The sequence below is a fragment of the Aequorivita marina genome (assembly GCF_031631895.2).
Classification (GTDB): domain Bacteria; phylum Bacteroidota; class Bacteroidia; order Flavobacteriales; family Flavobacteriaceae; genus Aequorivita; species Aequorivita marina.
Map to the genome: position 1 here is coordinate 1 of NZ_JAVMBW020000013.1, position 57,671 is coordinate 57,671.

The 57,671-nt window shown below is 37.8% G+C and carries 46 protein-coding genes and 1 pseudogene; 21 read left to right on the plus strand and 26 right to left on the minus strand.

The window, feature by feature from the left end; genetic code table 11:
- The coding region (locus QPK98_RS12375; protein WP_310993774.1) for a T9SS type B sorting domain-containing protein at nt 1-672 on the plus strand (672 nt) is incomplete at its 5' end.
- Nucleotides 673-1,308: 636 nt separating this feature from the next.
- On the opposite strand, the gene QPK98_RS12380 is transcribed toward QPK98_RS12375, so the two are convergent.
- The 6 genes from QPK98_RS12380 to QPK98_RS12405 form a co-directional block, all read right to left on the minus strand.
- On the minus strand, nt 1,309-2,310 hold the full coding sequence (locus QPK98_RS12380; RefSeq protein ID WP_310993775.1) for an SDR family oxidoreductase: 1,002 nt from the start codon (nt 2,308-2,310) through the stop codon (nt 1,309-1,311).
- Between the two features lie 58 nt (nt 2,311-2,368).
- Entirely contained in the window at nt 2,369-2,641 is a 273-nt protein-coding gene (locus QPK98_RS12385) for a GIY-YIG nuclease family protein (RefSeq protein WP_310993881.1), read from the minus strand.
- Between the two features lie 597 nt (nt 2,642-3,238).
- Nucleotides 3,239-4,624, minus strand: coding sequence for a nucleotide sugar dehydrogenase (locus QPK98_RS12390; protein ID WP_310993776.1), 1,386 nt, complete (start codon nt 4,622-4,624; stop codon nt 3,239-3,241).
- A 357-nt stretch (nt 4,625-4,981) separates the two neighbouring features.
- Nucleotides 4,982-5,557 (minus strand): YceI family protein, encoded by a 576-nt coding sequence (locus QPK98_RS12395; protein WP_310993777.1) that lies wholly within the window; start codon nt 5,555-5,557, stop codon nt 4,982-4,984.
- Nucleotides 5,558-5,624: 67 nt separating this feature from the next.
- On the minus strand, nt 5,625-6,920 hold the full coding sequence (locus QPK98_RS12400) for a hypothetical protein (RefSeq protein WP_310993778.1): 1,296 nt from the start codon (nt 6,918-6,920) through the stop codon (nt 5,625-5,627).
- Between the two features lie 47 nt (nt 6,921-6,967).
- Nucleotides 6,968-7,555 (minus strand): YceI family protein, encoded by a 588-nt coding sequence (locus QPK98_RS12405; RefSeq protein WP_310993779.1) that lies wholly within the window; start codon nt 7,553-7,555, stop codon nt 6,968-6,970.
- Between the two features lie 308 nt (nt 7,556-7,863).
- Here QPK98_RS12405 and QPK98_RS12410 point away from each other — a divergent pair, with 308 nt between their 5' ends.
- Nucleotides 7,864-9,507 carry an acyl-CoA carboxylase subunit beta gene (locus tag QPK98_RS12410; RefSeq protein ID WP_310993780.1) on the plus strand — a complete coding sequence of 548 codons (1,644 nt, stop codon included), beginning with the start codon at nt 7,864-7,866 and terminating at the stop codon, nt 9,505-9,507.
- 334 nt (nt 9,508-9,841) lie between these two features.
- Here the strand turns inward: QPK98_RS12410 and QPK98_RS12415 are convergent, their stop codons facing one another.
- The 5 genes from QPK98_RS12415 to menA form a co-directional block, all read right to left on the minus strand.
- The gene (locus tag QPK98_RS12415; RefSeq protein ID WP_310993781.1) at nt 9,842-10,909 is read right to left on the minus strand and encodes an AMP-binding protein; all 1,068 of its coding nucleotides are present in this window, start codon (nt 10,907-10,909) and stop codon (nt 9,842-9,844) included.
- An 8-nt stretch (nt 10,910-10,917) separates the two neighbouring features.
- Nucleotides 10,918-11,901, minus strand: a complete 984-nt coding sequence (locus QPK98_RS12420; protein WP_310993782.1) for a CPBP family intramembrane glutamic endopeptidase — start codon at nt 11,899-11,901, stop codon at nt 10,918-10,920.
- A 53-nt stretch (nt 11,902-11,954) separates the two neighbouring features.
- The gene (locus tag QPK98_RS12425; RefSeq protein ID WP_310993783.1) at nt 11,955-12,989 is read right to left on the minus strand and encodes an o-succinylbenzoate synthase; all 1,035 of its coding nucleotides are present in this window, start codon (nt 12,987-12,989) and stop codon (nt 11,955-11,957) included.
- Nucleotides 12,990-13,065: 76 nt separating this feature from the next.
- Nucleotides 13,066-13,746 (minus strand): metal-dependent hydrolase, encoded by a 681-nt coding sequence (locus QPK98_RS12430; RefSeq protein WP_310993784.1) that lies wholly within the window; start codon nt 13,744-13,746, stop codon nt 13,066-13,068.
- A 25-nt stretch (nt 13,747-13,771) separates the two neighbouring features.
- Nucleotides 13,772-14,674: a 1,4-dihydroxy-2-naphthoate octaprenyltransferase gene (gene menA / locus QPK98_RS12435; protein ID WP_310993785.1), complete on the minus strand. Its 903-nt coding sequence runs from the start codon at nt 14,672-14,674 to the stop codon at nt 13,772-13,774.
- A 159-nt stretch (nt 14,675-14,833) separates the two neighbouring features.
- Between menA and QPK98_RS12440 the strand changes: the two genes are divergently transcribed.
- On the plus strand, nt 14,834-15,211 hold the full coding sequence (locus tag QPK98_RS12440) for a DoxX family protein (protein ID WP_310993786.1): 378 nt from the start codon (nt 14,834-14,836) through the stop codon (nt 15,209-15,211).
- 38 nt (nt 15,212-15,249) lie between these two features.
- On the opposite strand, the gene holA is transcribed toward QPK98_RS12440, so the two are convergent.
- Complete coding sequence (holA, locus tag QPK98_RS12445) at nt 15,250-16,254, minus strand: DNA polymerase III subunit delta (protein WP_310993787.1); 1,005 nt, start codon at nt 16,252-16,254, stop codon at nt 15,250-15,252.
- A gap of 95 nt (nt 16,255-16,349) precedes the next feature.
- On the opposite strand from holA, the gene QPK98_RS12450 reads away from it, so the two are divergent.
- From QPK98_RS12450 to QPK98_RS12465, 4 genes are all read left to right on the plus strand, one after another.
- Nucleotides 16,350-16,790 (plus strand): type I restriction enzyme HsdR N-terminal domain-containing protein, encoded by a 441-nt coding sequence (locus tag QPK98_RS12450; protein ID WP_310993788.1) that lies wholly within the window; start codon nt 16,350-16,352, stop codon nt 16,788-16,790.
- A gap of 75 nt (nt 16,791-16,865) precedes the next feature.
- Nucleotides 16,866-17,858 carry a glycosyltransferase family 2 protein gene (locus QPK98_RS12455; RefSeq protein WP_310993789.1) on the plus strand — a complete coding sequence of 331 codons (993 nt, stop codon included), beginning with the start codon at nt 16,866-16,868 and terminating at the stop codon, nt 17,856-17,858.
- A gap of 100 nt (nt 17,859-17,958) precedes the next feature.
- On the plus strand, nt 17,959-18,819 hold the full coding sequence (locus tag QPK98_RS12460; protein WP_310993790.1) for an OmpA/MotB family protein: 861 nt from the start codon (nt 17,959-17,961) through the stop codon (nt 18,817-18,819).
- Between the two features lie 139 nt (nt 18,820-18,958).
- Entirely contained in the window at nt 18,959-19,297 is a 339-nt protein-coding gene (locus QPK98_RS12465; protein WP_310993791.1) for a hypothetical protein, read from the plus strand.
- Nucleotides 19,298-19,377: 80 nt separating this feature from the next.
- On the opposite strand, the gene QPK98_RS12470 is transcribed toward QPK98_RS12465, so the two are convergent.
- Nucleotides 19,378-19,995: an L-threonylcarbamoyladenylate synthase gene (locus QPK98_RS12470; protein WP_310993792.1), complete on the minus strand. Its 618-nt coding sequence runs from the start codon at nt 19,993-19,995 to the stop codon at nt 19,378-19,380.
- 114 nt (nt 19,996-20,109) lie between these two features.
- On the opposite strand from QPK98_RS12470, the gene QPK98_RS12475 reads away from it, so the two are divergent.
- A complete protein-coding gene (locus tag QPK98_RS12475; protein ID WP_310993793.1) occupies nt 20,110-20,985 on the plus strand; it encodes an alpha/beta hydrolase in 876 nt (291 codons plus the stop codon).
- Between the two features lie 39 nt (nt 20,986-21,024).
- Here QPK98_RS12475 and QPK98_RS12480 read toward each other — a convergent pair whose 3' ends face one another.
- Nucleotides 21,025-23,343, minus strand: a complete 2,319-nt coding sequence (locus tag QPK98_RS12480) for an ATP-dependent helicase (protein WP_310993794.1) — start codon at nt 23,341-23,343, stop codon at nt 21,025-21,027.
- 259 nt (nt 23,344-23,602) lie between these two features.
- Complete coding sequence (locus tag QPK98_RS12485; protein WP_310993795.1) at nt 23,603-24,499, minus strand: hypothetical protein; 897 nt, start codon at nt 24,497-24,499, stop codon at nt 23,603-23,605.
- 249 nt (nt 24,500-24,748) lie between these two features.
- On the opposite strand from QPK98_RS12485, the gene QPK98_RS12490 reads away from it, so the two are divergent.
- Nucleotides 24,749-26,365, plus strand: coding sequence for an FMN-binding glutamate synthase family protein (locus QPK98_RS12490; RefSeq protein ID WP_310993796.1), 1,617 nt, complete (start codon nt 24,749-24,751; stop codon nt 26,363-26,365).
- Nucleotides 26,366-26,434: 69 nt separating this feature from the next.
- Nucleotides 26,435-26,959: a DUF7935 family protein gene (locus QPK98_RS12495; protein WP_310993797.1), complete on the plus strand. Its 525-nt coding sequence runs from the start codon at nt 26,435-26,437 to the stop codon at nt 26,957-26,959.
- A gap of 3 nt (nt 26,960-26,962) precedes the next feature.
- Here the strand turns inward: QPK98_RS12495 and QPK98_RS12500 are convergent, their stop codons facing one another.
- The 6 genes from QPK98_RS12500 to QPK98_RS12525 all read right to left on the minus strand — a co-directional run bounded on the left by QPK98_RS12500 (nt 26,963) and on the right by QPK98_RS12525 (nt 34,901).
- A complete protein-coding gene (locus tag QPK98_RS12500; protein ID WP_310993798.1) occupies nt 26,963-27,598 on the minus strand; it encodes a response regulator transcription factor in 636 nt (211 codons plus the stop codon).
- Nucleotides 27,599-27,897: 299 nt separating this feature from the next.
- Nucleotides 27,898-28,557, minus strand: a complete 660-nt coding sequence (locus QPK98_RS12505; RefSeq protein ID WP_310993799.1) for a sensor histidine kinase — start codon at nt 28,555-28,557, stop codon at nt 27,898-27,900.
- Between the two features lie 749 nt (nt 28,558-29,306).
- Entirely contained in the window at nt 29,307-30,002 is a 696-nt protein-coding gene (locus QPK98_RS12510) for a hypothetical protein (RefSeq protein WP_310993800.1), read from the minus strand.
- 237 nt (nt 30,003-30,239) lie between these two features.
- Nucleotides 30,240-31,154 carry a patatin-like phospholipase family protein gene (locus QPK98_RS12515; RefSeq protein WP_310993801.1) on the minus strand — a complete coding sequence of 305 codons (915 nt, stop codon included), beginning with the start codon at nt 31,152-31,154 and terminating at the stop codon, nt 30,240-30,242.
- Nucleotides 31,154-33,262, minus strand: a complete 2,109-nt coding sequence (locus QPK98_RS12520) for a M1 family metallopeptidase (RefSeq protein WP_310993802.1) — start codon at nt 33,260-33,262, stop codon at nt 31,154-31,156. The genes QPK98_RS12515 and QPK98_RS12520 overlap by 1 nt, the downstream gene beginning before the upstream one ends.
- A 61-nt stretch (nt 33,263-33,323) precedes the next feature.
- A complete protein-coding gene (locus QPK98_RS12525; protein ID WP_310993803.1) occupies nt 33,324-34,901 on the minus strand; it encodes a T9SS type A sorting domain-containing protein in 1,578 nt (525 codons plus the stop codon).
- Between the two features lie 193 nt (nt 34,902-35,094).
- Between QPK98_RS12525 and QPK98_RS12530 the strand changes: the two genes are divergently transcribed.
- From QPK98_RS12530 to QPK98_RS12550, 5 genes and pseudogenes are all read left to right on the plus strand, one after another.
- Nucleotides 35,095-37,632 carry a DUF559 domain-containing protein gene (locus QPK98_RS12530; protein WP_310993804.1) on the plus strand — a complete coding sequence of 846 codons (2,538 nt, stop codon included), beginning with the start codon at nt 35,095-35,097 and terminating at the stop codon, nt 37,630-37,632.
- Between the two features lie 329 nt (nt 37,633-37,961).
- Complete coding sequence (locus tag QPK98_RS12535) at nt 37,962-38,414, plus strand: tRNA (cytidine(34)-2'-O)-methyltransferase (RefSeq protein ID WP_310993805.1); 453 nt, start codon at nt 37,962-37,964, stop codon at nt 38,412-38,414.
- Nucleotides 38,415-38,524: 110 nt separating this feature from the next.
- Nucleotides 38,525-40,729 (plus strand): RelA/SpoT family protein, encoded by a 2,205-nt coding sequence (locus tag QPK98_RS12540; protein WP_310993806.1) that lies wholly within the window; start codon nt 38,525-38,527, stop codon nt 40,727-40,729.
- A 272-nt stretch (nt 40,730-41,001) separates the two neighbouring features.
- Nucleotides 41,002-41,559: a thioredoxin family protein gene (locus QPK98_RS12545; protein ID WP_310993807.1), complete on the plus strand. Its 558-nt coding sequence runs from the start codon at nt 41,002-41,004 to the stop codon at nt 41,557-41,559.
- Nucleotides 41,560-41,759: 200 nt separating this feature from the next.
- Nucleotides 41,760-42,565, plus strand: a pseudogene (locus QPK98_RS12550) (SDR family oxidoreductase).
- A 114-nt stretch (nt 42,566-42,679) separates the two neighbouring features.
- On the opposite strand, the gene QPK98_RS12555 reads toward QPK98_RS12550, so the two are convergent.
- Nucleotides 42,680-43,612 (minus strand): peptidylprolyl isomerase, encoded by a 933-nt coding sequence (locus tag QPK98_RS12555; RefSeq protein WP_310993808.1) that lies wholly within the window; start codon nt 43,610-43,612, stop codon nt 42,680-42,682.
- Nucleotides 43,613-44,129: 517 nt separating this feature from the next.
- Here QPK98_RS12555 and QPK98_RS12560 point away from each other — a divergent pair.
- The 3 genes from QPK98_RS12560 (at nt 44,130) to QPK98_RS12570 (ending at nt 46,570) form a co-directional block, all read left to right on the plus strand.
- Nucleotides 44,130-45,026: an ABC transporter ATP-binding protein gene (locus QPK98_RS12560; RefSeq protein WP_310993809.1), complete on the plus strand. Its 897-nt coding sequence runs from the start codon at nt 44,130-44,132 to the stop codon at nt 45,024-45,026.
- A gap of 4 nt (nt 45,027-45,030) precedes the next feature.
- Nucleotides 45,031-45,867 (plus strand): ABC transporter permease, encoded by an 837-nt coding sequence (locus QPK98_RS12565; RefSeq protein WP_310993810.1) that lies wholly within the window; start codon nt 45,031-45,033, stop codon nt 45,865-45,867.
- A gap of 139 nt (nt 45,868-46,006) precedes the next feature.
- Nucleotides 46,007-46,570 (plus strand): hypothetical protein, encoded by a 564-nt coding sequence (locus tag QPK98_RS12570; RefSeq protein WP_310993811.1) that lies wholly within the window; start codon nt 46,007-46,009, stop codon nt 46,568-46,570.
- 336 nt (nt 46,571-46,906) lie between these two features.
- Here QPK98_RS12570 and QPK98_RS12575 read toward each other — a convergent pair whose 3' ends face one another.
- Together QPK98_RS12575 and QPK98_RS12580 are read right to left on the minus strand one after the other, a co-directional pair.
- Nucleotides 46,907-48,643 (minus strand): DUF2207 domain-containing protein, encoded by a 1,737-nt coding sequence (locus QPK98_RS12575; protein WP_310993812.1) that lies wholly within the window; start codon nt 48,641-48,643, stop codon nt 46,907-46,909.
- 69 nt (nt 48,644-48,712) lie between these two features.
- Complete coding sequence (locus tag QPK98_RS12580) at nt 48,713-49,273, minus strand: LemA family protein (protein WP_310993813.1); 561 nt, start codon at nt 49,271-49,273, stop codon at nt 48,713-48,715.
- 168 nt (nt 49,274-49,441) lie between these two features.
- On the opposite strand from QPK98_RS12580, the gene QPK98_RS12585 reads away from it, so the two are divergent.
- Nucleotides 49,442-50,050: an alpha-ketoglutarate-dependent dioxygenase AlkB family protein gene (locus QPK98_RS12585; protein ID WP_310993814.1), complete on the plus strand. Its 609-nt coding sequence runs from the start codon at nt 49,442-49,444 to the stop codon at nt 50,048-50,050.
- A 48-nt stretch (nt 50,051-50,098) separates the two neighbouring features.
- Here the strand turns inward: QPK98_RS12585 and QPK98_RS12590 are convergent, their stop codons facing one another.
- Nucleotides 50,099-52,567: a M14 metallopeptidase family protein gene (locus tag QPK98_RS12590; RefSeq protein WP_310993815.1), complete on the minus strand. Its 2,469-nt coding sequence runs from the start codon at nt 52,565-52,567 to the stop codon at nt 50,099-50,101.
- Between the two features lie 772 nt (nt 52,568-53,339).
- Between QPK98_RS12590 and bshC the strand changes: the two genes are divergently transcribed.
- Nucleotides 53,340-54,935, plus strand: a complete 1,596-nt coding sequence (bshC, locus tag QPK98_RS12595) for a bacillithiol biosynthesis cysteine-adding enzyme BshC (RefSeq protein WP_310993816.1) — start codon at nt 53,340-53,342, stop codon at nt 54,933-54,935.
- A gap of 645 nt (nt 54,936-55,580) precedes the next feature.
- On the opposite strand, the gene QPK98_RS12600 is transcribed toward bshC, so the two are convergent.
- Nucleotides 55,581-56,330 (minus strand): CDP-alcohol phosphatidyltransferase family protein, encoded by a 750-nt coding sequence (locus QPK98_RS12600; protein ID WP_310993817.1) that lies wholly within the window; start codon nt 56,328-56,330, stop codon nt 55,581-55,583.
- A gap of 207 nt (nt 56,331-56,537) precedes the next feature.
- Between QPK98_RS12600 and QPK98_RS12605 the strand changes: the two genes are divergently transcribed.
- Nucleotides 56,538-57,605 (plus strand): putative type IX sorting system protein PorV2, encoded by a 1,068-nt coding sequence (locus QPK98_RS12605; RefSeq protein ID WP_310993818.1) that lies wholly within the window; start codon nt 56,538-56,540, stop codon nt 57,603-57,605.
- Nucleotides 57,606-57,671 lie beyond the last annotated feature (66 nt).

A 57,671-nucleotide genomic window follows, 5' to 3' on the forward strand; every position in this document is an offset into this window, starting at 1 on the left:
CCGGTAATTGACACCGGCCTAGATCCAGCGCTGTTCACCTTTGTATGGGAACTGGATGGGGTAATCATCCCTGGAGAGACCGGTCCCTCGATTATTGTGATGCAGGGTGGGGAATACACGGTAACCTATACCAGTATTGAATCTGGCTGCTCCAACAGTATCAGTACCACGGTAACAATCTCTTCACCGCCCTTGATTTATGAGGCCAACGTGGTGAGTGCCGCCTTTGCCGACAGCCATACCATTGAGGTCACCGTTAGTGGCAACGGCGACTATGAGTACCAGCTGGACGACGGCCCGTTTCAGGACAGCCCAATCTTTGAAAATGTGTCTCCTGGAACGCACACCATTACCGTACGCGACAAAGGAGGTTGCGGCAGGGTGACCATAGTAGTGGGGGTGATAGACTACCCACCTTTCTTTACACCTAATGAAGACGGCTATCACGACACCTGGAACATCATTGGCATTGGTACGGGCGACCCCCAAGCCAAGATCTATATTTTTGACCGCTTCGGGAAACTACTCAAGCAGCTTAGCCCACTGGGCCCAGGATGGGATGGCACCTACAACGGCAATCCGCTACCCTCGAGCGACTACTGGTTCCGCGTGGAGTACCAGGAGAACGGACAATCCCGCGAGTTCAAAGGACACTTTACGCTAAAACGATAAGACTAAGGTGTTTTAAAAAAACAGGAAAGCTTTATTCAAAATCATTAACGTCGGACAAAGACGAACGACCGCTTTAAGAAATACGACTTACGATTAGAATTGTAATAGCTTGAAATTAGGTTAATTTCATTTTATATACTTTCAAAATGTTTCTATTTAGATACCGTCCAAAAAAGTGTGTCTGTATAGTAAAAACAATCATCCCAACTTATAGATTTGAAGTTTTGAGAAACTTTAAAAATATAGAGAGATGATTGAATTAATAAAAGTACAATTACAAGGGAGCATAAACAATTTATTGCTCCAAGAAAATGGTTTAACAACGGTTCTAGATCACAAAAGCATCTAAGGAAGAATAGCAACAATTACAAATTATAGTAAAGTGTCAGTTTTATTCGAGCGTATAGGTGTTGGTTTTAAAAATTCTTGAGGGCCTTTGGTTATGCAAGTTCAAATAATCATAAAGTGAGTAAGAGCAACCAAAACAAGAAACTTCAAAGAAAATCAAGTGCTGTACTTCGTTGGTTGTCGATGAAATCGAAGTGCAAATATTTCAACACAAAAAATCATAGCGGTTTAGAACTGGAATGAGACCAAGGTTCACCAAACATCTCTTTAAAAATGTAAGCTACGAACCTATTCCCCTAAATTTTCCCAATACCACTTTACGGCTTCACCTAAACCGGCATCAATGGCGTGCGTAGGCTTATACCCTAAAAGACTTTTTGCCTTTTCTACGGAAGCAAGGGAGTGTGGAATATCTCCTTTTCGGTTTGGACCGTGCTCAATTGCAACATCTTTAATTTTATTATCAAAATTTCCAAGGTGCTTTTTAAGAAGTTCGGTAAGTTCCAATAAGGTAGTTCTATCTCCTACCGCTGTGTTATAAACCTGATTTAAGGCGGCTTCATTTTCTGTTGTTAAAGACAGTAAATTCATTTGCACTACGTTATCTATATATGTAAAATCGCGAGAGTAAGTACCGTCTCCATTGATAACTGGGCTTTTGTGCTTCATAAACTGTTTTACAAAAAGCGGAATTACTGCTGCATAAGCACCATTTGGATCTTGTCTTCTACCAAACACATTAAAATAACGCAACCCAACAGTGTCCAAATTGTAAGTGGTGTTAAATATTTCGGCATAAAGCTCATTTACATATTTGGTAATGGCATAAGGAGACAACGGCTTTCCTATCTTGTCCTCAACTTTTGGCAAAGCTTCACTATCACCATATGTAGAACTGCTTGCTGCATAAATAAAACGCTTTACACCTTTATCTCGGGCAGCAACCAACATATTTAAAAAACCTCCTACGTTTACATCGTTTGAAGTAATTGGATCGTTGATAGATCGTGGAACTGAGCCCAAGGCAGCTTGATGCAAAACAAAATCTTGATTTAAACAAGCTTCTTGACAGGTTTCTAAATCGCGAATATCACCTTCAATTAAAACAAAGTTTTCACGACTTAAAAATGGAGCGATATTATGCTTATGGCCTGTAGCGAAATTATCTAAGCAGGTAACATTTGCTTCAATACTTAAGAGTGCCTCACAAAGATTAGAGCCAATGAACCCGGCTCCTCCTGTTACTAGTACTCTTTTACCTTTTAATAATTTAAATTGTTCTAAACTCATAACTATTTTTCTTGACCTGTGAAATCCTGTTAAACAGAGCTTATGACTTCACAGTGATTTAATCTATAATGCTTTTAGTTTCACAGGACAGGTAAGATTTGAGGCGTTTCCCCAAATACATTTTTCCGTAATGTGTTTTTAAATATTTTTCTCTTCTTAATGCATCTTCTTGGGATAAACATCCTTCAAAATAAATCAGCTTTAAAGGTCTGCGGTATTTTGTAGAACTCACCTTCCCGTTTTGATGCGCCTCCAATCTTAATGGCAAATTAGATGTATAGCCGGTATATTTATTACCGTCCTTCTCACTTTTTAATATATATACATCAATCCTGTCCTAAATATTTAACCTATTCATTTTTTCCATTGATGAAAAAACGAACCAAAAAAATCTAGGCTTACGAAATTTTATCTAAATTTTTTGTTCGTCCCCTAAATTTTAGGAACTCGCCTTTAAATCCAGTGCTTTGATGATTATCTTTGCTGGCTCAAACAGCCTAAAATTTTACGGGAACTTCACTTCAAATTTTACGATAAATTTTCGATAGGCCAAAAAACAGGAATATTCAATTACAGACCCTTAATCTTCATATTATTCCTAAAGCCCTATTAAACAAAGGTTTTCAAAGGTTACCTTATGAACGTTTAGGACGCTATTATATATACATAATAAAAATCTTGCATTTTGCCATTATTTCACGGGTTGAACCCGGCTCCTCCTGTTACTAGTACTCTTTTACCGTTTAATAATTTAAATTGTTCTAAACTCATGACTATTTTTCTTGACCTGTGAAATCCTGTTAAACAGAGCTTATGACTTCACAGTGATTTAATCTATAATGCTTTTAGTTTCACAGGACAAACAAGATTTGAGGCGTTTCCCCAAATACATTTTTCCGTAATGTGTTTTATCCTGTAAATGGTTAAGTTAAAGCTTGGCAGTACTTTCTTTTAAAACTCCTTTAACGTCATAAACAATCGCCTTTTCCTTTTTATAAACATCGAGATCTAACTCTAAAAATTCATTGTGCGAAACGCCTAAAACAATTGCGTCAAACTTAGCTTCAGGCAAGGTATTCATGGTTTCTATACCGTATTCATGTTTAACTTCTTCTGGTTTGGCCCAAGGATCATAGGTAGTAACCTTAATTCCATATTCGCAAAGGGAGTGTACCACATCAACGATTTTTGTATTACGGACATCGGGACAGTTTTCCTTAAACGTAACGCCAAGTAAAAGTATTTCTGCATCCCCGATTGCAATTCCTTTTTTAATCATAGACTTTACCACCTGAGAAGCTACATATTCGCCCATAGAATCATTTAATCTTCTTCCAGCTAAAATAATTTCAGGGTGATAGCCACATTCCTGGGCTTTTTGTGCCAAATAATAAGGATCAACCCCAATGCAGTGCCCACCTACCAATCCAGGTTTAAAAGGTAAAAAGTTCCATTTGGTCCCTGCAGCTTTTAAAACTTCGTGGGTATCAATTTCAAGCAAGTTAAAGATTTTTGCTAGTTCATTTACAAAAGCAATATTAATGTCTCGCTGGGAGTTTTCAATAACTTTTGCAGCTTCTGCCACTTTTATACTAGGTGCTAGGTATGTGCCAGCTGTTATGACCGAAGCATATAACTTATTGATGGCTTCTCCCGAATCTGGTGTAGAGCCTGCTGTAATTTTTAATATTTTATCTACCGTATGCTTTTTGTCGCCTGGGTTAATTCGCTCTGGAGAGTACCCCACAAAAAAATCTTTATTGAATTGCAAACCACTCTCTCGCTCTAAGACAGGAACACATTCATCTTCCGTAACTCCAGGATATACCGTAGATTCATAAACTACCGTATCTCCTTTTTTAAGCACCTTCCCCACTGTTTCGCTTGCGGCGTACAATGGCGTAAGTACTGGACGGTGGTTTTTATCTACGGGAGTAGGAACCGTAACTATGTAGTAATTACAGCCTTGAATGTCCATCAAGTCGGTTGTACAAAACAAACCGTTCTTTACTTTTTCAGTCGTGTTTTCAGCATCTTTTCCCTCTGCTATATTCGCAAATACACCTACCGGGTTTGCCTGTAGGAGTACCTGCTGTAATTGCTCATCTTCCACTTCAAGGGTACTATCATGCCCCCCCTGCAGTTCATCTACCCTACCCTTATTTATATCAAAACCAACAACTGGATATTTTGTAGCAAAAAGTCGCGCTAAAGGTAGCCCTACGTATCCTAAACCAATAACTCCAATTTTTATGGACTTATCAACAGAGGCCTGATTGGAATTATTTTCAGAAGATGTTTCAATAGCTTTCATAGTATTTTATTGAGTTTTATTAATTTTCTAAAAAAATAATCTGCAACACAATATGACAATGCAAATTAGAATTTTAGTGCGGGCAAAGATAAAAATTCATATTTGTTAAAATACTAAATTTTTTCAGTTAAATGTTAATTCTTAGTTTATGGGTTTTTATCTTTTTGAAGCGGTAAAAAGAAAGCAACTTTCTCTCTAACGTCTTGAAAAGCCGAGAAATTTCGTTTTAAATATTCTTCGAGCCCCTGTTTTGTATAAAATTGAAGGGATAACGAAATTATTTGTCAGACGACAATAATTAATAAGCTTGGAAAGTGATACGCAGATAACGTCCAATTATGTTTTTTTCTTGGTTGCTTATAATTCTGCAATAAGATCAAAGTTTATATCAATATCTTTTTTGATCTTTATTAGGCCAAACATTTTTGAAGGTGGTTCAAGATTAAAATCGTTTATATTTAATTTTAAGGAACCAACGAACCGGTTTATGGGCGAAGAGAAAATAGCTACGGGAAGCGAATACTCTTTTTTAACTCCTGAAATAGTAATCAGCACCTTCGCTATGGCGCTTTCGTCTTTATTTAATGTTATTTTAGTTAGTTCTAAAACAATATTTGGATGCGCTTTAGTGTTAAGCATTTCATGGAAATCTTGATTAATCCCTTTATTTCCACAGTCAAAACCTTTGTTTTTTAAAAAAAGAACGGCATTCGTAAAACTGATATCGTTCCCGTTTCTTTGATATGCAACATCTCTATACTCTTCTAAGTATATGGTATTAAAACCGCAACCAAACTTACTAATGTTAGTGTCTCCATTTATTATGAGTTCGCTGCTGGCCAGAATTTGAACTTTTTTAGTTTCAAAATCAGGCTGCGACCAAGCATTTAAACAGAGCATTGTAGTAAAACAGAAAAGAAGGAGAGGGTTCATGGTTTTACAAATTTATAAAAGGTGGGGAAGTTTAGATTCCCCACCTTATTTTTTTACTGAAGTCTAATTAGAAGCTAATTACTGCCTCAAATACAACTCCGTTAAACTTACCACCATTTCTTAAATCGTCTGTGTTGAATCCGTTATACTTCTGATTTACATATTCTAGTTTGGCAAGAACATTATTTGTCATAAACCATCCTGCAGAAAGGTTAAATCTTGAAATATCTACATCTGTTCCGCCAGGCATTTCGCCATCTACATAGTTGTAACGACCGCCAACAAATATGTTTTCATCATTTCCAAAACGGTAAACAAGCTCAGCTGCATATTGGTTAAAACTTCGTGTATCAAGTTCGGCATCTGCTTTTCCAGAAGCTCTTTCATAAGTTCCGAAGAATTCAAGACCTTGATATTTCACATACGGGTTTACCATAAAAGAGGTAAGCTCATTTCTTAACCCAGGGTTAAAACGACCTGATGTAAAGTTATTTTTCGCAGAAGCACCTTCAGCCTCCATTACTAGGTAATATCTTGAACCTGCCCTATCTGCGTTATACAAATATGCGTTTGCACTTTTGTTTGTATGATATACCGAACCTGTTAACCTAAACCGTAAATCGTCACTGATATTAGTTTCATATCCTAATTTTGCCAAAAAAGAAGGGTCGGTAGTACCAGGTTTATCTACAGATTGGTTTAACTTACCGTTTGTAGCTCCAATCATACCAATAAATCCTTTCTTAAAGTAATACACCTCTGCTCCTACTTCAGTAGTAAATGCATCCATAATTAAGTTGCCTACAAATGGATTGTAAATTGCCTGTGCATTATCTGATCGCCTAAAGTGAGCATCGCCATAATTATTCTCCATATGGCCTATTTTTATTCTAAGATCCTTCATTAGATCTTCCATAAAACCTTCACTTACAAAGTCTAGTTTATCAATTTGAATATACCCTCCCTTAACGTAAGGCTCTGGGTGATGACGTGAAGATAAGTATGTTCTTAAGTGCATACTTATTCCATCATATAGCTGAACATCTAAATCTAAATTCGCGGTAGGCAAGTTAAAGTTATCGCCAAGTTCAATTAATGAAACAGGATTACCATCTGTATCTATAGGTGTTCCCGTACTTTCATGGTCTAAGGCTTGAAATTGAATTGCGAATGCTCCCCCAATACGTACCTTAACGCCATCAAAAGATGTGGCGGTGTCTTTTTTAGCCTCAAACTGTTCAATACCGCGTTTATCACGAAATCTAAAATCATCTAAATCTCTTGAGTCTTTTTCTTGTGAAATTGCCTGGAAGCCAAACAGCACTATCATTGCTGCACTGACATAATTAATTGTTTTTTTCATGTTATTGTTTTTAATGATTGAATGTTTTATTAAAAATTCGTTAGATATTATTTTTTAAAACTTGATTGAAATATTACGTCAATTGCGTCGCCAGTGGTAATGGTTCCAAACAATGCTTTTGGAGGATCTACATTAAAGTCAGTCATTTTGATGTTCTTTGTTCCTGTCAATGAAATTTTAGATGCCCCAATCTCCATAGTAAAAGTTATGTTTATTGGTTTGGTTGTTCCAGCAATTGTAAGGTCTCCCGTAGCAGATACTTTACAGCTATTTGCTGCGCAATTAATACTGTTTACATCATTGAGTTTAAATACTATTTGCTTGTACTCTTTTGTATCTAAAGCCTTATAAGTATTCTTGTCCATTGCAGACTTTCCACTCTTTAGGCTTTCAGCAGTTACCGTGAAATCTAACTGTTTAATTTCGCTGAGTTTTCCATCTTCAAAATCTGCCACTAGCGTTCCTTGTTGATTTTCTGCAACAATCTGCCAATCGTGAAGATTTGATGTGCCATCGATTTTTAATGACGAAGTTTCATTGTCTAAATGGTAGGTTTGAGCCACAACAATTTGTGTGGTTAAAACCAATATTAATAGACTTGCAAATACTAATTTTACTTGTTTTAAAGTTCTCATAATCTACCTTTTTAATTCTAATCAAAGATAAATGTTGATTCCCATGTACGTTATGACAATTATCAGTAAACAAAGGTGTTTCCAAAGAAAAACGAAGAAACAAAAAAAGATTTTATGGTCTTTTTAAGTTTTATAAAAAGTACATTTCCCGATGACAAAAAATCATATAAACGCCGTTTTCTGTTTCTCCTTATCGCTGCCTCCTATTTTTAAAAAATCTCACTTTTCACTAAATTTTTAAGATTTTAAGTCCATTAGCAAAAGGAGTTCGTAGCATTTCGTATTTTAGCGCAAACAATATTATTTCAATGGATTTAGACTTCAACAAAAACGAAGACCACAACAAACTTTTGGTTTCAGAATTACGAAACAAACTTGCCAAAGTAAAACTTGGTGGCGGCCAAAAAAGAATAGACAAACAACATTCAAAAGGAAAGCTTACCGCTCGGGAACGCATAGATTATCTTCTAGACCCTAAAAAACCGAGTATTGAAATAGGAGCTTTTGCCGGCGAAGGAATGTATGAGGAGCACGGTGGCGCCCCAGGTGGTGGCGTAGTAGTGAAAATTGGTTATGTAAAAGGAAAGCAATGTATTGTAGTTGCCAATGATGCAACCGTAAAGGCGGGAGCATGGTTTCCTATTACTGCGAAAAAAAATCTTCGCGCCCAGGAAATCGCTATTGAAAACCGATTGCCCATTATCTATCTGGTGGATAGCGCCGGGGTTTACCTGCCTATGCAAGACGAGATATTCCCCGATAAGGAGCACTTTGGAAGAATTTTTAGAAACAACGCCGTAATGAGCAGCATGGGTATTACCCAAATTGCAGCCGTTATGGGTAGTTGTGTTGCAGGCGGAGCTTACCTACCTATAATGAGCGACGAAGCACTTATTGTTGATAAAACAGGAAGCATCTTTCTTGCTGGTAGTTATTTGGTGAAAGCTGCAATAGGCGAAAGTATTGACAATGAAACACTAGGCGGCGCTACAACCCACTCTGAGGTAAGCGGCGTTACTGATTATAAGGCCAAGGATGATAAGGACGCCTTAGACAAAATAAAGAATATCTTTTCTAAAATTGGCGATTACGACAAAGCTGGTTTCAATCGTGAAAAGGCTGCAAAACCTAAGGAAAACCAGGAAGACATTTATGGACTAGTCCCGAAATCGCGTGCCGAGCAATACGACATGCGGGAGATTATAAAGCGCCTTGTTGATGATAGTGAGTTTGATGAGTACAAGGAAGGTTATGGTCAAACCATACTAACTGGATATGCACGAATAGATGGCTGGGCTGTAGGGATTGTAGCAAACCAGCGCACCTTGGTAAAAACTACAAAAGCAAAAACTAAACCTAGCGAAATGCAGTTTGGAGGCGTTATATACAGCGATAGCGCAGATAAGGCCACGCGGTTTATAGCAAATTGCAACCAAAAGAAAATTCCACTCGTGTTTTTACAAGACGTGACCGGGTTTATGGTAGGCAGTAAAAGCGAACACGGAGGCATTATTAAAGACGGCGCCAAAATGGTAAATGCCGTTAGTAATAGTGTGGTTCCCAAGTTCACCATTGTTATAGGAAACAGCTACGGTGCCGGTAATTACGCCATGTGCGGGAAAGCTTATGACCCACGATTGATAGTAGCATGGCCAAGTGCCGAACTTGCCGTAATGAGCGGAAACAGCGCTGCAAAAGTATTGCTGCAAATTGAAACAGCTTCTCTAAAAAAGCAAGGCAAGAAGATTTCTGAAGAAGAGGAAACCAAACTTTATGAAAAAATCAAAGCGCGATACGACGAGCAGATTTCTCCTTATTATGCCGCTTCCCGAATTTGGACCGATGCAGTGATTGACCCATTAGACACACGAAAATGGATTTCTATGGGGATTGAAGCCGCAAACCATTCGCCTATTGAAAAACCATTTAACATGGGCGTGCTCCAAGTTTAAATTGATGATAATTTTTATTGTTTTATAGTCGTGTCCGACTAAGATATAAGACGTAAGACTTGCTTTTTAATAGATTGAAAACTAGATAAAATTGATTAAACATACTTTTTAATCGATAAATTTTGATGCTAAGTATAATAGCATGCTGCCATTAAATAAAAAATATTCTAATTGCCTATTATCTGTGACTCAACAAATTTTCTCACTCTTTTAATCGGACACTAATGATTGTTTTAAAAAAAACCCTTTTGGTTATTTCTATAACTAAAAGGGTTTTTTAAACAATTAAAGTATATGCTTCTGTAGCCACATTTAGTAGCTAAGTCTAAGTCCTCTAGCTTTTTATCACCTTTTTTAAAGTATCGCCCCGTTTTATTTTTCCTGTATCGGTATAAGCAAACTGTTGTAGGGTGTATATTTTTTTAGGTTTTTCATAAGTAGAAAGGGCTTGAAGCGCTTCAGAGAAATCTTGCAACAGCAGTTGTTCCTCAGCCTCAACTAGTAAGATAACTTGCTCTCCTAGTGCATCGTTCTTTTCTGAAGCGATAAAAAACGGTTTATTGATGTAAGGCGAGAGTTTTGTTTCTACGGCTTCGGGATGTATTTTTATGCCTCCACTATTGATTACATTGTCAATTCTTCCCAAAAACTTAAAAGAAGTTGGCGAAAGAAGCTCAACCACATCATTGGTTACGACTGCAGCCTCAGAAATTTCTGGCGCGTTTATTATTAAACATCCGGTTTCAGTTAAAGCGAAATCAACTTTTGGAAGCGCAGAGAAAACATCCGATTTCTCCTTTCCGTTTATAGGTCGTACTGCAATATGACTTATGGTTTCAGTCATGCCATAGGTTGCAAAAATACTTGTTGATAGCGACTGCAATTCTGCTTCCAATTGCCAAGGAACAGCACCGCCACCAACAATCAGCTTTTTTACTTTGTGTAATTCTGCTAAGGAATGCAACACCTGATAGGGCACCATCGCGGTAAAATCAAACGGTGAATCATTTCTTTTTAACGGATTCTTTTCAGGAGCGGCAGTGTACAAATTCCAGCCTGCTATCATTGCCCTAACCAACATCATTTTTCCCGCAATATATTCCGAAGGCATACACAGCAAAGCCTTTGTTCCCTCCAATAATTTAAAGTAGGTTACAGTTGCCGAGGCACTGTTATACATGTTTTTTTTATGAAGTTTAATGGTTTTTGGTGTACCTGTAGAACCCGAGGTTTTCACCTTGACAAAATCGGAATCGTTAAGCCATTCTAAGATAAAGTTTCCGATGGCTACATCATCATTTTCTCCATTTTCAACTAAAATAGCCGCATGTTTTCTTAAAATTTCTTCTGAAGCAAAATTCTTGCCGTTCAGTTTAAAGTGAAGATTTAAAAAAGATTCCAATATGCTTACTATTTAGTGTTCTCTTCGGTAATTTCAATAGGAGCTTCACTTGGTTCAGCTTCCAAAAGCGGGGGTTCCACTTTTCCAAAGAGTTTTTGTCCCCAGTTTTTCCACTTGTAGCGATAAGCCATGATAAGCAAAAAAATAGGGTAAAGAATAAGTACAGGAGCTACTACATCAAAACCAGCTGAAGGTTCTGAGATATCCTTAAAAATGGAATGGGTTTTAAATACCGTCCAATCGGCAGTTACCAGTACTGCGGTAATCAGGTTGTTTCCTGCATGAAAACCTAATGCGAGTTCCATACCTTCGTCCATTAAGGTCATAATTCCCAAGAAAAAACCCGTACCTATATAGTAGATCATAATTACATTCCCCAACTTATCCACTTCCGGATTTGCAAGGTGAAGTGCCCCAAAGACCACCGAAGTTATTATTAATGGCAGCCATCTGTTTTTTGCCAACACCCCAATACCCTGCATCAAATACCCGCGGAATAAATATTCTTCAAAACTAGTTTGCAATGGAATCATAATAATGGCTATAACAGCAAGGATAATAAAAGGAACCAACTCGAATTGCAGTTCATAATTTTCGGGATTGCTGTTGTAATCTATAAGGGTGACTACAAGCGTGGTAATTGTTATAAGGCCAAACCCAAAAAGCACCCGTCCCCAGTCTATTTTTTTACGGGAAGTTGTTAAAGCCACAAACCCTTGTTTATGAAGAAACCGGACCACCAAATATACTGCCAAAAGGCCGACAGCAAAACTGAGCAACATCAAAAACAGGGTTAGGTTGGAATCTAAAACGGTCATCAAAACACTCTGATCCTGTAGTGACTCTATATTTCCGCCATCTGTAAATACTTTAAGGGCTACGGCTACAATTAAGGGGATTGTACCTATCTGGCTGGCGATAAAAATAATTATAAACCCTACTAAATAGCGCCACCATTCGTGTAGGGATTTAAAGGCTTGTTGAATATACATTTTTAGAGATTAGATTAAATGTGAGAAATGAGACGTTAACTATATTAAAAAATTTAAACCTTAAAATCCCAATCATGGTTGGGGTTGTAATGAAGTGCTCCGTTAGAAACTTCCAACGGACTTTCAATATTGTTGGTATAAAGACTGCCTGTGCCCAAACCCTGCGGCAATTTACTGCTTTTTGTGAAAGTAAACTGCGAAATCGCATTCAAACCAATATTACTTTCTAAAGCAGAAGTTATCCACCAGCCTGCATTATGACTTTCTGAAAGACGTATCCAAGAGTCACTTCCACGAAAACCGCCAATCAGAGATGGTTTTAAAATGATATACTGCGGATTTATTGTAGTCATCAATTTATGTTTTTCTTCTTCTGAAAAAACCCCAATTAACTCTTCGTCTAAAGCGATTGGTAAAGGAGTATCTTCACATAATCGAGCCATTTCCTGCCATTGACCTTGTTTAATAGGTTGTTCTATAGAGTGCAGCTCAAGATCGGAAAGTACTTTTAGTTTTTCCAGCGCCTCTCTTCGTGAAAAAGCCCCATTGGCATCAACCCGTAATTCTACTTCAGAAACTGAAAACTCGTTCCGAATAGACTTCAGCAATTCCAACTCGGTTTTAAAGTCGATTGCTCCAATCTTCATTTTGATACAGCTAAAACCCTGCTTCAGTTTTTCAGCAATCTGATCTTTCATAAAAGCTTTATCGCCCATCCAAACCAAACCGTTAATTGCTATTTGCTCCTCTCCCCTAGTAAAACCTGAAGGATACAAAACAAACGAATTTTTGGACTGAAGCGATTTAAAAGCTGTTTCAAGACCAAATTGAATTGCGGGAAACTCGGTTAAGGCATGGTATAGCTTTTCTTCCCCTAACGAAATATTTTTACACACCCATTGCAATTTCTCTTCAAAATGAGGGGTATCATCTACGCTTAAGCCCCGCAACAGTCCGCATTCGCCCACTCCTGTAGCTTCGCCATTTTTAAGAATTAAAAAAAATGTTTCCTTAGTGTTCATCACACCACGGGAGGTTCCGCTGGGGCGTTTGAAGTCAAGAATGTGTTTTGTAAAATGTGCTGTCATGTTTCTATAAAGATTGCAAGAATACATAGCCTAGCAGCGTTAAAACATGCTTAGCTAGTAGCTTATCTTACCAGTTTTATAATTCGATACTCTCGCCAATTTCAAAAAGCATCAGGTCTTTTCCGGCTTCGTAGAATTTACGTTTTGCTGCTTTGTGGTCTATTTCTATGTACCCAAAGGTATCGTAATGTACGCCCATTACTTTGTCACATTCAACAAAATCACTGGCAATAATTGCATCGTCAACGCCCATCGTAAAATTATCGCCAATAGGAAGAATTGCTAAGTCTAGTTTTGTATAAAGCGGAATAAGTTTCATATCCATAGTTAGGGCAGTGTCTCCAGCAACATAAATGTTTTTGTGTTCACCTTCAATCACGAAGCCACCTGGTTGTCCTCCATAGCTGCCATCGGGGAAGCTACTGGTATGGTGGGCGGTAACATATTTAACTTTACCAAACTCAAAACTCCAGCTTCCACCATGGTTCATAGGGTGGACTTCAATTCCCTTTGCTTCGTAATGGTTGGCTATTTCAAAATTACTCACAATTATGGCATCCGTATTTTTTGCAATGGCTTCCGCATCTAACGTATGGTCTTGATGGGCATGGGTTAGCAGAATATAGTCAGCCTTAAGATTGTTGATATCAATTTTGTCCTTGGCCAGATCGTTTCCGCTGATAAATGGATCTATAAGAATGTTTTTTCCTTTTATCTCAAGCCCTAGACAGTTTTGTCCGTAATATGTAATCTTCATAATTTATTTTTCTTTAAATATAAAATTAAAACCACGCCGATGCAAAAAATAAGACGGAAAACAGAAAAGTGCTCAAGGCAACCTTTTTCAATTCAGGGTCTAAAAGTGGCGGAGAAGTATTTAATTTTACTGTTTTTAAATGAATAAACAACGGGATAAATGCCAGTAGCGGCAGGTATTGAAACAAGGTTACTTCTTTGAGAATAAAGTAGGCAAGGGCGAGGCCAAAAGCTGCTACTAAAAGAAAGTAATGGTAGGTTTTCACCTTCGTTCCACCCAATAAAACGGCAAGTGTATTTTTATTGACGTTGGCATCTGCCAAGCGATCGCGCATATTGTTCAAATTAAGCACGGCTGTACTCAAAAAACCAATTACCAATGCGGGCAATAGGATATATCCGTTTAGGTTTTTCGCAAATAAAAAATAAGCTCCCATAACGCCTAACAGCCCAAAAAAGACAAAGACAAAAACATCGCCTAAGGCTCGGTAACCATAGGCTGTTTTACCCACGGTATAGGTTATGGCGGCAACAATTGCGGCTATTCCCAAAATCAAAAACAAGGTAGAATGCAAAAAATTATCACCTCCAAAGGCTACATAAATCAACCAACAGGCAATTAACAAGGTAATGATAGTAGTAATTACCATTCCAACTTTCAAATCTTTGGCAGATAAGGCACCACTTTGCATGGCACGCATGGGCCCAACGCGTTCGTGGTTATCGGTTCCTTTTACGCCATCGCCATAATCATTGGCAAAATTGGACAGGATCTGAAACCCTAAAGTTGTGGCTAAGGCCAATAAAAAAATGGACCAAGAAAAAACAGCTGTCTCCTTGGCGGCAGCTCCTGCAGTAACAATTCCGGCAATAGATAATGGTAAGGTACGCAATCTGGCAGCAGAAACCCAAGCCTTAAGTTTTGTCATTTCTTTTTTTTTTAGCGGCACAAAAATACATTATTAAAAAGAGCCGTTCCAATTTATACTACATTATCAGTATAATTTAGAGTTTAAAATAATAGCGGCATTCAATCCTGTATATAATCTTTTTTTATCTTCGCTTTACTCAAGACTAAAAATGATTTTATGAAAACCTCAAACACCTATAACTTTGCCCTGCTTTTTCTTCGCGTAGGTTTTAGCGGCATGATGCTTACGCATGGCATACCAAAACTATTAAAATTAGCATCGGGAGATTTTTCCTTTGTAGACCCAATAGGCATTGGCGCACCTGCATCGCTGGTTTTAGCTGTACTCTGCGAGGTAGTTTTCCCAGTTTTAATAATCATTGGTTTCAAAACCAGACTTGCGAGCATACCTGTACTAATCACAATGGCTATTGCCGCATTTGCCCATCACGCCAACGATGCTTTTGGCGTCAAGGAAAAAGCAATTTTATACTTAATTGGCTTTATTACAATTGCACTATTAGGGGCTGGCAGGTATTCGGCAGACAGAAAATAAGTTTACTGGGTAATTACAGCTAGCTGAATTTTAAGGGTTTAGTTGAAAATTTTAACCAACAGCTCTTTTAGTAGATCACCTTGCGAAAGATTTGCAGCGTCCACACCTTTGCCTTTCATATCAACTTCTCGAATTACCGCAATAATGGCACTCACTTTTTTCATGGGGTAGTTGCCAGCTGCGGTTTGATAATCTTTAATAAAATATGGGTGAACCCCCAAAGCTTTGGCTGCATTGCCCTTGTTTGAAAGCGCGTGATATTTAAGCAGTTTGGAAAAGAAGCTATACAGCAAAGCCACGGTTACCACCAAGGGGTTGTTTTTTGGGTTTTGAGAAAAATACTGAATAATAGCAAAGGCTTTTTTTACATCTCTGGCACCAATGGCATTCTGAAGCTCAAAATTATTAAAGTCTTTACTAATACCGATGTTTTCCTCAATTACCTCTGGTGTAATTTGCTGCCCAGGCTTTAAAATGAGCTGTAGTTTTTCAAGTTCATTATTTATCTTACTGAGGTCGTTTCCTAAAAACTCAACCAGCATCTGCGCTCCCTTAGGGCTTATGGTATACCCTTTTCCTGCCAAAACACGTTTAATCCAGTCTGGCACCTTATCTTCATAAAGTTTTTTGCTTTCAAAAACTACTCCAGTTTTGGCAATAGCTTTAGCCAGTTTTTTTCGCTTATCAAGCGTTTTATATTTATAGCAAAGCACCAAAACAGTTGTAGGTTGAGGCTCTTTTGCATAACTCACCAAGTTTTCAATAGTTCGGGAAAGATCCTGAGCTTCCTTAACAATAACCACCTGTTTTTCGGCCATCATGGGGTAGCGTTTTGCATTGCTAATAATGTCCTCAATAGAAACATCGCGCCCATACAGCACCATTTGGTTAAAGCCCTTTTCTTCCTCAGACAAAACAGATTTTTCAATAAAATTAGAAATACCATCAATGTAATACGGTTCTTCCCCCATTAAAAAATAAATGGGTTTGGTCTTTCCGTTTTTAATCTCGGTGATGATGGATTTTACTTTGTCTAGCGGCATGAAAAGATGTTTCTCGTTTTTGGTTTCTCGTTTCTAGTTTGGTATTTGTTTGAAATTTGGTGTTTGGTGTTTGGAATTTCAGTGATATTTGTATCATGATAAAGCTGAACTTCCCAGATTATTCATTTCGCTTCAAAAGTAGCGAAAATAAAACATTGGTTTTTGATGAAATACGAAAAAAATTCGTCGTCCTCACACCAGAGGAATGGGTTCGATTGCATACGGTTCAGTTTCTTATTCAGGAAAAAAAATATCCAAAAAGCCTTATTAATGTTGAAAAACAGCTCAAATTAAACAAAACCACCAAACGCTATGATGTAGTGATTTACAATAGCGATGGCAGCATCTTTTTGATTGTGGAATGTAAAGCTCCTTCAATAAAAATCTCCCAACTCACTTTTGATCAAATAGCCCGGTATAATCTCGCGTTAAAAAGTGAATTTTTAATGGTAACCAATGGGCTGGATCACTATTTCTGTAGAATGGATTACGAAAACGAGCGCTACATATTTTTAAGAGAACTTCCTGACCGATAAAAACCAATACCATACAAACAATATAGAGCGCTACCTTTTATATTGAAACATCAACTTTTTAATTAAATTTGCCCCGTGAAAGTCGCAGTCGTCATTCTTAATTGGAACGGAAAGGAGTTATTAGAGAAGTTCCTTCCTTCGGTGGTTGGGTTTTCAGATGAGGCCAATGTATATGTGGCTGACAATGCTTCAACCGACAATTCAATTTCTTTTATTTCCGAACACTTCCCATCGGTAAAAATCATTAAGAACAAGGTGAATGGCGGTTATGCAAAAGGATATAACGACGCTCTAAAAACGCTATCGGAAACAATATTCGTACTACTCAATAGCGATGTAGCTGTAACCAAAAACTGGTTAAACCCTATACTTTCAGAATTCAAAAAAGACCCCTCAGTTGTTGCCGCTCAACCAAAAATATTAGACTATAAAAACACCTCATACTTTGAATATGCCGGTGCAGCTGGCGGATTCATCGATAAATACGGATATCCGTATTGCAGAGGAAGAGTCTTCAATACCTTAGAAAAAGATACTGGGCAATACAATGATGTTACCCCCATATTTTGGGCTTCTGGAGCCTGCCTATTTGTAAAAGCGGAAGCCTTTTGGGAAGCCGGTGGCCTGGACGAAGATTACTTTGCGCATCAGGAAGAAATTGATCTCTGTTGGCGATTACAGGCCGGAGGCGGGAAAGTTATGTATGTAGGAAAATCTGAAGTGTATCATGTTGGAGGTGCTACTTTGGCTAGTTTAAATCCTAAAAAAACATTTTTCAATTTTCGAAACTCCCTTTTAAACTTGTTGAAAAATGCTGGCGGAGCAAAGGCGTACGCGGCTATATTTATGAGATTGGTCTTAGATGGCGCTGCTGCCTTTCAATTTTTATTTCAGGGGAAGCCCAAACATTTTTTAGCGATTCTAAAAGCGCATTTCAGTTTCTACGGCTTTATTCCAAAATTTATAAAAAAACGAAAGAAAAACGCATCACATTTTAGGTATTTTACAGTAAAATCTATTATATATCAGTATTTTATACGAAAAAATAAATTTTTCAATCAGTTATAACCTAAAGTATTGTTAATCGTTTTTAGACTCCTTCGGATTTTAATAATTTTGACCGACAATTTTGAGATACACAATCTAATTTATAACACTTTCAAATATTATGAAGAAAATATTGATTCTAGCCATGTGTTCAGGTTTAGTTTTTACTTCTTGCGTTTCCAAGAAAAAATATGCCGAGCTTGAAACCAAACAACAAAACACACAAGATTTGTTAAATACCGCAACCGTTAAATTAAACGATTGCCTTGCTGAAAGAGCGGCGGCTACTGCCCGTGCTACCCAACTTGAGGAGCGTTTGGCAGATATGAAAAAGACCAATGCAGATTTAATTCAAAGTTCGAAAGATCTTACGATGTTGACGTCTAAAGGGGCTACCAATCTTGAAAAATCTTTAGAAAGCCTTAAAGAGAAAGATCTTAAAATTTCGCGCTTACAAGATGCCTTAAACAAAAAAGACAGTGTAACGCTTGCATTGGTAACGAGTCTTAAGAAAGAAGTAGGAATCAATGACCCAGACATTGAAGTAAGTGTTGAAAAAGGCGTTGTTTATATTTCCCTTTCAGATAAAGTTTTATTTAAAACCGGAAGCTACCAAATCTCTGGAAGAGCTAAAGAAATTTTAGCAAAAGTTGCAAAGGTAATTAACGGAAAACCAGACTTTGAAGCAATGGTTGAAGGGCACACAGATAATGTACCTTACGGTAAAAGAGGAGCTTTACTTGACAATTGGGACTTAAGTGTTAAACGTGCTACCTCTATTGTAAGAGCACTTCAGGATCTTGGTATTGAACCAGAAAGATTGGTTGCTGCCGGTCGTGGGGAGTACAACCCATTGGTACCAAACACCACTGCCGAAAACAGAGCTAAAAACAGAAGAACTCGTATCTTAGTGCTACCAAAAATTGACCAGTTCTACGATATGATTGAAAAAGAAATGAAAAACCTAGAAGCAGGTAACTAATTCTTATAACTATATTACACAATCAACCCGGTCTTAACGATCGGGTTTTTTTATTGCTTTTTGTAAAATTTAAAAGAACTTATACAAAAGCTTTTCGTATCTTAGTAGGGAAATCAATCAATTAAAGGCTACTATAAAAATGAACGAATTTAATACCAACTGGACCCACGAAGAGTTAAAGGGATATATATTATTGTATTGTGCCCATGCAGATTTTAATGTTTCATCAGAAGAAAAAGAATATATTAAATCTAAAGTAGGCGAAGAGAAGTACAGGCAAATTCGCAAAGAGTTTGAAGAGGATAATGACTACCAGCAAATTCAAAAAATACACAGCACCATAGAGCGACTTGAGTATTCAAAAGAAGAAATTGACGAAGCCTTTCAAAGTATAAAAAAGTTATTTTTATCAGACGGCGAAATGGATATTTTGGAGCAAAATCTTTACCGCGGGCTAAAACATCTGCTTAAAAAATAAAAGTACAAAAAAGGGAAGAAATTATTTTCTGAAAAACAACTAACGGTGTAACCTATAAAATCAACCGTATTTTCTAGCTTTTACAGTTCTAAGCTTCCTTTTCCTTCACGAATTACTTCAGGCTCACTTCCCGTAAGGTCAATTACTGTAGAAGCAATATTGCCTCCATAACCTCCATCAATTACCAAATCCACCCGGTCTCCCCATTTTTCAAGAATAAGCTCCGGATCTGTAGTGTATTCAATAACCTCATCTTCATCTTTTATGGAAGTAGAAATTATGGGGTTGCCCAATTCCTGGACGATTGCCCTTGCAATTGCATTATCAGGAACACGGATACCTACCTCTTTTTTCTTTTTAAATACCGTTGGCAGATTGTTATTACCCGGAAGAATAAAGGTGTAAGGTCCTGGCAGGTTTCGCTTTAGTAATTTAAATGTTGGCGAATCTATTTGCCTAACATAATCACTTAGGTTGCTCAAATCTTCACAGATAAACGAGAAGTTTGCTTTTGCCAATTTTACGCCGCGCAATTGGGCAACACGCTCTAAGGCTCGATTATTTTTAATGTCGCAACCTAGTGCATATACGGTATCGCTAGGGAAAATAATGACTCCCCCATCACGCAATATTTTCACTACCCGTTTAATTTCCTTCGGACTGGGATTCTCTTCGTAAATCTTAATAAATTCAGCCATAGCGTAATCTTTATTTTAAATATAATTCATTTTTTCAAAAAAACCAACACAATATAGTTCTATTGAATCATAAACAGCAGAAAACCTCGTTATAAAATAGAACAAGCTTTCAATATGAAAAAACTACTGCTTCCATTTCTGATAATAGCCATTCAATTTGGCCTTACATCCTGTTCTAAAGATACTGATTCCGTTATAGAGGAGACAGTTACTGAAGCGGAAACTTTTTTAGACGTGTCCTACGGTGCCCATCCAGCGGAAACATACGATTTGTACTTACCCAAAAATCGGGCTACTGATAAAACAAAGGTAATAGCCTTGGTACATGGTGGCGGCTGGACTACAGGAGACAAAGACGATGTGGCCCTCTACATTCCATACCTTCAGCAAAAACACCCTGATTATGCAATTGTAAATATAAATTATGTATTGGCAGATGAAAACACACCGGCATTTCCAAATCAAATTTTAAACATAGCAGCGGTTTTAGACAAATTGACCGATGAGAAAAAGGAACTGCAGATTCTCCCCGAATTTGCCCTTATTGGTGTAAGTGCAGGTGCGCATCTTTCTTTATTATACGATTATGTATATGACGCCGATGACCACGTAAAGCTGGTCGCCGATATTGTAGGCCCAACAGATTTTACCGACCCCAATTATACGCCAAGCACAGATTTACCCACCTTAATAGCGCTAATGGTTGATGAAAGTGCTTATCCACCAGGAACTAATTATGTTGAAGTTTTAAGCCCGGCATTACAAGTATCTACAGTTAGTAGCCCAAGCCTACTTTTCTATGGCAATGCAGACCCCTTGGTACCACTTTCTAATGCTATAACCTTAAACGAAGCATTAAACACCCATGAAATAGACCATAATTTTAATGTCTATGAAGGCGGTCATGCCAACTGGGCCACAAATGATGTTGACGATATGCTGAACCAAATAAGCGATTATATTAATCGTTATTTAGAAATAGAAAAATAATCGCAACCTTCTAAGTAGTTTCGGAAACCATCGAAAACCTTACTCCAGCACTTTTAGTTTAGCAAAACGAAGCAACAGCTTTTTTAAGCCTCCATTTTCAAAATTTATTTCGGCTTTTGTATCTGCGCCTACGCCTTCAATTTTACGGATTTCTCCTTTGCCAAAACGCACGTGTTCAACCATTGTGCCCACGTTTAAATTAGCATCTTCGGCATTAAAATTTTTATCGGTTTTGCTAGTCACAGGTTTTAATCTTCGCAATTTACGAAGCTGCTCTTCCGTAGGGCCCGATGGTGGTTTCCCCGCAACAGGCTTTTTCAATCGGAGTTTACTTTTATCAACATCGTCAAAAATATCGGCATCTAGCAAGGGTTTATAGCGGTTTTCGGTAATAGGAGTTAGGTATTCCAAAAAGCTCTCGTCTATCTCTTCAATAAATCTACTGGGTTCGGCATCTATCAATTTCCCCCATCGGTAGCGACTTTGGGTGTAAGTTAGGTAGGCTTGTTTTTCTGCGCGGGTCAGGGCCACATAAAATAAGCGACGTTCCTCTTCCAGCTCGCTTCGCGTATTCATACTCATTCCGCTGGGGAATAGATCTTCCTCCAAACCTACAATATATACATAAGGAAACTCCAAGCCTTTTGCCAAGTGCACCGTCATTAATGCTACGCGGTCATCATCTCCCTTGTCGTTGTCTAAATCTGTAGCTAAGGCAACGTCTTCCATAAATTCTGAAAGGGAACCGGTGGCGTCAGCAATCTCCTTTTGTTCTTCAACAAAATCGCGCATTCCGTTTAGCAATTCCTCAATATTTTCCATGCGGGCTATGCCTTCAGGCGTTCCATCTTTTTTCAACTCCTGGAGCAATCCGGTTTTCTTTGAAACATGTTCGGCTATCTGGAAAACATCATAGTTGGCATTCAAAACCTGAAAACTCTCAATCATCCTTACAAAATCCTTCAATTTACCCTTGGTTCTAGAATTAACCTTCAGGTCTATTTTATCAATATGCTTCATGACTTCAAACATGGAGCGATTATAGTGATTTGAAGCAATAATTAAACGTTCCATTGTAGTTGCGCCAATGCCACGTGAAGGATAGTTAATAACCCGTTTTAGCGCCTCTTCATCTTTTGGGTTTAACAGCAATCGCAAATAGGCCAATACATCTTTAATTTCTTTACGCTGGTAAAAACTGAGGCCACCATAAATACGGTAAGGAATGTCTTTTTTCCGTAATGCATCTTCTATAGCTCGACTCTGTGCATTGGTGCGGTATAGAATTGCAAAATCCCCATCCTTTAGTTGATGGTTCATTTTATTTTCAAAGATGGAGCTAGCTACAAACCGGCCTTCATCACCATCTGTCATCGTTCTGTTAACTAGAATCTTGCTTCCTTCATCATTTTCAGTCCAAACCTCCTTTTCCAGTCGCGTTTTATTTTTTTCGATAACCGTATTTGCGGCATTTACAATGTTTTTTGTAGAGCGGTAATTCTGTTCTAGTCGAAACACTTTTACCTCATCATAATCTTTTTGAAAATTCAAGATGTTATTGATGTTTGCACCACGGAAGGCATAAATACTCTGTGCATCGTCACCCACTACACAAATATTTTGAAATTTATCTGATAGCGCACGAACAATCAAGTATTGACTGTGGTTGGTATCTTGGTACTCATCAACCAAGATGTAGCGAAACCGATTTTGATATTTTGCCAATACATCTGGAAACCGCGTTAAAAGCTCGTTGGTTTTAAGCAGTAAATCGTCAAAATCCATTGCTCCAGCCTTAAAACACTTATCTACATAGGCTTGATAAATATCGCCCATACGTGGCATTTTTGCCATAGCATCGGCCTCCATTAACTCTGCATTGTTAAAATATGCCTTTACAGTTATCAAGCTGTTTTTATAAGAAGAAATCCGTGAATACACTTTCTTATATTTATAAATGTCTTTATCCAGACGCATTTCTTTAATTACGGCACGAATAACACTTTGGGAATCCTGCGTGTCATAAATTGTAAAATTTGAAGGATACCCCAATCTATCAGCCTCATAACGAAGAATTTTAGCAAAAATACTATGAAAGGTTCCCATCCAAAGATTCTTTGCCTCGCTTGAGCCTACAATTTTTGAAATACGGCTCTTCATCTCTCGGGCAGCCTTATTGGTAAATGTTAAGGCCAAAATATTAAACGGATCTACCCCTTGAGACATTAAGTACGCTATCCGAAATGTGAGCACTCTTGTTTTTCCCGATCCCGCACCAGCAATCACAATCATCGCCCCATCTTTTTGTAGCACTGGTGCGCGTTGTGCTTCATTTAATTGTTGTAAATAGTTTTCCAAAATCTTAAACTTTAAAAGTTGTGAAATTAGCCATTATCACGCTCTTTTGCTCAAAAAATCGACCTAATTTATAAACAAAATTGACCTTAGTTTTTAAGAGTTAGCACTTGTTTCTGTAGAAAAACAAATTTTAACAGAAGCAGCAGAAACTACAGCCTTGCTTAAAGCGATTGAGAAAGCATAGAAGTAAAAATTTATAGTGCTAATCACTTACTAAAGAAACCGAAGAAAATTAAAGACTGAACTATCTAAAGAACATTCAATCTTGTAACAATAGTGGAAATGGTTTCTTTTTCCAACTTCCATCAGCCTCTCGAACTGCATATTGATACGTTCCAGCTTCTACAAAAGCAGGGTTAAACTCGTAATGCGCAAGCTCTAGCTTAAACCCTTTAGCATAAAAATGGGTAAGCGTTTGGTGTTTTCCAAAAAAACCAATAAAGTCTAAGGCCCCAACAGGCAGTTGGATATCGCCTTCCAACTTATTAAAACCATAAATTTGATATGAATTTACAGGTATCACCTCAGTAAAATACGTGCGTTGTGTACCGCTCATTTTACTAAACTCCCATTTGTACTCCGCTCCTACTATAGCCGCTCCGTCAACCGTACTGTGTGCATCCAAGGCTTTTGTTTTTCCAGTTAGCTTTATTGAAACGTACTGGTCTGAAATGGGATACGAAGCATTTTCGTTATAAGATTCTGGATTGGCAACCCAATGTACGTATTGAGAGCCTATGGTCTGGGCGCCATGGCCATCGCTTCCTAAAAAATAATAATTCCCTAAGGTGTCACTTACCACAAAATCAATCATTTCGTCATTGGGCATATACATTAACTGACCGTTATCGGGGTTGTGATAGATCCAAAAATCTTTTAGTTCTTGTTCTTCATTTTGGTACTTATAGATAAATGCATGACTAAAATATAGTGTTTGCGCAGGGTCGTATTCAAGGTGGTTTGCTTCTTCAACAAATTCGGTTTCAGTAGCATCATATTTTGATTCCGTTTCGGTAGCATTGTAATCCACTTGATCCGGGTTTTCCGCTACTATAGCTTTGGAAGTGCTTTCTTCAAGCTCATCATTAGGTTTAGTTTTACAACCCAAAAGCATAAAAACAAGTATTATAATATATGGGAAAACTGCTTTCATCATTTTAATTTTCACAAGTTTAAGCATTATTTATCACTTTTAAAGGGCTGCGTCTTCCTATAAATCGTCATGGATTATTTCGCAGAAAAAGCGCATTTGATTCATATATAGAAAACCAAGCCCTTAATTTCATCTTAAAAAACCACTTCTTTTAAAGTGAAAATGACTGTATCATAAATTTAGGCCAAAACCCTACTTCAAGATGCTTCTATTTAAGAATAATTTTAAATATCTTTATAAAAATTTCAATTTATGAACGAGATTCTTTCTTTCCTAGGGCAAATTCCGTGGTGGGCTTGGATATTAATTGTCCTACTGCTTATTGCTATACGCGATGTTTTTTTTAACAAATATCACGCTGTAAGTCATAATTTTCCAATTGTGGGGCACATTCGCTATATGCTTGAAAGTATTGGCCCAGAACTTCGTCAGTATATTGTGGCAAACAACCGGGAAGAGTTGCCCTTTAACCGTATTGAACGGGGTTGGATTTACGCTTCGGCAAAAAATCAAAACAATTATGAGGGTTTTGGAACAGACCGCGATATCTATGAACCTAACTATATTTTTATAAACAATTCGTTATTGCCCCATAAGGTTAAAAAAGACAATCCTAATTACAAAAACCCTTATTTTCTACCCTGCGCCAAGTTAATGGGTGGCTATAACAAGCGTCGCCGCCCATACCGTCCTACTTCTGTTATTAATGTTTCGGCCATGAGTTTTGGATCGCTTTCGGCAAGAGCGGTAGAGTCGCTAAATAAAGGCTGTGGACTTGCCTATGCATACCACAATACTGGAGAAGGCGGACTATCACCCTATCACAAAACTGGAGCCGATGTTGTTTTTCACTTTGGAACAGGATATTTTGGCGTTCGAGACGATGAAGGACAATTTTCCATGGAAAAAATGATTGATTTGGTCAAGGCCAATGATCAAATACGAGCCATAGAAATTAAACTTTCGCAAGGTGCTAAACCTGGAAAAGGAGGCGTGCTTCCCGGTGCCAAAATCACCGCAGAGATTGCTGAAATTAGGCATGTACCCTTGGGAAAAGACGTATTATCTCCACCCAGCCACTCTGCATTTAATGGCGTTAGCGAATTAATTGACTTTATTGAAAGTATTGCAGAAGCCACCGGTTTACCCGTTGGAATTAAATCTGCTGTGGGTCGTTTAAACGAATGGGAAGAGCTAGCTGAAACCATGAAAACAACCAATAAAGGCCCCGATTTTATAACCATTGATGGTGGTGAAGGTGGAACTGGTGCTTCTCCACCAAGTTTTGCAGATCACGTATCGTTGCCTTGGCTCTTTGGTTTTGCCGAAGTATATAAAATTTTTAAGAAACACGATCTTTGTAATCGCGTTGTTTTTATAGGAAGCGGTAAACTCGGTTTCCCTGCCCGTGCGGCCATGGCATTTTCTATGGGCGCCGATTTGGTAAACGTAGCCCGGGAAGCTATGATGAGTATTGGTTGTATTCAAGCGCAATTGTGCCACACCAATCGCTGCCCAAGTGGAGTTGCAACCCAAAGCAAATGGTTGCAACGTGGAATTAATATTGAAGATAAATCGGTAAGAGCGCATTTTTATTTTAAGAATTTCAGGAAAGAGCTTCTAGAGATGACCCATGCCTGTGGCTATGAACACCCATCGCAATTCACTATGGATGATGTTGATCTTACGGTAGGCGACAAAAATTTAATCAAAACCTTGTCTCAATCGTTTATGTATCACAAATGTGCAGTTCCGTTTGAAAGCATGAAACAGCTATCGCAATGTGAACACCTTGGCGGAAATTATCATGAAAAAGAAGCCAAAAAAGAAGTAAAAGCAATGAAGAAAGAGAATTTAGTTCGGTACTGATTTTTAAATAAATTAAATCTTGTCAATATTTTGAAAACTCTTAAGTTTGTTCACTTTTAAAAATCGACCATGGAAGAAGCAGCCCAAATTTTAAGTTATGTAGCCTATTTATTGCCCGCTATTGTTGTAGGTTTAGTAGCTTATTATTTTTTTAAAGGCCACACCGCCAATGAAGAAGGAAGGCGTAGGTATTTAGTTCAGAAAGAAGCACAAAAAGAAATATTGCCCGTCCGCCTTCAAGCATTCGAGCGGATTGTTTTATTTTTAGAACGTATAGACCCAAACCAATTATTGATTCGGATAAAGCCATTTTCAGATTCAATAGAAGATTATGAAAACTTACTTGTAAATACCATTGAGCAGGAATATGAGCACAATCTTACCCAACAGGTATATGTTTCGCCCGAGTGCTGGAATTTTGTAAGCGCTGCTAAAAACGCTACCATTCGTGTAATTCGGCAAGGAGCAATGCACGAAAAAGTAGGTGATGTTCATAAGTTCCGAGAATGGTTATTGCAAAATTTTATGGAGGAAACAACACCTTCAAAAAAAGCTTTAATCTATGTAAAAAAGGAAGTAAGCGAATTGTTTTAGCCTTTAGGGTTTAAACAAATTGTGCTGGATTGCAAAAAGCATAAGTCCTATTCTATTTCTTAAATCCAGTTTTTTATATAGTGAATCCCGATATCCCTCAACGGTCTTATAACTACAAAACATAGCTTTTGCTATTTCTTTATAATTCTTATCGGTACAGGCCAATTTTATAAACTCTAGCTCCCTTTCCTTTATTTCGGTATTTACGTTTTTCCCTATAGAATCCATCAGTATTTTTGAAACAGTATTAGTATAATAATGCCCATTCGTCATTACTTCTAAAAGCGCTTTTTCTAAGACGTCTTTCTTAGTGTCTTTCAACAAATAACCTTTGGCACCAGCACGCAACATTTTTAAAATGGTGTACTCATCTTCTTCTATAGAAAGAGCAAGGACATTTATAGCCGGATAATCCCTTTTGAGTTTTTCTGTAGTTTCTATTCCATTTAAAACAGGCATTTTAATATCCATCAATACCAGATCTGGAATGTTATTATCGCTTTCCTTGAGTTTAGCCAAAAGCTCGGCACCATTTGCACATAAATAGGGGACGTTAAATTTTTCAAATCCCTGAACTAGTTCGCCAAGGGCTTGGGACAATAGAATATGATCATCTACAATAACAATAGAATAGTCCATTGATTATCATTTTTAATTAGCCGTGTCCGATCAAGATGTTAGTTGCCTTGGCAAACTCATCAACTACAGCTCCCTCCTCCCCTAAGGCTTTCGCGGCACAAGCATACTAAAAGACAGAAGACGTAAAACCAGACCTCTAATAGATTGATAATTAGGTTATTTTGATTAAATATAACTCTTTTTCATTAGATTCTAATTGTGAACGCAACAGAATAATATAATTTAACAAAATAACCTCAACAACTCACTATCAAATAGTTGCTTTAATTTTTAATTAATTTAATCGGCCACTAAAGCCCCTAATACGCATCTTTTTTAGCAAATTCATATTTTAGATATAAGGAGGTGCCTTCTCCTTTTGCTGCGTGCAATTCTAAGGCAGCATTTATTAAGGCTGCACGCGATTTCATATTTGATAACCCTATTCCTAAAAATTCGCTACTTCTATCAAAGCCTATACCGTCATCTTCGGCCGTAATAAGCAGGTAGTCTTCTTGATAATCAATGGCGACGTTTAAAGACAGCGCTTTTGAATGTTTTATGGTATTAGAAAAAAACTCCTGCAATATCCTAAAGAGGATTGTTTCGGTGTTATCATCTATAGGCTTTATGTTTCCGATAATTTCTAGGTGAGCTGCAATAAACTTAAGGCGATTAAACCTTTCAATTTCCATCTTCACTGCACCCACAAGGCCATGGCTCTTAAGCGCTTCCGGATTTATCAACTTAGATAATGCTCGTAATTCTTTTAATCCTAAACCAATAGTTTCGGAAACCTCAGGTATCATATCTGGCTTTTCAATTGACATCTGTGCTTGCATCTTGGCTAGGGTCATCAACTGCCCAATATTATCGTGTAGTTCCCAACTTATATTTCGAAGTGTTTGTTCTCGTATTTCTATTTGTGATTGAGCCAACTCGCGATCATAGGCCTTTTTTGCTTTTTCTCGATCTTGCAAAAATTTATTCTTTCTTCTACTGAAAGCACTAAATAAAACAATAAGAATTATGACCAGCGTTACTGGAATTGTAATAGCGGTTATTATTATTATCTCTTTTTCATCCATAGAAAACCTATCAGAAAAAACACATACATTACAATTATTAGGGAGAATTGAATAATTAGCAACAGCTCAAAAAAATTGTCGTGCTGATAAAACCAACTTTTCATTATTTTAATAGGTATATACCCAACGTAAAACAAAAACAATCCAACACTTACCCAAAATAAAAGTTCGTTTTTAACTATAAGTACCAAGGACGATTGCAAAATGCTTATGTAATATAAAATGATACTTAAAACCAATCCCCCTGCTCCAACAATATACGACCGAACGAAAGACTCTCTTGTAATATCGGTTAAAAACAAGTCACCTAAATAAAAAAGCCAAAAAACCCCGATAAATACCTTTATATAGTTCTTAAACTTTTTGTTTTCAATAATTTTTGAAAAAACATATAGAAAAAATGAAAAGTAAAATAGGTAATATACATTGTATATAATTACATTTGATGGAATACCCTTATAAACATTTTTTATATAGCTTCCGACAAATTCTGTTAAAACAGTTAAAAGTAAAATAACTGGTATGTACTTTAAAGCGGAGTGTTTATAAAGTGGAAACTTATATATAGATACCGCAAATACAACCAAATACAATGGCATAAAGGTATTTTCCAAAATTGTTAGTGCTAACTCCAAGAACCATTAGTTTTCATTATAAATATCGAAATCATCAATAGGCGGCGGTGGCATTATTTGCCCGTCATTCAAAATTAAACTTGAGGTTTCTCCTTCCTGTACCGCCGCATTTCCTGAAACAAAAAAACCAGCTTCGCTCACTCGCCCAATTGAATCATTCTGTGTTTTATTTAGATTGTTTTTATTATTTGCCCTCCTATTTATTGGAACGGCTGTGTATTTTCCATTAACTTCTTCTATTGAAAAACCATGATTTTTACCCTTATATTCCATAGTAGGAAGCACAAAAAGGCTGTTTCGCCTTGGGTACTTCACTTTTTCTCCATTCTCAAATTTTTCGCTATTCGGATAATTTGAAAGATAAAACCGCAAGGTTTTTACATCTACTTTAGCTTGCTTGGCCATATACTCTACGTAGGCAACATACTGCTTAATGGTTTCCAAATCGTATTCGGCATAACGTGTGGGTGTAAACGCAGAAGTGTCAGAAGCAATACTGTCTTCATACTTTTTAATAATGGGCACACGCCGCAAACTATAACTTTTATGCATCGCTGCAGCTTGCGCTACGCTAATTATTTCCTTTGGGGGTTTTACGGAGCTAGGGCCAGGGTCAGGGTTATAAATTGTTTCTTGACAACTAATAAGCGTCAAGCTAATAAAAATCAATACAAACAAAGGCGTAATAACTTTAGTTTTCATAAATAATGGTTTTAAGATTGAAAAGATAGCTACCGTTCAGAAAGTCACAAAGCAGGTGAGAAATTCTGCTTTTTGCCACCAAATGTGAAGATAAGCCATTACAAATGATAATCAAACACGTAGCATTGCTTCTCATAAAAACAAAGGGAAAATACTGAAGAAGATAAGGAGATTTCCCCTAATTCAAGGGTTTAAAACCCTCTTTTTTTGCCCACAGTAGTGGCAAATACAGAAAACTCAATCAACTTTGGTTCGAATTTCGTTTAGCTCTTCATTTTTTTGATGTGCATATTCATAACCGCGTTCCCACCAGATGCCCATCATTTCTTTATCAAAAATCAATGAATTGGTCGTTAATACCGTTGGGGTATAATAAAGGTTAATAATGACGTCTTTATTGGAAGCTACAAATTTTCCAATGCGAATGTTCTGTTTTTCTATCCGGTCTGCCATATAGCGATGCATGCTGGTAAGCAAGGAAAATACATTTTTTGAAGGCAACCGGTTGTAATACGTAACCTCTGTTTCCAAAACAATAACATCTACCGTTGTTGCCCCTCGGTTTATGGCCTCTTCAATAGGTACCATACTGCCAAATCCACCGTCGGCATATTCGCATCCGTCTTTTTTAACTAGACTCATAAAAGGCGTGAAGTTAGATGAAATCCAGATCCAATCTAGAAAGTCATTATATTCAAAGTCATTAACAGATTTGTACTCTACTTGGTTTAATGAAAGGTTGGAGACCGTTACTACCACTTCTTTATTTGAAGCTTTAAGGGTGTTAAATTCTGCCTCGGTAAATGTTTTTCCTATAAGCTTCCGAAGGTTTTTACTTTCTCCAAAAGTCTTTTTGCCTTTTAAAAAATTCTTGACTACCGTAAGGTGGTTTATTCCAATTTGTTTTCCGCCAAGATTATCCCGCTTTACTACAAACGGACAGCTGTTGAAAATGCTTTTTTGGTTTACGGAGGTAAAAGCCTCTTTTATTTTTTGAATTTCATGTAGTGCTAGATGCGAAATCAGTAAACTGCCCGTAGATGTACCTACGAAAATATCGTAATTCTGAGAAAGCTCTTGCATTAAATACTGGGCCACTCCCCCTGCAAAAGCACCTTTACTTCCTCCGCCAGATATTACCAATGCCCTCATTAATTCACAATTGTATTTAAATAATTTAAAGCCTTTTCTGATACCTCATTCTCCAAAGCCTTTACCTGTTCCCGATTTTCCTTTTCCCGAAGTACATTTTTCAACAAGGCTTTTGATGCTTTTGCAAACCGCCAAGTAGGATGCACACAGGCTTCAACTAAATTCTTTAACGTCTCAGCGTCCCATAAATTAAGCTGGGCCACATACTCAAAGGCTTTTTGACGGACTTCAAAACTGTACTGCGTTGACGTATAGTTTTTTAATTCATTTAAGAAATTATATTTTTTAGCATCTTTATAATCTTCAGTAATCAATGCTAAAACTAACCATAACTGACGAATATTTTTATTCTGAAACCCATCAATCCCAATTGTTTTGTCTAGGTATTGACTTCGCTTTTCAGGAAATTGCATAGCGAGCTGATACAATGCAGCTTCCATCGTTACGTACGATTCATCATTGAGTAAGGTTTCATACTCCTTTTGAAGCGTCTTCGGAATGGTTTCCAATGAAAGTGCCATAACCTGACGAACATAAAGGTTATTGCTTTCAAAAGCCTTTTTGTAAAGTTGAAGTGTTTCTGAAATAGGCGCTCCTGTTAGTTGATAAATCGCTTCCTGCCCTATAAAATCATTCGGGAACGTAAGTGCTGTTTTTAGCTGATGCTTCTTATCGGCCATAGCAGTAGCCCGAAGCGCAGAAATCTCAAAGTAATTATGAATAAACGAAGATTTCAACAAAGATTGATAGGCTTCTTCTGCTTTAAAAGCACTTTGGTGTAGCCAATCTTTTTCAAATTTCGAGATATCAACTTCAGAAATGGCACGCACTTCATTTAAAAAATCTGTATTCGAAACATTTTGAAATTTATACTTTTCCAAGTAGTTTTTAATCGCAGTTTTAAAGGCCTCATCCCCTATTTGCTCCCGTAAAATATGCAGTGCCCAAGCGCCTTTTTGATAAAATGTAAGTGAGCTGGCTTTCGCATTTAAAAGCGATTCGCCTTTACCCGCATCGCTCGCCGCCTTTAGTTGCTCAGCGGTTTGGTACAACTGCCAATAGTAATAGTCATCGCCAAAAATCTCACGCTCCGCCAACAAGGCATAATACGTAGCAAACCCTTCTTGAAGCCAATGATCTTCATTAGTTTTTTCGGTTATTAAATTTCCAAACCATTGATGGGCCAGCTCATGGGCATTGACGTTTATATAGTTTCTATCATTAAAACCTGTAGTATCAACCATAAAGGCTTCGGAAAAAAAGGTGGCAGTGGTGTTTTCCATTCCCGCGTATAAAAAATCGCGAACGGGTACTTGTTTGTAATTCTGCCACGGATACGGAACTCCGATTTCAGTTTCCAAAAAGTCGAAAATCTGTTTGCTATAGCGATAAGTAGGTTCAGCATTTGTTGAATCGGAAGTTTTATAATACAACTGAATGGGGATACCTGAATTTGAAATCAATTCCTTTTTATCGAAATCGCCAATAGCAAAGGCCACTAGGTAACTGGACATGGGCTGCTCCATATTGAAGTGCCAGTGATTTTTATTATTTTTATTCTCAATACTTGACAACTCTCCATTTGAAATAACTGTTTTTTCCAAAGCAGCGATTATCGTTAAATCAAATTCAATTTTATCATTTACATCGTCAATACTCGGCAACCAATGCGAAGTATATTTTCCCTGTCCCTGCGTCCAGATCTGATTTCCGAAGAAATATAAGGTTTGCTTTGGTTTAGTTCGATATTGAAAATTAGCTTGGTAGGTTTTTCCCTTTTCAAAATCACCAATTAACCACAGCTTTTTATCATTAGCCGTTATTTTGAATTTTTTGGATTTTATTGCTTCCGGAGAAATATTTACCGCATCCATAAATATTGAGTCGGTATCTTTTAAAACCTGAAATGTGCCTATAAAGTGAGCTTTCACTTCCTTTTTTGTAGCATTTGGTTCAACAGTAGCTTCAATTTTTAAAAAGTTGACCAAATGGGTTTGTTGTGCCGATAGTTTTTCGGTACAAACAATTCCTAAAATAAAGATGAAAATAAATATTGCCGAAGTACTACGGAACTCACTATTTAGCTTGCGTCTCAAAAAATAAAGCATAAAAAAAGGTTATTCTTGATATTCAAAAATAACCTTTTTAGAATGCTTGTCGTAGGTTTTTCTACTCTAAAATAATTCTTTTTACGCCAGTTCCGTATGAATTTTCAATGTTGATAAAGTAAACGCCATTTTGAAGGTTTGAAACATCAAAAGAGTAATCGTTCAACTCAGAAGCAGATTCAAAGTAATATGACTTTACCGATTTCCCTTCAACGGTATTAATGGTCATTCTAGATGTTGCATCAGGAAATGTAGTTTTTATCTGGAAAACGCCTTTTGAAGGGTTCGGATAAACACTAAGATCGTAAACCTGGGTGTTATCTATGTGCTCAATCCCGAGCGTATTCCCGTAAACCATAGGGTTATTGCTCATGTTGATAATGTGGGTATCAACATAATAAACTGGGTTTGAACCGTCGTTACAGTCGGCACAAGTTTGCCCAGTAACACAATCTGGGTTATTTGGGTGGCAATAATCGCGGTAGCTAGGGTGGAATCTGTAATCGAGGTCTATAGTAGAGCCAGTATAAGCCGTAAGGTCATAAATACTTGGTGGCGCAATAGCACCTGGGCACCATCCTGCTCTATTATATTGCCAAGTACCCTGCTGTCCCGTACAATTATCGGGGTTTGGATTACATTGGTTCCACAAATTCTGTGTAAAAGCTTCGGTTCCATTTACGTCAATATAGTGCGTTGCGTTATAAAATTCTGCAGCATTCCCAGAGTTTAATGACCCCCAGTTATGCCCTGTATTTGAAACTCGCAAATGTGAAGCTTGTACGCCTTCCGGAATTTCAACATTAAATGTTTCAACAGGCTCTAAGTTTGCCATATCACCAAATGGATAACCATCGTCCCAAACTTCTACCACACTGCTGTATGCATATTGTGGTGCTCCGGCGGTATAATTAGTGTCTAAGGTAAGCTGCCAGCCACCTGTTCCCCATGTATCAATAAAAACCCGAAGCTCAACTTCACCCTGAAGTAATGACATATAATCGGTGATATCAAGCTCATGGTTACAAGCTACGCCATAAGGAGTAATATAACGAATCAATTGCACCCAGTTACCATCAGGGGCTTTTACGTCTATAAACGCCCAACGGTCCCAATCGTCACAAGCTCCGGGAATGCTTGGGCAGGCTACATCTAGTAAAGCATCCATTTGGTTGTATGCGCCTACAAACTGCGGAAACGTATGGGTACCATAATACCAACGATTGTTTTCGCCTGTAAATTCAATTACAACATCCTCCAGACTTCTAACCACCTGAGAAGAAGCTGAACTTGTAACCTCAACGTTTCTAGTTATGGTCGTTTCGTCGCCATTTTGTGTTCTTGCAGTCATTGTTATTTCATGTTCGCCATAGCTATCGGGTGTCCATAAGTGGTAGTAAAAGCCCTCGTCTGCAACGGCATCATGATCAGTACCGTCAATGTTAATAATCACCTCTGCCATAACATCGGGGCTGTCAACACTGGCATTCATATAAATAGGATATGCCTTTAATTGAGGCATTTCTATGGGATAGTCTTCGGTTAATCTAGTAGTAATCTCAGGTTCGGTAAGACTTTGTGCCATAGTCGAAAAAGAGACTAATAGTGCCAAGGATAATAAAAAGTAAAAGTTTTTCATTTGGTAGGTTTATTAAAGTTAGAAAATAAAGGCGTGCCAAACCAATCTATCCCATTCGGGTATTAATTAGATTTAAGATTAGTATTTCAAGCCATGAAATGTTTAAATTAGCAAAAATTATAATATAAAATATCTTTTACGCGGTAAAAAAGTCTAGCTCGTATTTTTATCCTGAAAAAAACAAAGTTGATCCATGAATGCCAATTTCTTGCAAACCCCTATCGATTATCTGAAAGGCGTTGGCCCCAATCGGGCAAATTTGCTAAAAAAAGAACTTGGAATCCATACGTTTCAGGATTTACTGAATCTATTCCCGAACAGATATCTAGACCGTACACAATATTACAAAATTGCGCAACTACAACAAACCAATGCTGAGGTTCAAATTGTTGGAAAAATTACCCATGTTAAAACCGTTGAGCAAAAACGCGGCAAGCGATTGGTGGCAACCTTTAGAGATGAAACAGGACAAATGGAACTAGTTTGGTTTCGTGGAATTAAATGGGTTCGTGACAGTATAAAGATCAATGCGCCCTATGTAATATTTGGAAAAACAAACTTTTTTAACGGCAATTTTTCAATGCCCCATCCCGAAATGGAATTGGTTGAAGCCCATGAAAAAAGTATCCGTTCGGCTATGCAACCAGTTTACCCTTCAACCGAAAAACTAGGAAACAGCGGCATTACAAATAGGGTTATAAATACCTTGATGCAACACCTATTTATTACGAGTAAAAATGCTTTTACCGAAACGCTTTCTCAACCCATTTTAGAACAGCTAAAACTAGTCTCAAAAAAAGAGGCACTTCTCAATGTTCATTTTCCGAAAAGTCAAGCGCATTTGGCACGTGCACAGTACCGATTAAAGTTTGAGGAACTGTTCTATATCCAGGTGCAATTAATTCGTAAAAACCTGCTTCATAAGTCGAAGATTAAAGGCTATAGTTTTGATAAAATTGGAACAAATTTTAACAGCTTTTATTCAGACCATTTACCCTTCGAATTAACTAATGCACAGAAACGAGTTATCAAGGAAATTCGCAGTGATATGGGAAGTAATGCCCAAATGAACCGACTTTTACAAGGCGATGTGGGCTCCGGAAAAACCATAGTTGCGCTCATGGCAATGTTAATAGCACTTGACAACGGATTTCAAGCCTGTTTAATCGCTCCAACTGAAATTTTGGCAGCCCAGCACTACACTGGACTAAGTGATCTATGTAAAAACCTGAATACCAGTATTGAAAAACTCACAGGTTCAACAAAGACTTCAAAACGAAAAGAAATTCACGAAAAACTAGAAAACGGTGATTTAGACATCTTAGTTGGTACCCACGCCCTACTTGAGGACAAGGTAAAATTTAAGAATTTAGGGCTTGCAATTGTAGATGAACAACACCGTTTTGGAGTAGAACAACGAAGTAAACTATGGCATAAAAGCCCACCTCAATCCTCCTTAAGGGAGGAAGCCGCCCGTTTGCGCAAAAAATATATGACAGCTAAGCCATCTGCTTATAAACTACTAAAAGAGCTTAAGTTAGAAAACAACAACCAACCAACCCAGGCAGAAACAATTTTATGGGAAAGTCTTAGCAGCATGAACCTTGGCTATAAGTTTAGAAGACAACATACTATAGATGAATTTATTGTCGATTTTGTCTGTCTTGAAAAAAGGCTGGTAATTGAAGTGGATGGAGGATATCACAACCATCCGCAACATAAGGAAGCGGCTGAACTAAGAACCCAGATTTTAAAAGAACTAAGGTTTAAAGTATTACGGTTTACAAATGAAGAAATAATTGGGAACATCGATGCTGCCTTAAAAACAATTGAAACTACTTTGAAAAGCCTCCCTGCTGGAGAGGTTGGAGGGACCATTCCACCACACATTCTTGTTATGACGGCCACCCCGATACCCCGAACCCTTGCCATGAGTATTTATGGCGATCTGGATATTAGTGTAATTGACGAGCTCCCGCCGGGAAGAAAAGGCATTAAAACTGTGCATCGTTATGATGCCAATAGACTCAAAGTTTTTCGCTTTATAAAAGACGAAATTGCTAAGGGCCGGCAGGTATATGTTGTGTACCCGTTAATCCAGGAAAGCGAAACGATGGATTACAAAGATTTAATGGACGGTTATGAAAGTATTGCGCGTGAATTTCCGATGCCAGAATATCAAATTTCTATCGTTCATGGGCAAATGAAATCGGCTGATAAAGATTATGAAATGAACCGTTTTGTAAAGGGCGAAACACAGATTATGGTTGCAACAACCGTTATTGAAGTTGGTGTAAATGTGCCAAATGCCAGTGTGATGATTATTGAAAGCGCAGAACGTTTTGGCTTATCACAACTTCATCAGCTACGGGGTCGGGTTGGTCGTGGTGCCGAACAGAGTTACTGTATTTTAATGACAGGTCATAAACTTTCTGCCGATGCCAAAACCCGATTACAAACCATGGTAAAAACTAGCGACGGGTTTGAAATTGCCGAAGTAGATTTAAAACTCCGTGGTCCTGGCGATATGATGGGCACCCAGCAAAGCGGTGTACTAAACCTCCGCATTGCTGATATTGTAAAGGATAGCGAAGTATTAAAAATTGCACGAAGCTATGCAATGCAGGTGTTAAAAGCCGATCCAAATCTTACTTCCGAAGAAAACACGCCTATTAAAAATACGTATGCGCAACTTGTGAAATATGGTAATATTTGGAATTATATTTCGTAAGCTAGCATAAACACTACTGCTCAAGTAGCGTATTACAATAGATTACATTAGTGTCCGATTAAAAGAGTGAGAAAATTTGTTGAGTCACAGATAATAGGCAATTAGAATATTTTTTATTTAATGACAGCATGCTATCATACTTAGCATCAAAATTTATCAATTAAAAAGTATGTTTAATCAATTTTATCTAGTTTCCAATCTATTAAAAAGCAAGTCTTACGTCTTATGCATTAGTCGGATACGACTATTTAAAAACAACTAATTTTCACAAAACCCTACAACAGAAACCAATTTTAAAGTGTATGAATTTTTTAAAAGCGATATAAAAAATGGCATTTAACATTGTACTATTCGAACCAGAAATACCTACGAACACTGGAAATATTGGCCGATTAAGCTTAGCGTCCGGCTCAAATTTACATCTGATAAAACCATTTGGTTTCGAAATCACCGATGCTAGACTAAAGAGAGCAGGATTAGATTATTGGAAGCACATTTCTCTTTTTATCTATGAAAGTATTGAAGATTTTTACGCAAAGAATAAGGATGGAAATTTTGTGTATTTTTCAAGTCACGGCACCCAAGATTATTGCGCTATCGATTACCAAGACAATATGTTCCTGATTTTCGGAAAAGAATCGGTTGGATTACCTGAAAACATTGTAAGAGAAAACGCAGATTTGCTTTACACCATCCCTATCTACAGCACCCACATTCGAAGCTTAAACTTAGCAAATGCCGTAAGTATTGTGGTTTATGAAGGCATCAGAAATTTAAAATGAATACCATAATTACGTTATAGCCTTAAATTCGTTTTCATTTTCATTTTCGATTTCGATTTCGTTTTCATTTCCCCTTGCCCATTTAATTACTTTTCAATACTTTTAGATTTATGACAGAAGCCGCCTTAGAAAAAGAAAATAAAGAACTCGCCAAGCAATACAAGCAGTTGCTAAAAATCAGTTATCGCACCCTTAGCAAGGAAGATAAAAAGCTGATTCGCAGCGCTTTTGACCTTGCCGTTGATGCCCATAAAGATCAACGCCGAAAGAGTGGTGAAGCTTATATTTTTCATCCAGTTGCGGTTGCAAAAATTGTTGCTGCAGAGATTGGTCTAGACGCCACAAGCATTGCCGCGGCACTTTTGCACGATGTGGTTGAGGATACCGATTATACCCTAGACGACATTGAACGCTTATTTGGCAAGGTTGTAGCCCGCATTGTAGATGGGCTAACGAAGATTGCGCATATTGCTGTTTCTGAAGATGTATCTATGCAAGCGGAAAATTTCCGGAAAATGCTTCTTACCCTAAACGAAGATATCCGGGTAATCATTATTAAAATTGCAGATCGGCTTCACAATATGCAGACCATGGACTCTATGCCGGTTCATAAACAGCGAAAAATTGCTTCAGAAACCCTTTACATCTATGCGCCCCTAGCCCATAGAATTGGGCTATACAATATTAAAAGTGAGCTTGAGGATCTCGGGCTTAAGTTTACCGACCCAGAAGTTTATGCTAATATTTTAAGCCGAATTAAGGAGAGTAAGGAAGAACAAGACGCTTATATTGATTCATTTAACAAAGTGATAAAAGATTCTTTGGATGCGGAAGCTTTGGAATACGAAATAAAAGGCCGTCCAAAATCAATATTTTCCATACACCGGAAAATGCTTGCCCAAAACGTTAGCTTTGACGAAGTGTACGACAAGTTTGCCGTTCGGATTATCTACCAAAGTAAACCCGAAAACGAAAAATTTCTCGCCTGGAAAATTTATTCTATCGTAACCGATCACTTCCGGCCAAACCCTATTCGTCTGCGCGATTGGATTTCGTCCCCAAAATCTACAGGGTATGAAGCCTTGCACATTACCGTCATGGGGCCAAAAGGGCGTTGGGTAGAGGTCCAAATTAGGAGCGAACGTATGAATGAAATTGCCGAAAAAGGATTTGCGGCGCATTATAAATATAAAAATAATGAAAAAGATGACGGCGGACTTGAAAGCTGGTTAAACAAGCTTCAGGATACACTGGAAAATTCTGAAATAAGCGCGGTAGATTTTGTAGAGGAGTTCAAGCTTAATCTTTACGCAAAAGAAATTTTTGTTTTTACACCCAAAGGCGATTTGTTCTCGCTTCCCAAAGGAGCCACGGCTCTGGATTTTGCATTTCACATTCATACTGAAATTGGGATGCATACCCGCGGCACTAAAGTGAATGGAAAGTTGGTTCCTTTAAGTTTTGAGCTTAAAAGTGGCGATCAAGTAGAGATAATAACTTCAGAAAACGCCAAACCAACAGCTAACTGGTTAAACTATGCAACTAGCGGAAGAGCGCGATCTAAAATAAAATCTTCCTTAAAAGACGAGAAAAAACAACTTGCCGAAGAAGGAAAGGTGATATTGACCCGAAAATTAAAGTCCTTAAAAATAAATCTGGACGAGACAACTATAAATCAACTGGTAGTTTTCTTTAAAGTGAAAACCAGTCTAGATCTATACTATCGCGTGGGTGCAGGGATTATTGATAACCAAAAGCTAAAAGATTTTGCCGCCTCCAGAAGCAATGCCTTTATCAGCTTCTTTAAAAATAGAATTCGTAAACCCGAAAAGCCGGAGGATGTTCACAAAGAGGAGATAACTGAAAAATACGATCAATTAGTCTTTGGTAAAAACGAAGACAAACTGGACTATAAAATGGCAAACTGCTGTAACCCTATTCCGGGAGACGATGTTTTTGGTTTTGTTACCGTAAACGAGGGTATTAAGGTGCATAAAGCAAATTGCCCAAATGCATTACAGCTTCAAAGCAATTACAGCTACCGTATCATGCCAGCAAAGTGGATTGATTCCACCCAACGTGACTTTAAAGCAAACCTCACCATTAGCGGAATTGACACCATAGGTCTGGTTAACGAGGTTACAAAAGTGGTTTCAAGCAACCTGCATATAGATATGAAAAGTGTTCATTTTGAAAGTAATGACGGAATTTTCACCGGAAAGATAATTGTTATTGTAAAGAATAAGACGATTCTAAATAACTTAGTGGATAACATCAAAAAAATAAATGGAATTGACAAAGTTACCCGATTATAAGGAGTAGTTTTTTAATTTTTAAAACATTAGTGTCCGATTAAAAGAGTGAGAAAATTTGTTGAGTCACAGATATTAGGCAATTAGAATATTTTTTATTTAATGACAGCATGCTATTATACTTAGCATCAAAATTTATCAATTAAAAAGTATGTTTAATCAATTTTATCTAGTTTTCAATCTATTAAAAAGCAAGTCTTATGTCTTGCAGCGCAGCGGTCTTATATCTTAGTCGGACAAGACTAATTTTAAAATATAATCAGAAACCAATTAAAATGGCGAATACCGAATCAAATATGCTTCCTTTGGGCACAAAAGCTCCCGATTTTAAATTACTAGATGTTGTAACCAACAATCCTGTATCATTAAAGGATATTCGCGGTAGCAAAGGCACTGTGGTGTTTTTTATTTGCAACCATTGTCCGTTTGTAAAGCACGTAAATGAGGAGCTCGTTCGTCTTTGTAATGACTACAGGGTAACCGGATTTGGTTTTGTTGCAATAAACAGTAATGATGTTATAAAATACCCACAGGATTCTCCTATAAAAATGTGGGAAACTGCAAGAAAACTAGACTATCCCTTTCCTTATTTATACGATGAAACACAGGAAACCGCAAAAGCATATAGAGCTGCATGTACGCCAGATTTTTATTTGTTTGACGATGCCTTAAAGTTGGTATATCGCGGACAATTGGACAATTCTCGCCCCGGAAACGGAATACCAGTAAACGGTCGTGACCTGCGGGAAGCTATGGACAACATCCTAAACAACAATCCCCAGCGAAAAGATCAAAAACCGAGTATTGGTTGCAATATTAAATGGAAAGAGTAATTTTTACCTTGGCTGAAAAGGCTTGTTTTCCCACTAATTTATCTCAAAGAAGCAGCTACCAAAACTGCAAAATTATTGAGGCAGCGTGGAAAGATGACCAAGAGAAACTGGTTAAGGCTTTGAGTCAAAACTATTTTTGAATAGCGACAGTTTTGACATTTTTCTAATCGCGAGCACAATCTACTGACGAGCAAACAATAATGAAAAATCTAAAAGGAAAAACGGTATTAATAACTGGAGGAGGTTCCGGTATTGGCAAAATCATGGTTGGTTTAATGCTAGAACGCCATGCCAAGGTGATAATATGGGATATTAGCCAAGAAAACATTAATCAAACCATATCCGAGTTTTCAAGCAACAAAACTCTTTTTGGCTTCAAAATAGACATATCGAATACTGAACAAGTAGCAGAAACTGCCAAAAGCGTAAAACGGGAAATAGGTGTTGTTGATGTCTTGATAAATAATGCCGGTATTGTTGTAGGTGAGTTTTTTAATGAACATACAACAACAGACATTTCAAGAACAATGGAAATTAACGCCATTGGGCCAATGTATATTACCAGGGAATTTTTGGGAGATATGTTAAATCAAAATTCTGGGCATATCTGCAATATCGCTTCTTCGGGAGGGTTAATTTCAAACCCTAAAATGTCGGTTTACGCATCGAGTAAATGGGCATTAATCGGTTGGTCTGACAGTCTGCGTTTAGAAATGAAACAATTGGATAAAAACATAAGTGTTACTACAATAATGCCGTATTACATTAACACCGGAATGTTTGATGGCGTAAAATCGAAACTTCCTATTCTCAAACCAGAAGCCGCAGCACTCACTATTGTAAAAGCCATTGAGAAAAATAAAAGAATGGTTACAATCCCTGGTTATATCTACAGGTTTACCAGACTGAGTCAGGCAATATTCTCTAAAATGCATTTGATTGGTTTGCTGGTAACGTATTGGGAATTTATAAAACAATGGAGCATTTCGTTGGCCGGAAAAAATAAATATCGCTCCCTAACCTACTCCCCCCTACTCTAAACAACAAACCCCAAAAAGTTCAAAAACCTTTTGGGGTTGTATTTATCTGTCAAATACTACTTGCGTCTATAACTCGTTGCCTATTTAACGTCCATTAATTCTACATCAAAAATCAAGGTTGCGCCTGGAGGAATAACCCCGCCAGCACCTCGGTCTCCATAAGCAAGATGTGCAGGTATTACAAACCGCGCCTTATCGCCAACCTGTAACAGTTGAATTCCTTCATCCCAGCCTTCAATAACATGGCCTTTCCCCAATGGAAAATCAATTGGTTTTTTTCTTTTGTACGAAGAATCAAACTCAGAACCATCCGTCAACATTCCTTTGTAATGAACTGAAACCGTTTTTCCTTTTTCGGCCTTTTTTCCCGTTCCATTGACAATCATTTTATAAAGAAGTCCGCTGTCGGTACGATCAAAGCCTTCAGAAACTTTCTTTATTTCGTCTTCTTGCTGTTTTTTCAATTTAGCAAGTCGTTTTTCTCTTTCTCCGGTAAAACCTCTAAAGGCTTCTATAGCATTCCAGTTTTTTGCATCATCGCCAACACGAATTATCTCAACCTTTTGCATGGTATCGCCCTGAGCAACGCTATCAACAACATCTTGACCTTCTACCACATTCCCGAAAATACTGTGCTTATCATCTAACCACGGGGTTGCAACATGGGTTATAAAAAACTGGCTTCCGTTGCTCGCAGGACCAGAATTAGCCATAGAAAGTACTCCTGGTGTATCGTGACGGAGCTCTGGATGAAACTCATCTTCAAAACTATATCCTGGTCCGCCAGAACCAGTCCCGTTAGGGTCTCCACCTTGAATCATAAAGTCTGGAATTACTCGGTGAAACTTCAACCCATCGTAATAAGGGGTACCTTGTGGCTTTGCTGCGTTTTCTAAATTACCTTCGGCTAGGGCTACAAAGTTCCCCACCGTCCCTGGCGTTTTTTTGTAAGTAAGCTTTATAAGGATTTCCCCTTTTTCTGTCGTTATTTTTGCGTAAATTCCGTCTTGCATTTTTTTATTTTTAAAATGAGGTGCAAAGTTAATCAATTCTGAGTTCTGAATTCAGAATTAATAAAATGGGTTCTATGTTGTTTCAAGTGGTAATTTTTTTCAACGATCAAAATTTTATAAGTGCTGTTTTGGCCTAGTAAAAGTTTACGTAAAAAATGATGTGAGTGAAGGGTTAAGCAAACTAGCGCCAGCCGCTCATATAATTTTAATATTAGCGATATTAAAATAGCAACTATTTTGAAAGAACAAATGTGAGCCTTTAGTTTGCGCCGCAACGAGGGAAATTTTTAGTAAAGTTTTGCTAAGCCTAGTCTTTTTTTGGTTCGTTTTTTTTGGCAATGAAAAAAAATGAACAATTATATTTACATGATTCAATTTTAACAGTTAGACATAATTTTATTATTGTAAAAATTAATCTACCCACTATATTCAACCTAGTACCATAAAATGTAACAATTCATTAGTACATTCGTCATACAAACAATCCTCTCGAAAGCTCGAGACCAAAACCTATTTTGTGGAACATATTCTAAGCATTAGCAACCTCACCAAGAAATTTGGAAGTCTTACCGCCGTTGACAACCTTTCTTTTACTATTGAAAAAGGGAATGTTTACGGCATTCTCGGCCCCAACGGAAGTGGAAAAAGTACAACCTTAGGCATCGTGCTAAACGTTGTTAATAAAACATCTGGCAGCTTTGCCTGGTTTGATGGCAACACCTCAACCCATAACGCTTTAAAAAAGGTGGGAGCTATTATTGAGCGGCCAAACTTTTACCCGTATATGACAGCCATCCAAAACCTACGTTTGGTTTGTAAGATAAAAGAGGTTTCGGAAGAAAAGATTTCTGAAAAACTAGAGCTTGTAGGGCTTTTAGACCGTAAAAACAGTAAGTTTAGCACCTTTTCATTGGGAATGAAACAGCGTTTGGCAATTGCTTCGGCTTTACTAAACGATCCTGAAATATTGATCCTGGACGAACCTACAAACGGACTTGATCCGCAGGGAATCCATCAAATTAGGGAAATTATAAAAACTATTGCTTCCCAAGGCACCACGATCTTGTTAGCCTCACACTTGTTAGATGAAGTTGAAAAGGTCTGCACCCATGTTGTTATCCTTCGGAAAGGAGTAAGTCTTTACTCGGGCAGTGTAGATGCTATGAATGCCAACCACGGTTTTCTTACCATGCAGAGCAACGACATAGAGCAACTTAAAAATGCACTGGAAGGGAATCCCGCTTTTGGAAAAGTAAAGCACGAAGGGGAATATTTGGTTGTTTACTTAAATGAAGCTTTGGATGCTTCCGAAGTGAACAAGCTCCTTTTTGAGAAAGGTATTGCCCTTTCGCATCTTGTAAAACGCAAAGAAAGTCTTGAAGAACAATTTTTAGAACTCACCGCACAAAACTAACCGCATGCTCAGATTATTAAACATAGAACTTCAAAAACTGCGCTACAATCGTGCGGCCAAGGTTATTTCTATTATCTATTTCGTCTTAATCACTTTTATCGCGCTTATTGCCTCTATTGAATTCAACTTTGGCAATTTCCACTTTCGCGTAGCCGATCAGGGAATTTTCAACTTCCCATTTATTTGGCATTTTAACACCTATATGGCAGCAATTTTAAAATTGTTTCTCGCGATTGTTATTGTTTCAATGATAAGCAATGAGTACAGTTACAGAACACTGAAACAAAACCTTATTGACGGCCTGAGTAAAAAGGAGTTTCTGCTTTCAAAATTTATTACGGTCCTTCTCTTTTCAGTAGTATCAACCGTTTTTGTATTTATCGTTAGCTTGATCTTAGGGCTTCGTTTTTCAGATTATAATGAAATAGGAATCGTTCTAAGCGGATTGGAATACATAGGCGCTTATTTTATTAAACTGGTAGCCTTTTTTTCACTCTGTCTTTTTCTCGGAGTTTTAGTGAAACGTTCCGCCTTTGCCTTAGGTTTTTTAATTGTTATACAGATTGTTGAATGGTTGCTTTACGGGTTAATGAAATGGCAGCTTTTTAAAGACACTGAAATTGCCGATTCGGTTTCGCAGTTCTTTCCGCTGAACGCCATGGCTAACCTTATTAAAGAACCTATGAGCCGTTTGGGCGCAATACAGTCTGCCGCAACCCAACTGGGCGAAAGCTTCACAAAAGACTATAGCGTAACCCCATTAAACATCTTTATTGTCTTAGCCTGGACGGCGCTATTCCTTTACTGGGCCTATGCAGTGCTGAAAAAACGTGATTTATAGGAAGCATCAGCTCTCACGAAAAAATAATATTTAAACGTAAAAACACTAAAAAAAGACCGATAAGTTTTAAGGTAGGTTTATGTGAAGTATTAATCCGTATATTGCCCGAACGATTAACTATAACTAAAAACCGCTTAAAATGAAACAACTTGTTTTACTGTTCACATTGCTCCCTTTATATCTATTTGCTCAGGATAAACCCGCATCTGTTGAATTTTGGGATGCATTAAAAACTCATTGCGGTAAGGCTTATGAAGGCACGATAACCGCTGGAGGAAAGCAAGGCGATGGGTTTATGGGCAAAAAACTGGTAATGCACGTTAGCAGTTGTAAAGAAAAAACCATCCGTATTCCGTTTTTTGTTGGGGAAGATAAATCGAGAACCTGGGTACTCAGCTTACAGGCTGACAACCGAATACTCCTAAAACACGACCATCGCAATAAAGATGGCTCAGAAGAAGCAGTTACCCAATACGGCGGACTTAGCTCCAATACTGGGATGGCAAACATTCAGTTTTTTCCGGCAGACCAACATACCAGTAACCTGATACCTGCGGCCTCTACCAACGTTTGGTGGTTTACCATTGATGGCACCTCCATGACCTATAACTTACGCAGAATTGGTAGCGACCGACTTTTTACTGTAAATTTTGACCTTTCTCAAGAAACAGCGACGCCAGGACCAGCTTGGGGAAGTGAGTAATTTTTCTTGTTAAAAAAACCAACACAGTAAACCAAATAAGGAAGATGAGTGAATAGAAGTAGCAATAGCAAATTCAAATTTGTATCGAGACCTGGTTCTACAAATACTACTTTCTGACCACTGCGTACTAATTACTACGTACTGACTACTGCATACTGAATACTGCATACTGAATACTGCGTACTGAATACTGACCACTGCATACTGACCACTGCATACTGGATACTGCATACTGAATACTGCATACTGAATACTGACCACTGAATACTGACCACTGCATACTGACCACTGCATACTGAATACTGATTGATCTCATTGCTAAAATGCAATAACAGCCTACCAGCTCCCGCCACCGCCACCACCAAAGCCACCGCCCGAGGATCCACCGCCACCGGAAGAACTACTGGAAGGCGAACTTACCATTGTAGATTTTGCCGAAGACATTGTATCTGCAAACGAATTAGAAAAGTTATTCATAGACATTACTCCAGCTGTAGAGGAGTACCAACTGGGAGGCTGAAGATTGAGCGCCTCAAATTTCTTAGCCCATTGACTAAACAATCCAAAAGCTAAGGCATAGCCCATGGTCGTTTCAAAATAAGTAGGGCTATCCTTCAAGAGCATTCTCAACTTATTTTCTTCGGCTACTTTTATAAATTGTTTAAATCCTTTTAATTCAGATAGCATTTTATTGCCTTTGGCATTTTTCTTAACCATAAACGCCGTCATAAACAATAGGAAAATAGCAACAGGGATTACGGCAATAGCCGCAAAAATTCCCCAGACAAAAAGAAAGAGAAGAAACAATAATATGGCGAAAAATATAACGCCAACAATGCTCCACGTCTTCGCTTTTTTGGCGGTAGGATCATAATACACCTGTGCCTTTTGGGTTAAAAGCGACTTTGCCGAACTCATTTTTGTATAAAATGAATTTTTTAAACTACTGATTAACACCTCGTTTTCTCCAGCTTCAGGGCTACTGCCAAAAAGGCCATCATATATTTTTTGTTCATAATCTGGCGTACCCACCGGAAGTGGCCGCAATTGAATTAGCTTGGTATCGCTTTTTCCAAACCATCCTTTTTTCGGAATTTCTTCCATTTTAATAATTCCGCGTGAGCCCCAGTATGGAATAAGCGAAATAAGATCTTCGGTATCGCCGCTATCATCAATTAAAAAACCTGCCATTGCAGGATCTACGCCGTTTGGTGGAAAGTAACTTATGGCGGCAACCACCTCATCATCCTTTCCGTATTTCTTCCAAAGCCTATAAAAACTAAAAATTAACCCAGCTAACAGCAAAGTCCATCCATAATCTGTCCAAAAAGGCCACAACGGCTTTATTTCTTCAATGGAATTTGGAGGAAGCTTTAGTAAAACCGTAACGCTCTCCCCCGGAACCGATAAAAAATCGGTCTTACTCGTAGCCGTAAAACTACCATTGGTGTAACTTATATTAAATGATTCACTTTCATTGGAGTCACCCGTTTCACCTGCATACACAAAGAAATTATCTAAACCTACGTCAATATTCTCCGGAGGATGGATTGTAAAGTCGAGTTCTTGGAAAAAAGCATTCCAACCAGATGGTTTTATGTTCCAATAGAAGTGAATTTGTTCCGCTTCAAAAAGAAAAGCATTATAAACCCTATACTTTATTTCATAGTGCTGTGGCCCAATGATTTTTTTGTTCTTATCGCCTATTTTTATTTGAAGCTTATCATTTATTTTTTGAACAAAATCTGGATCTGACTTAAATTTATGCCCCGGCACCTTAATTTTCCTAATTTTAATCTTCCGCTTTTCTTGGTTTCCTTCGGCCGTTAAAAGATCGTATTTGGTTTGTATATTTCTATAAATTCCATGTTTTGCGGTGGTAAAATTAAGGTCGTAATTTTCCACTACATCAAAATAACCTTCGGCACTTATATAAATATCAACACTGGCATGGCTTACCTCAAACCCCTGGCTAAAACCCTTCACAAAAAACAGCAGCCCAAAGAGCAACAGCAGTAAACTTCTATAAAGATGATATGTTAAGCTTTCGCCTATAAAATTTTTAATAAGCATTGGTAGTAGTCTAAATGTGCACCAGTTATCAAGGGTTATAACGAGTAAACAGTTTTTAGTTTTTTGAACTTATTCAAAACTCACCTTAACGTTTTCGCGCTCTGCTTCGGCAGCTTCAAAATAATCAAAGTGTTGATAATTGAACATTCCAGCAAATACAACACCGGGAAAACTCTCACCATAGGTATTGTTTTCGCGAACAGTGCCATTGTAATAACGACGACTCCGCTCTAGGTTTATTTCAATTTCATCGAGTTTTTGCTGCAAATCTAAGAAACTGGCATTTGCCTTTAAATCTGGATATGCCTCGCTTAATGCAAAAATGCTTCGTAAGGTTTGCTGCAATTGGTTTTCGGCCTTTATTTGGGCATTAATTTCATCAGAAGGTACTGCCATTGCAGCATTTCTGGCTTGAATAACATTTTCTAATGTTGTTTTTTCATGTTCGGCATATCCTTTAACAGTTTCCACAAGGTTGGGAATTAGGTCGTATCTACGTTTTAAAGCCACGTCAATATTGCTCCAAGCATCCTTTACCATGTTTTTGTTTTTGACAAAACGGTTAAAAATGCCGACGAGAACAAAGCCTAATACCGCGATTATTCCCACTAGAATTAATAAAGTACTCATAGTTAAGTTTTTATTTGGTAGTTAATGTTGAAATTTACAACTAAGATAATGTATTTTAAGCTTTAACACGGCCAAATTACAAAGCCTAATTTAGAATTTTAAGGAAGTTCTCCTATTTCGCCTACTGACAGTCCGCTATTACTTTAGAAAATAGTAGCTTTATTAATTATGAAACTATTTGATGTTGAAATAGACAAAAATCGAAACCTTTTACCCCGAGATGGAGTAGTAAATTACTTCGGAAAAGTTTTTTCAGAAGAAGACGCCATTGGTTATTTTGAAACTTTTCGCAACAGCATACAATGGAAAAACGACGAAGTAATGATTTTTGGAAAAAAAATTGTCACTAAACGCCAAGTAGCGTGGTATGGCGATCGGGAGTTTGAATATACCTACTCCAAGCTAACAAGAAAAGCGCATTTATGGACTCCAGAATTACGTGAGCTAAAGCAAAAAATAGAAGCAATATCTGGCGAAACCTTTAACAGCTGCTTGCTCAATCTTTACCATACAGGCGAAGAAGGAATGGGTTGGCACAGCGATGCCGAAAAAGATTTAAAAAAGAATGCTGCCATAGCCTCAGTTAGTATTGGCGCTGCTCGCAAGTTTATGTTTAAGCATAAAGAAACCAAGGAAACGTTTTCGCTAACCTTGGAGCATGGAAGCTTATTGATTATGAAAGGAACAACGCAGTTGCATTGGCTGCACAGACTGCCACCAACCAAAAAAGTACAGGCTCCACGTATTAACCTAACATTTAGAACGATTGAAACATAATCATCCCAGTTCGAGCGAGACGCTCGCGCTAGCTTTCTTAATAATACTTTAATTTACAAAAAAGACAGCATTGGCTAAAAACAGCTTTCCATTTTGCCAAAAGGAACGAAAAGTAACATCATCAACCATATAAATTACATTCCCTCTCCCCTTTTTTGCTGCTGCAAAAACAATAGAGTTCGCTAATGACGCCTTGGCTCGTTCTCCCGAAAACCCAGAAACACTTTCTGGTTCACCTTTTATATATCCAACATTATAACCCTTGTTTAAAAACTTATACGAATCGCTTCCAAGCTTTAAACTGTAGTAAGTATCGCCATATCCAAATGCCAACGGATGTGTATTGTCTAAGCTAATTTTATAGATACTGCCCGTAATCATATCTTTCGTGCTTTCCATTTCGCGTTGGGCGTATGGCACCAGATTATCAAGGGAATCCCTTTGTTTTACAGCATCTTCTTTGGGCTCATTCGCTTCTAGATCATAACCCGCTTTATCCTTAAAAATACGTATAGCATTCCCCATAGCGATTACCTTACCGCCGCCGTTTATCCATTTCGATAAAGCTTTAAAAGCAGCTTTGTCAAAAAGCCGCCCATAATTTCCATCTGGCAGAATCAACATGTCATAATCATTCCATTTAATTCTACCTATGTTCTCGGTGTTTATGGATGTTATCGGATACTTCAATTGAGTTTCAAAATAATGCCAAAGCGAGCCGTAGTTTAAAGACGACGTTTCTTTTCCGCGAAGCATTGCAATCTTCTTGTTTTTGATTAAATGCACGTACTGCGATCCAAAGTCGGTCAATTTATCGGCAAAACTGGTTGGTGACGCGTAGAGGTTTCTACCCATTTTATTCGCCATTTGCATAAGGGTTTTATCAAAATCTGGGTTTCCTTTATTGTCGCTTCTAGTGATAATCAAACTGCCGCGACCAAAGGTATTTCCGTCAAAACCGAGCTCTTTTTCAGAAAAACGTACTTTAATATCGTTTTGCAACAAGGCCGAAAGAAACTCCGCATCCTTCATACTATTCCATTTGGCTATATACCCCGCCGCTGTTTTGTTGGGCGTATTCAAAACCGAAGTGTTTTTGGCTTTATTGGTTGCAGAAAACAGAGAAGTGCTTGCCACCGCTTCTAGTCCATAGGCATACGGCAAGCTCCAAGCAGTAATATCATAAGTTATTGGTGTTGATAATGCTGTATTGGGCTCAAAAAGCACCTGAACCATTTTCCCTTTCGGCTGGTTTGTACTAACGACTAAAGCATTAGTAGCATCGATTTTGCCTTTCTTATTATCGGAATATTTAAAGCCCGAGACCGTTCCTCCACTTCCAAAACCATACTGTATTTCATGCCGATCCAGCAAATCAGTAAGAGCTTGAATATTATCTGGATTTCCGTTTAGTACAAAGCTTTTACACTTTAAATCGTCATTTTTAAAGAACTTCTTAAATTCAGAAAGTAAAGAAGAAGCATTCTTTGAAGCTACTTCTATAGTGGACAATCCGGTTGTTGTATGGTGCGCAACCCGATCTACCAGGGTAAGCTCAATATCTTCATCATTAATGATACCTAAGCCCGCCATTCCGTGGCCGGCCTGCTCATACGTCATTCCAATTGCTCCCATATAAAGCGGATACGTATCGCCGTAGCTTGGATAAAGCAAATCAAAACTTTCGCGGGTAAAGAAAAGCCAGCCTTCTTGATCAAAATACTTGGCGTTATTCTTTCCAATTTTATACTGAAATTCCCGCTGAAACGGGGTAATAATTTCGTGGTATGGCTCTGCACCCGGTGCAAAGTAATATGGGTTGTTTATATATTGCTCGTGAAAATCTACATGTATTTGCGGCATCCACTGATTGTAAAGCTTTAAGCGTTGTTGGGTTTCCACCTGACTCGCCCACATCCAATCTCGGTTTAGGTCGAAAAGATAGTGATTGGGCCGCCCACTAGGCCAAGGCTCATTGTGCTCAACGGCATCTCGCGATGCATTATATGGCGAAGCTTTTACTTGGTTATACCAATTTACATAGCGATCGCGGCCATCTGGATTTACACCCGGATCCATAATAATTACAGTGTTGTTTAGGTAATCTGGATGTTCCGTAATCAACTTATAAACCGTATTCATCGCGGCCTCACTACTACTCGCCTCGTTGCCGTGCACATTATAACTTAGCCAAACAATAGCTTTTTCGGGCGTTGCATTTCCAGAAGCAAGACCGATACTTTTTAGGTTGTCGGTTTTTATTCGCTCTAAATTATTCAAATTTTCTTCGGAAGAAATAACGGCATAGGTAAGCCTTCTGCGTTCATTGGTTTTTCCGTAATCTTGATAATTTACCAGATTACTACTGGCTGCAACGTGTTCAAAATAAGAAATAACATCGGCGTGCCTAGAAAACTGTGTGCCAATTTCATAGCCTAAAAATTCAGAAGGAGATTTTAATTGGGCAAATACCAAAATGGGAAGTAAGCAAAAAAGCGAAGTAATAATTCGGGTCATTATATACGTTTTTATGTAAACGTCAAATATAGGTAAATTACAAATGAACCAATTGTTTATTCAGATGGTTGAAGAAGGGATTTTAGTTGATAATGGCTTTGTTCTAGTCTTGCCCTACTAAGATTTAAAATACTTCGGCTCCGCAACCATCGTTAAAGAACATAAGACTTGCCTGACGTGCATTGGCAGGCAGACATAAGATTTGATTCCTAATAGTTTGATAATTAGGTTAGTTTGATTAAACATAACTTTTTTCAGTAAGCTCTAATTGTGAATTCAATAGCATGGTGTAAATTAACAAAAATGCTTCAATAGCCTAATATCACTCTGTTAATTGATTTTTTTAAACCAATCCTGTCCTAAATATTTAACCTGTTCATTTTTTCCATTGATGAAAAAACGAACCAAACCCCGATAGCCATCGGGGCTAGGCTTACGAAATCTTCTCTAAATTTTCGATAGGCCAAAAAACAGGAATTCTGAATTACAGCCCCCTAAGCTTCATATTATCTCTAAAGCCCCATTAAACAAAGGCTTTCAATGGTTTCCTTGTGAACGTTTAGGACGCTATTGTTTTTAAACATATTAATTGAACACTTCTGGTTTTGTTTACAATTAAAAAAACAATCTTTGATAAACCGATATTTCAGATAAACCTTCTTAATAATTGGTGTATTTGTGGCAAACCATTCCGAAACGCCAAGATTAACGTATCTTTAAACCCCTAGCCAAACCAAAACAAGTATTTTTGTTCAAAATTTCCTAAAAACCTATGCCAACCCACACCCTTCCGTATAAAGAAACCGGTTATTTCTCGAAATTGATATGCGACTACCTTGACGAAAGTTCGAGTTTACATCCTTTTTATAACAGATTTCCAAAGTTAGCAAACTTCAGACCTCAATTTGAGGAAAAACGAAGTCAGTTATCCTTGGATCAACGCCGTGTATTGGCAAAACAAATTATGCTACAATATGGCGACAACAATCTGTCGCAAGGCACCCTTAGCAACATAGATTTACTCTATGAGCCCGATACATTTACCGTTACCACAGGGCATCAACTCAACCTTTTTACAGGCCCATTATATTTTTTATACAAGATATTTTCAACCATTAATTTGGCCGAAAGTTTAAACAACGAATACCCAAAGCACTACTTTGTTCCGGTATATTGGATGGCAACCGAAGACCACGATTTTGATGAAATTAATTATTTTAAGCTCTTCGGAAGTAAAGTTCAATGGAATCGCGATGCATCAGGAGCCGTGGGAGAATTATCTACCGAAGGATTGGCCCAAGTAAAGGAAGTACTGAAAGAAAAGCTAGGTCCTGGGAAGAATGCAGAAAAGTTAATCACCTATTTTGCTGAAGCCTATCAAAAAAACACCAATCTTGCCGATGCCACCAGACACCTTGCTAATTCGATACTCTGGGAATACGGACTTGTAATTGTTGACGGTAACGATCCAGAACTAAAAAAAGCATTTATCCCTTACGCAGAAAAGGAACTAACAGAGAACCTGAGCTATAATGAAGTTTCCAAGACGACCAAAAATCTTACCAACTTAGGTTTTTCGGAACAAGTACATCCTCGGGAAATCAATTTATTCTACCTTAAAAAAAATCTTCGAGAGCGCATCATTGCTCGCGAAGGAAGGTTTTATGTTAACGAAACTGATATTTCCTTTTCAAAAGAAGAAATTTTAAAGGAACTACACGATTACCCCGAACGCTTTTCGCCAAATGCTTTGCTGCGGCCGCTATACCAAGAAGCAATTTTACCCAATCTGTGTTATATTGGCGGAGGTGGCGAACTGGCATATTGGTTTCAGTTAAAGGATTATTTTAAGGCGGTAGAAGTCCCATTTCCTATTTTGTTACTTCGAAATTCGGCGCTTTTGGTTCCGAAGCAAGTTTCAGAAAAATTAGAAAAATTTAACCTCAACATTGACGATCTATTTCTTCCACAGCACAAACTTGTAACGAAGTACACAGAAAGTATTTCAGAAATAGAAATTGATTTTTCACAACAAAAAGAATTTTTAAAGCAGCAGTTTAAAGATTTGTACCAGCTGGCAGAAAAGACAGATGCTTCTTTTTTAGGGGCTGTCGGGGCACAGGAAAAGAAACAATTAAACGGACTCGACAATCTTGAGAAACGTTTAATGAGGGCTCAAAAAAGAAATTTCTCCGACGAATTGAATCGCTTAAAAAAGCTTCAAAATCAACTGTTTCCAAACGAAAGCCTACAGGAGCGGCAACTAAATTTTTCAGAGTTCTACCTAGAATACGGCGAAGAATTGCTGGAAACCTTAAAAGAGCATTTAGATCCGTTAGATTTAAACTTTACTGTTTTGGAGTTGTAAGCGTAGGTTTTTTTAACCACAATGTGCACAAAGCTCCCACAAAGGCCACAATGAGATTCGTCTTCAATAAATCAACACTCATTATTATACTAAAACACTCGTCATTTTCTTAGTGTGCGTTGTGTTTTCTTGGTGTTCTTTGTGGTTAAACCTAGACAGCTAAAACCCTATTTACCACAATGTGCACAAAGCTCCCACAAAGGGCGCAATGAGATTCGTCTTTAAAAAAATCAACACTCATTATTATACTAAAACACTCGTCATTTTCTTAGTGTACATCGTATTTTCTTGGTGTTATTTGTGGTTAAACCTAGGCAGCTAAAACTCTTTAAACCACAATGTGTTCAAAGTTCTCACAATGGGCACAATGAGATTCGTCGTCTAAAAACAAACACTCATTATGATACTAAAACGCTCATCATTTTCTTAGTGTGCGTTGTGTTTTCTTGGTGTTCTTTGTGGTTAAACCTAGACAGCTAAAACCCTATTAACCACAATGCGTACAATGCTCTCACAATGGGCACAATGAGATTCGTCTTCAATAAATCAACACTCATTATTATACTAAAACACTCGTCATTTTCTTAGTGTGCGTTGTGCCTTCTTGGTGTTCTTTGTGGTTAAGCTTCTGTGTCTAGATCTTTTTTAAACTGCTTCCCTTTTCTGACTAAACAGGGACAATACGATATAAAGCAGAATTATAAACGGAATCGCCACAAACTTCAACAGTACCAAAAGCACTACGCATAGAATTAAAAAGATGTACCGGATAGCATTGGTTTTAAAATCCCAGGATTTGAATTTTAATGCAAATAGTGGAATTTCTGCATTCATTAAAACACTACCTAAAAGGGTAATTCCTATTAAAACCCATTTGTTAAGGATTATGGATACAGCAAAATCTGTATATTGAAATTCTAATATTAACGGTAAGCTTAAAACCAAAATAGTATTTGCTGGTGTGGGAAGCCCAATAAAACCAGTAGTTTGTCGCGTGTCAACATTAAACTTCGCGAGCCGATATGCTGCAGCGATAACAATTATAAGCCCTAAAAGTGGAATGTAATTAGCAACTCCTACATTCCATCCTTCTCCCGAAAAAGTTTCGGTCAAGCTTTTCATGTGTCCAAAATAAGCTAGGTTAAGCATCTGGTACATTACAATTCCTGGAGCAAGGCCACTGGTAATAACATCGGCCAAGGAATCCATTTGAAGCCCTACTTCGCTGTGCGCATTTAATAAACGAGCGGCAAGACCGTCAAAGAAATCGAAGAAAATTCCGAGGAAGACAAAGATCGCTGCATTGATTAAATCGCCCGAAACCGCGAAAAGAACAGCCACACTGCCACAAAGAACGTTTAGGGAAGTAATGATATTGGGCACTTGTTTTACCATATAAAATAAGATCTTAACATTAATAGATTTATTGTGAAACCAAAATATTCAATTGCGTCAAATGCTTTCGCTATTTAGTTGAATAAACAAAGGTTGCTGTAAAAATAGTAAAGTATTTTTGTCCAATGCCATCAAAATACAATATGTAGTTAAATTTATAGTTTAATATTCTGTAAAATAGTCTCATATTTGTCCAAACTTTTAAGCTTGAAAGAGAAATTTCTCCTCCTTATCGTATTGCTTTCAACCACCATGGGTGCGCAAACCGTACGTAAATATTCAAACGAATTTATGAATATTGGTGTTGACGCTGCTGCCTTCGGAATGTCAAACACCGTAGTGGCATCCTCTGGCGATGTTAATTCGGGGTATTGGAATCCCGCTGGCCTCGTTGATCTGGAAGACAACCAAATTTCTGTAATGCACGCCTCATACTTCGCTAATATTGCAAATTATGATTACGCCGCTTTTGCCATGCCCTTAGATGATAGAAGTGCTGTTGGGCTTTCGGTAATTCGTTTTGGGGTAGATGACATTTTAAACACCACCCAGTTAATTGACAACCAAGGAAATATTGACTATAACCGCATTAGTAAATTCTCCACAGCCGATTATGGCTTCACCTTTTCGTATGCCCGAAAATTACCGCTAGACGGCTTAAACTATGGTGTAAACGCAAAAGTCATTAGACGGGTTATAGGCGATTTTGCTTCTTCGTGGGGCTTCGGACTGGATGCAGCAATTCAATTTAAAAGCGACAAGTGGATGTTTGGAATAATGGCCAGAGACATTACCACAACCTTTAATGCCTGGAATATAGACGAAGAAAAATTTGCGGAAATCCAAGGCGCTGTAGAAGGACAGAATCAAGAGTTACCTGAAAACACAGAGATTACCATCCCGAAATTACAATTCGGAATTGCTAGGAAATTTGTTTACCAGTACGACTTTTCATTGTTGGCAGAAGTAGATTTAAACTTTAGATTTGCTGAAACTAACGATATAATTTCGACTTCCTTCGCAAGCATTACGCCTTCTTTGGGGCTAGAATTTGCCTATATTGATATGGTGTATGTTCGTGGTGGAGTTGGTAATTTTCAAAACATAAAACAATTGGACAATACTGACGCTGTAGGGTTTCAACCCAATATTGGTGTTGGGTTTAGGTATAAGGGCATACAAGTAGATTACGCCTTAACGGATATTGGCGACCAGAGCGCGGCTCTTTATTCCAATGTGTTTTCGCTAAAGCTGGATTGGGATATTTTTAGGTAGTCTTGGTTGTAAGATGACGGATTAGAAATCTGAGTTTGGGGTTAATCACAAAGCGCACTAAAAAGA

Excerpts from the sequence above, each read along its gene's own strand:
- QPK98_RS12380 (WP_310993775.1), bottom strand. The coding sequence starts at position 2,310 with ATGAGTTTAGAACAATTTAAATTATTAAAAGGTAAAAGAGTACTAGTA.
- QPK98_RS12390 (WP_310993776.1), bottom strand. The coding sequence starts at position 4,624 with ATGAAAGCTATTGAAACATCTTCTGAAAATAATTCCAATCAGGCCTCT.
- QPK98_RS12395 (WP_310993777.1), bottom strand. The coding sequence starts at position 5,557 with ATGAACCCTCTCCTTCTTTTCTGTTTTACTACAATGCTCTGTTTAAAT.
- QPK98_RS12400 (WP_310993778.1), bottom strand. The coding sequence starts at position 6,920 with ATGAAAAAAACAATTAATTATGTCAGTGCAGCAATGATAGTGCTGTTT.
- QPK98_RS12405 (WP_310993779.1), bottom strand. The coding sequence starts at position 7,555 with ATGAGAACTTTAAAACAAGTAAAATTAGTATTTGCAAGTCTATTAATA.
- QPK98_RS12410 (WP_310993780.1), top strand. The coding sequence starts at position 7,864 with ATGGATTTAGACTTCAACAAAAACGAAGACCACAACAAACTTTTGGTT.
- QPK98_RS12420 (WP_310993782.1), bottom strand. The coding sequence starts at position 11,901 with ATGTATATTCAACAAGCCTTTAAATCCCTACACGAATGGTGGCGCTAT.
- QPK98_RS12425 (WP_310993783.1), bottom strand. The coding sequence starts at position 12,989 with ATGACAGCACATTTTACAAAACACATTCTTGACTTCAAACGCCCCAGC.
- QPK98_RS12430 (WP_310993784.1), bottom strand. The coding sequence starts at position 13,746 with ATGAAGATTACATATTACGGACAAAACTGTCTAGGGCTTGAGATAAAA.
- menA (WP_310993785.1), bottom strand. The coding sequence starts at position 14,674 with ATGACAAAACTTAAGGCTTGGGTTTCTGCTGCCAGATTGCGTACCTTA.
- QPK98_RS12440 (WP_310993786.1), top strand. The coding sequence starts at position 14,834 with ATGAAAACCTCAAACACCTATAACTTTGCCCTGCTTTTTCTTCGCGTA.
- holA (WP_310993787.1), bottom strand. The coding sequence starts at position 16,254 with ATGCCGCTAGACAAAGTAAAATCCATCATCACCGAGATTAAAAACGGA.
- QPK98_RS12450 (WP_310993788.1), top strand. The coding sequence starts at position 16,350 with ATGATAAAGCTGAACTTCCCAGATTATTCATTTCGCTTCAAAAGTAGC.
- QPK98_RS12460 (WP_310993790.1), top strand. The coding sequence starts at position 17,959 with ATGAAGAAAATATTGATTCTAGCCATGTGTTCAGGTTTAGTTTTTACT.
- QPK98_RS12465 (WP_310993791.1), top strand. The coding sequence starts at position 18,959 with ATGAACGAATTTAATACCAACTGGACCCACGAAGAGTTAAAGGGATAT.
- QPK98_RS12470 (WP_310993792.1), bottom strand. The coding sequence starts at position 19,995 with ATGGCTGAATTTATTAAGATTTACGAAGAGAATCCCAGTCCGAAGGAA.
- QPK98_RS12475 (WP_310993793.1), top strand. The coding sequence starts at position 20,110 with ATGAAAAAACTACTGCTTCCATTTCTGATAATAGCCATTCAATTTGGC.
- QPK98_RS12485 (WP_310993795.1), bottom strand. The coding sequence starts at position 24,499 with ATGATGAAAGCAGTTTTCCCATATATTATAATACTTGTTTTTATGCTT.
- QPK98_RS12490 (WP_310993796.1), top strand. The coding sequence starts at position 24,749 with ATGAACGAGATTCTTTCTTTCCTAGGGCAAATTCCGTGGTGGGCTTGG.
- QPK98_RS12495 (WP_310993797.1), top strand. The coding sequence starts at position 26,435 with ATGGAAGAAGCAGCCCAAATTTTAAGTTATGTAGCCTATTTATTGCCC.
- QPK98_RS12500 (WP_310993798.1), bottom strand. The coding sequence starts at position 27,598 with ATGGACTATTCTATTGTTATTGTAGATGATCATATTCTATTGTCCCAA.
- QPK98_RS12510 (WP_310993800.1), bottom strand. The coding sequence starts at position 30,002 with ATGAAAACTAAAGTTATTACGCCTTTGTTTGTATTGATTTTTATTAGC.
- QPK98_RS12515 (WP_310993801.1), bottom strand. The coding sequence starts at position 31,154 with ATGAGGGCATTGGTAATATCTGGCGGAGGAAGTAAAGGTGCTTTTGCA.
- QPK98_RS12520 (WP_310993802.1), bottom strand. The coding sequence starts at position 33,262 with ATGCTTTATTTTTTGAGACGCAAGCTAAATAGTGAGTTCCGTAGTACT.
- QPK98_RS12525 (WP_310993803.1), bottom strand. The coding sequence starts at position 34,901 with ATGAAAAACTTTTACTTTTTATTATCCTTGGCACTATTAGTCTCTTTT.
- QPK98_RS12530 (WP_310993804.1), top strand. The coding sequence starts at position 35,095 with ATGAATGCCAATTTCTTGCAAACCCCTATCGATTATCTGAAAGGCGTT.
- QPK98_RS12535 (WP_310993805.1), top strand. The coding sequence starts at position 37,962 with ATGGCATTTAACATTGTACTATTCGAACCAGAAATACCTACGAACACT.
- QPK98_RS12540 (WP_310993806.1), top strand. The coding sequence starts at position 38,525 with ATGACAGAAGCCGCCTTAGAAAAAGAAAATAAAGAACTCGCCAAGCAA.
- QPK98_RS12545 (WP_310993807.1), top strand. The coding sequence starts at position 41,002 with ATGGCGAATACCGAATCAAATATGCTTCCTTTGGGCACAAAAGCTCCC.
- QPK98_RS12555 (WP_310993808.1), bottom strand. The coding sequence starts at position 43,612 with ATGCAAGACGGAATTTACGCAAAAATAACGACAGAAAAAGGGGAAATC.
- QPK98_RS12565 (WP_310993810.1), top strand. The coding sequence starts at position 45,031 with ATGCTCAGATTATTAAACATAGAACTTCAAAAACTGCGCTACAATCGT.
- QPK98_RS12570 (WP_310993811.1), top strand. The coding sequence starts at position 46,007 with ATGAAACAACTTGTTTTACTGTTCACATTGCTCCCTTTATATCTATTT.
- QPK98_RS12575 (WP_310993812.1), bottom strand. The coding sequence starts at position 48,643 with ATGCTTATTAAAAATTTTATAGGCGAAAGCTTAACATATCATCTTTAT.
- QPK98_RS12580 (WP_310993813.1), bottom strand. The coding sequence starts at position 49,273 with ATGAGTACTTTATTAATTCTAGTGGGAATAATCGCGGTATTAGGCTTT.
- QPK98_RS12585 (WP_310993814.1), top strand. The coding sequence starts at position 49,442 with ATGAAACTATTTGATGTTGAAATAGACAAAAATCGAAACCTTTTACCC.
- QPK98_RS12590 (WP_310993815.1), bottom strand. The coding sequence starts at position 52,567 with ATGACCCGAATTATTACTTCGCTTTTTTGCTTACTTCCCATTTTGGTA.
- bshC (WP_310993816.1), top strand. The coding sequence starts at position 53,340 with ATGCCAACCCACACCCTTCCGTATAAAGAAACCGGTTATTTCTCGAAA.
- QPK98_RS12600 (WP_310993817.1), bottom strand. The coding sequence starts at position 56,330 with ATGGTAAAACAAGTGCCCAATATCATTACTTCCCTAAACGTTCTTTGT.